This is a genomic window from Streptosporangium becharense (genome assembly GCF_014204985.1).
In the GTDB taxonomy this organism is placed as follows: Bacteria; Actinomycetota; Actinomycetes; order Streptosporangiales; family Streptosporangiaceae; genus Streptosporangium; species Streptosporangium becharense.
The window spans coordinates 5,617,623-5,674,843 of the sequence record NZ_JACHMP010000001.1 but is presented as its reverse complement, the minus strand read 5'-3'; the positions used below and the strand labels follow the sequence as shown (position 1 = coordinate 5,674,843).

Genomic DNA, 57,221 nt, shown 5'->3' with positions numbered 1-57,221 from the left:
TCGGGCAGTTCCCCGACCACGGCGGCCCGCTTGCCGCGGATGGTGTGGGTGGCTTTACGGAGGTTGAACCTGAGCTGGGAGTCCTGCACGGCCGCCGCGGCGTTGTGCGGGAAGGCGGGCATGCCGAGGAAGGTTCCGGCGCCGCTCATCGGGCCGCCTCCGTCGAGGCGAGGATCTCGGCCAGGTGCATGATGCGGACCCCGGTGCGTTGGCGCCTGAGGGTGCCGCCGATGTGCATGAGGCAGGAGTTGTCGGCGGCGCACAGCACCTCGGCGCCGGTGCTCGCGACGTTGTGCACCTTGTCGGCGCACATGGCGGCGGAGACCGCCGGGTTCTTCACCGCGAAGGTGCCGCCGAAGCCGCAGCACTCCTCGGCACCGGGCAGCGGGACCAGTTCCAGCCCCCGTACCTCCCGCAGCAGGCGGGTGGGGCGGTCGCCCAGGTGGAGGCCGCGCAGGGAGTGGCAGGTCGGGTGGTAGGTCACCCGGTGCGGGAAGTAGGCGCCGACGTCGGTGACGCCGAGCACGTCGACGAGGAACTCGGACAGGTCGTGGACCTTCGGCACCGTCTCGGCGACCCGCCGGGCGAAGGAGTCGTCCCGCTCGGCCGTCGCGGGGGCGGAGCCGCCGGTCAGGAGCCCCGCGGGCGCGGCGGTGCGGGCCGGGGTGGTGCGGGCCAGCCGCGGGTACTGCTCGCGGACCATCGCGGCACACGACCCGGACGGGGCGACGACCGCGTCGTATCCGGCGAACACGTCCACGAAGTGCCCGGCCAGCCGCCTGCCCTCCTCGGGGTATCCGGTGTTGACGTGCATCTGGCCGCAGCAGGTCTGCGCCTGCGGGAACTCGACGTCGCAGCCGAGGCGGCGCAGCAGCGTGACGACCGCCTGCCCCGTGCCGGGGAACAGCGTGTCGTTCACGCATGTGATGAACAGGGCGACGCGCACGGCGCTCCTTCCGCTATATGGTCCGACCACAGTATGGTCTGACCATAATCCCCCACAAGAGGAGGGTCCTTGAGCGACTGGCAGCCGGTCCGGCGCACCCGGGCGTTCGAAGACGTGATCGCCCAGATCGAGCAGCGCATCGCGGGTGACGGGCTCAGGGTCGGCGACCGCCTGCCCGGCGAGCGTCAGCTCGCCGAGCAGCTCCAGGTCAGCCGGTCGTCGGTCCGCGAGGCCATGCGCGTGCTGGAGACCCTGGGCGTGGTCTCGTCACAGGTCGGGCGGGGGCCCGACGCGGGTGCGGTGCTCACCTCCAGGCCCGCGGGGGCGTTGACCGATCTGCTCAGGCTCCACCTGGGGCTGGCGAGCCTGTCACTGGAGGAGGTCGTCGACGCCCGGCTGATGATCGAGAAGTGGTCGGCCTCGCACGCCGCCCTGCATGGCGCCGACCTGTCGGCCCTGGCCTCCGCCCTGGAACGGATGGGGGAGGCGGCGACGGCCGAGGAGTTCGTCGAGCACGACACCGCCTTCCACGTGGCCGTCGCCGAGGCGTCGGGCAACCGGCTGACCTCCGCCATGATGCGCTCGCTGCGCGACTCGCTGCGCCGCTACGCGGTCGAGGCCGTCGAGCGCCTGGGTGACACGGACGGGCTCATGGCCGACCACCGCCGGATCTACCGGGCGATCGCCACCGGGGACGCGGCCGAGGCCGCGTCCGCCGTCGAGGACCACCTCCACCGCGCCTATCCCGACATCCGGCGTCCGCTACGGAGTGGGGACCACCGGAGCGGTGGGTGACACGGGAGCGACGGGCGGGACGGGTATCGCGGGCAGGGCGGGCGGGGTGACGGAGTCGGCTGACCGGCAGCCGGCTCCCGCGCAGGAGACGAGCGCGTCGAGTTGCCGCTCGAACTCGGCGATCACCGGGAACGGGACCCTGGCCGCGAGGTTGCGCAGCTGGTAGGGGTCGGCGGCGAGGTCGTACAACTGGTACTCGCCGGTGGCGTACCGGACGAAGGTGTGCCGCTCGGTGCGCATGCCCTGGTACGGGGGGACCGGCGTCTGCCGGGCCGAGCTCGGGTCGGTGGGGCGGTTGAACTCCAGCAGCACGTTCCGGCGCCACGACGGGGGCGTGGTCCCCCGCAGGATCGGGAGCAGGGAGCGGCCCTCGGCGAAGTCGGGCGGCCGGGTCCCGGCGATCTCGGCGAAGGTCGGGGCCAGGTCGACCGTGGCGGCGAGGTCACCGGCCACATGGCCGGGCCGCACACCGGGCCCGCGGACCAGCAGGGGCACCCTGATCGACTCGTCGAAGGGGGTCGTCTTGCCCTGCGCGAGGCGGTGCTGCCCCAGGTGGAACCCGTTATCGGAGCCGAAGAAGATGTAGGTGTCGTCCAGTTTCCCGGAGGTCCGGAGCGTCTCGACCAGGGCGCCGACCATGTCGTCCACGCCGAGCATGGCGCGCAGCCGCCTGCGGTGGCGCTCGTCGAGCTTCTCGATCGCCCGGGGGCCGAGCAGCGGGAGGGACCTCAGCCAGAGGGGCTCGTCGGCGACGTCCTGCCGGTTGAAGGACGGCGGCCGGGGTGCCACGGCGTCGGCGAAGGCCGCGCTGTGCCGGAGGGCGTGGTTGGCCGGGTTGTGCGGGGCGACCGGTGCGAGGTAGAGGAAGAACGGGTCGCCGCCCGGCTGTGAGACGAACGCGCGGGCCTTCTGACTCAGGACGTCGGTCAGGTAGTCGTGCGGCAGGGAGCCGTAGGCCCGCAGCACGCCGTTCTCGTTGAGCGTGTAGTCGTACTCGCCGTAGAGGTTGCGTACGGGGACGTCCCATTCGTTCCAGCCCGGCGGCACGTAGGTGGGCTCGGCGGCGCCGCCCGGGTAGTGGTTGAGGTATTTGCCCATCAGCCCGGTGCGGTACCCGGCCGACTGCATCCACGTGCCGATGGTGGAACGTTCCAGGGCGGAGAGATGGAATCTGGTGAACCCGCCCTCGGGGGCGGTGTTGGTGAGCACGCCGTGGCTGTGCACGTACTGGGACCTCAGGATCGACGCCCGCGACGGGCAGCACCAGGAGTTGGTGGTGAAGAACTGATTGAAACCGGTTCCACCACGCACCAGGAGATTATGGATATTTGGGAAATTTCGGAGATCACCCGCTTCCAGGTCGTCCGCCAGGATGAACACGATGTTGGGTCGCTCGGCCGCGTACGCAACGGTCATCACCGTTCCCGGCACGACGAGGGCGAGGAGTGACACCAGCGAGAGGAGTTTGCGAAGGGCGTTGGGCACACCTGCACGCTTCCCAGCGTGTCGAATTCCGACACCTCACACTCGACCGATCCATATAGAACATGTTCTAATTGCGGAGGCGTGAACGGCGTACGTCCCAAGGAGGCCGTGTGGGCACCGATCTGAGGCTCGGACTGAACCTCGGCTACTGGCAGCGCGACGCCGACGACGCCACCGAGCTCGTCCAGGCCGCCGAACGGCTGGGGTACGAGTCCGTCTGGACCGCGGAGGCGTACGGCAGCGACGCCTTCACCCCGCTGGCCTGGTACGGCGCGCGAACGTCCCGGATCAAGCTCGGCACGTCCGTGGCGCAGATCTCCGCCCGGAGCCCGGCGGCGACCGCGATGACCGCGATGACCCTGGACCACCTCACCGGCGGGCGGCTGCTGCTCGGCATCGGCGCGTCCGGGCCCCAGGTGGTCGAGGGCTGGTACGGCGCGCCGTTCCCGAAACCCCTGGCGCGCACCCGCGAGTACGTGGACCTCATGCGCAGGATCTGGCGCCGCGAGGAGCCGGTGACCTCCGACGGCGAGCACTACCCGCTCCCCTACCCGGGCGGCGCGAACCTCGGCAAGCCGCTGAAGCTGATCACCCGCCCGCTCCGCGCCGAGATCCCCCTCTACCTCGGCGCGGAGGGCCCGAAGAACGTCGCGCTCGCCACGGAGATCGCCGACGGCTGGCTGCCGCTGTTCGCGTTCCCGGAGAGGATCGAACGGATGTACGGGCCGTCGCTCGCCGCGGCCGGGCCGGACTTCGACATCGCGGCCATGGTCCTGACGCTGGTCACCGACGACGTCCGGGCCGCGCTGGACGGGGTCAAGGCGATGCTGACCCTCTACATCGGCGGCATGGGCGCCGAGAGCCGCAACTTCCACGCCGACATCATCGGCAGGATGGGCTACGCCGAGACCGCGCGGGAGGTCCAGGCGCTCTACCTGGCCGGACGCAGGGACGCGGCCTTCGCCGCGATCCCGGACGAGCTGGCCGACGGCATCTCCCTGGTCGGCCCCGCGGGCCGCATCCGCGAACGCCTGGAGCCCTGGCGCCGGAGCCCGGTGACGAGCCTGCTGGTCATGGGCCCCCGCGACGAGCGCTCACTGCGCACGATCCGCGACCTGGTCCTGGGCTGACCGGCTCCGGACCGAGCGGCTCCAGACCGACCGGCGGGGCCTGGGGGCGTCTCCCTCTCCCCGGCGGGGCCCGCTTCCGGCCCGGCGGCTCCACGAGGACGGACGTCCGCGGCCGGTCCCGGCGGGTCCGGCCGCGGACGTCGGCCTGTCCTGCTTACCCGTCCTGTCTACCCGACCTACTTACGGGCACCGAGCTCCTGGACCCAGCCGGAGGACTCGTAGGCGACCTTCATCCCCTTGGGCAGCGGGAGCCCCACGGCGCGCTCGGCGGTCCGGCCCTCCTGGTCCGGGCCGTCGTACTCGAAGGCGAGCAGGCGGGCACCCGACTCGTCGACGATCAGGCGGTGGTGGCCGTCGGCGGTGGTGACCGCGACGCCCGGGCGGCCGAGCGGGTCCGTGACGCCCTGCTCCAGCTTCAGCCCCGGCTGGGCGGCCAGGACGCGCAGCATCGCCGACCGGGTCGCCGGGGACGCCGGGGACGAGAGGATGTGCCGCGCGGCCGTGAAGACGAACTCGCCGAACGGGCCGTCCTCGTGGGCCGCGCGCAGCCACCGCTCCAGCTCCGCGGCGTCACCGGGAAGCTTCCGCTCGTCGTTCAGGGTCAGCGTCTGCTTGCCGAGCTTCGTCTGCAGGGAGATCTTCGAGAAGTCCTCCGTCTTGGGAGCCTCCCACAGGCGGGGGGAGCCCTTCTCACGCCAGGCGGCCTCATCGGCCTCGTCGGCGAAGGTGACCTTCACGTCGAGGTTGGAGGAGCTCCGCCCGTCGCGGCCGTTGTACCAGATCTCTCCGGTGTGGGCGACGACGGCGCCGGAGCCGACGGGCTCGAAGGTGCGGGTGCGCTCGAACCAGTAGCGTCCGGTGTCCGCGGGCTCCCGCGCCGCCGTCTCCGCGCCCGCCAGCAGGAACGTGCCGGCGGTCAGTTCCACGGGAGCGGCCGTCGACCGGCTGGGCGCCGCCACGGCCGGGACCGGGTCGGCCCCCGGTCCGGGCTGCGCCGTCGTGCCCGTCATCGTGGCCGGGACCACCACCGCGGCGGCCGCCGCCGCGAGCGCGCCGGCCACCAGCAGCCGCGGCACGAGGGACAGGCGGGGCACCGCGAGACGGAAGCGCGCGGCGGGCCGGGACGGCGCGGTCTCGGCGAAGGCGCGGGTCAGGTCGGCGTCGCGGCGGCTGCGGTAGGTCTCCTCCATGAGGTTGTCGGGGCGTAGCGCGCGGACGCGGTCGTCGATGTCGTTCATGTCTGCTCCTGCAGGGTCGGGGTGGGGTCGAGTGCCTGGGCGAGGCGCCGGCGGGCGCGGTGCAGGCGGACGGTGAAGGCGCGGGCGGAACAGCCCGCGAGTTTGGCGGCCTCGGCCGGGGCGAGCCCGTACCAGCTGGCGAGGATCACGGCTTCGGCGTCCCGCTCGGAGAGTCCCGCGAGTGCCGCGAGCGCCGTCTCGCGCTCGGCGACCTGCTCGGCCACGTCTCCGGCCGGGGTCAGCTCGGCCAGGCGCTCGACGAGCGTCCGCCGCCGCAGCCCCCAGCGCCGCTGCGCGCGCAACAGGTTGCGGGCGATACCGAGCAGCCACGGCAGGGGTTCCTCCGGCAGCCGCTCCAGTTGCCGCCAGGCGATCAGGAACGTCTCACTTGTGATGTCCTCGGCCGCCTGCCGTTCGGCACGCAGCAGCGCGTAGCCGAACACGCTGCGGTAGTGCCGGTCGTACAGCGCGGTGAATCGCGCTTTGGGGTCGTCCACGGCCAGTAATGCCTTTCGCCGGGCCCCGATCACCGGCGGGAGGAAAAAATTTTACGCGGAAAACCCCGGCCGGGGGTGTGCGCCCACCGACCGGGGTTGCCGTGACACTCACGGTAACGACCCGCCACTACGTCTACAACTATCCCTACCTGTTGAGTAGGTATTCGTGTCGCGGCCCGAGACCGGGGTCAGTCCGGCCGGGGGGCCGGGTCGGCGGTGACGGACCGCAGCAGCGGAGCGGTCGCCGCGCCCGCGCCGACCACCCCGGCGAACCCCAGGACGACGCAGACCAGCAGGGTGACCGCACCCGTCACGTTCATCCCGATGGACACGAACGGCAGAGCGCAGAACATGCCGACCGCCACGGCCCCGCCGCCCATGACCGTCAGCGGGACGAGCGTCTCCGCCCGGCGTGCCCGGTTCAGCACCTCAAGGGGGGTGCCGGCCAGCCGGAGCAGCGCGTACGTCTGCCTGCGGTCGAGGATCGACGAGGCCGCGGTGATCCCCGCGCTGACGATCGCGACGAGGAAGGAGACGGTGAGCACGACGACGGTTCCGACGCCGATGTCGTCGATGATCTGGTAGTTGAACCGGTCCTCGTCCGCGGGCGACGACGCGACGCGGCCGGGCACCAGCCCGTCCAGCGCGGTGCGCGCCCGGTCGACCAGGGCGGCGTCCACCCCGGCCGTACCCGCCGGAGCCGGAGTGCCGGCCGCCGGAGCCGAGGTGCCGGCCGTGGACCCGCCCGCGGGGCCGGATCGCCCCACCGAGATGATGATCGGCTTGCGTCCGCCGGTCCGGCCGCCCTCCCCGACCGTGACCTCGGCGGGGACCTTCGCCGCCGACAGCCGCTCCCGCGCCTCGGCGGCCAGGTCCGCCGACCGCGCGGCGGGCGCCGACACGAGCAGCTCGCCGCGGGAATCGTGCACCACGAGGTCGGCGGGGCTGACCAGGCCGATGAACCCCGCCACGAACCCGGTCAGGGCCACGCCGCTCACGGTCCGCCAGGCGGCCCGGGGGTCGTCGACCAGGCGGCGCCCGGCCAGCAGCCGGGCCGGAGTACGGGCGACGCGGGCGGTGATCCGGCCGATCACGCCGACGACCCAGGGGCCCACCAGGTTGACGCACAGGAAGGCGAGGCCGATGACCACGGCGATCACCCCCACCTCGGTGCGGCCGTTGAGCGCCGGGACCACCGCGAGGACGGCGAGCAGCGCACCCACCCGGACGAACCGCATGGCCGGCGGGGTCTCCCGCTTGGCGACGCCGAGCGGGCTGACCACCACCCGGCGTAGCCCGACCACGGCCGACGCCCCGACGAGCAGCGGCACGGCCAGCAGCACCGCGAGCACGGGCAGGACACCGGGCCACAGGTCGGCCAGGAACCAGGAGCCCCCGGCGATCTCGATCCGGGCGAGCAGCGGGGTGAGCAGCCCGTACAGGGTCAGCCCCAGCAGCGCGCCGCCGAACGCGGTGATCACGGCCTCGACGACGGTCATCGCGACCACCTGGCCGGGTGACGCGCCGACCAGCCGGAGCGCGGCCAGGCGCTGGTCCCGGCGGGCGACGGTGAGCCGGGCCGCCGCGCCCCCGAACACCAGCAGCGGCACGACCATCAGCACGCTCGCGATCAGGCCGAGCGCCTTGTACGCCTCCGCGTTCTGCGTCGGCTCCCCCCGGAAGTCCGCGATCCGGGTGGGGGCGACGCCGGTGCGCGGGTCGACCGGCGCGTCGGCCCGCATCACCGGCGCGTCGGCGGTCTGCCCGCGGACCACGAGCAGTTCACCCGGGTGGACGAGCCCCTCGTCGCCGACCGTCCCGCCACGCCTGCCCCGGAGACGGTCGGCGAGCTGGTCGGCGGGCAGCTCCCCGGCGAGCCCGGCGAGCGCCGGTGAGAGCCAGATCTCCCCCGGGGCCGGGAAACGGGCCAGGCCGGGCGGCGGTGGCGGCGCCTGCGGCCCGAGTGCCGCGAGATCCACGACGATGATCCGCCGGTCGCGCACGTAGTCCGTGTGGACGGCCTCGATCGCGACGGCCCCGGCGGTGGCGGCGACCGGGTTGCGCCACGCCTCCCGCTCGGCCCGCCCCGCGAAACCGAGATTGGCCACGACGGCGAAGAGCAGCAGCGCCGTGGAGACCGCCACCGCGGCCATGGTCAGGCCCGCTCCCAGCAGGCCGCGGCGGCCCCCGCCGCGCAGCAGCCGCCAGCTCAGGCCGATCGACCCGCTCATCCCGCCGCTCCGGAGACCGCGCCGGGCACCACTCCGGTGCCGGGCAGGAGACGTCCGTCGCGGACCTCGACCGTGCGGTCGCACCAGCGGGCCACCTGGGGGTCGTGGGTGACGACGACCAGCGAGGCCTCGTTGCGCCGGGTGGCGTCGGCCAGCAGGCGCATGGTGTCGTGGCCGGTGGCCTGGTCGAGCGCCCCGGTCGGCTCGTCGGCGAAGACGACCGCGGGCCGGGTGACCAGCGCGCGGGCGATCGCCACCCGCTGCGCCTGGCCACCGGAGAGCTCCCCGGGGCGGCGCTGCTCCATGCCGGCCAGGCCGAGCGGCACGAACCACTCACGGGCCTGCCGCACGGCGTCGGCCCGCGAGACGCCGCCGAGCATGAGCGGCAGGGCGACGTTCTCCTCCGCGGGAAGCTCGGGCAGGAGCTGGCCGAACTGGAACACGAACCCGAAACGCGTGCGCCGCAGCGCACTGCGTTCCCGCTCGCCCATCGTGTCGATGCGACGGCCGAGCAGATGCACCTCCCCGGCGTCCGGCTTCATGATCCCGGCCAGGCAATGCAGCAGCGTGGACTTGCCCGACCCGCTCGGACCCATGATCGCCACAGCCTCGCCGCCGTGGATCGCCAGCCCGACGCCGTCGAGGGCCGTGGTCGAGCCGAACCGCTTGACCAGGCCGAAGCCTTCGAGAACAACACTCATGGGAACGACCCTCCCGCGCGGGGACGGCCCGGCGGATCGGCCGACCGTCCCTTCACGCCGGGAGGGACTCGGCCGAACGGCCGACTCCGCCCACACCTCAGGGTGCCCCGCCGTCACCGTGCCCCTCCGGCGCACCGGCCGGTCACGGACGATCCCCAGGCCGCCGGGCGGGCCCCGGACCGGCCGGCGGGCTGGCAGAATCGGCCGGGTGACAATTCGGGTGCTGATCGCTGACGACCAGGAACTGGTACGGACCGGCTTCCAGATGATTCTGGACGCCCAGCAGGACATCGAGGTCGTGGCGACCGCCGCCAACGGGGCCGAGGCCGTCGAGCAGGCGCGCAGGCTCCGGCCGGACGTGTGCCTGCTCGACATCCGGATGCCCAAGCTGGACGGCCTGGAGGCCACCAGGCTGCTGGCCGGGCCCGGGGTGGCCGACCCGATGAGGGTGGTCATCGTCACCACCTTCGATCTGGACGAGTACGTCTACGGAGCGCTGCGCGCGGGAGCCACCGGCTTCCTGCTCAAGGACAGCGGCCCGACCCTGCTCATCGAGGCGATCCGGGCGGCGGCGGCCGGTGACGCGCTGGTGTCGCCCTCGGTCACCGTGCGGCTGCTCGAACACCTGGCCCACCCCCGGGCCGGCGCCACCCGGCAGCCGAGCGAGCCGCTCACCGAACGGGAGCTGGACGTCGTGCGCCTGGTCGCCCGGGGCCGGACCAACCAGGAGGTGGCCGCGGAACTGTTCGTTTCGTTGTCCACGGTCAAGACACACCTGGGGAGCATCCAGACGAAGCTGGGCGCCAGGAACCGGGTGGAGATCGCGGCCTGGGCCTGGGAGTCGGGCATCGTGGGCTGATTAGCCGGAGAGCTGACGGGATAGAAGAAAGGCAGGTCCTTCGGCGCATGCGGGGGGAGATATACATGCGCTCTATCCCATCTCCACAGAAGAAGGCAGCTTCGGCCGTTTACCTGGCTCTCACCGCGCTGGTGCTCGCGCTCACCGCGCTGGTGGTGTTCGAGCGGGCACGCGGGCGGCGCCTGGTTCTGGAGGTGTCCGAGATGGGCGGCGACCCCCATGCCCCCGGCGCCCAGGCCGTCGTCGGCGCCGTCACCGTCTTCGCCGTCCTGATCATCCTCGTCGCGGTGACCGCGGTGGCCGCCGCCGTCGCGTACCTGAACTGGTTGCTGCGCGCCCGGCGCGGCGCGGGCCTGGCCCGGACGCCCGCGCTCGCGAGCTGGTTCGCGCCGGCGGCCAACCTGGTCCTGCCGGCTGTGCTGGTCGACCGGCTCTGGCTGACCGCCCGCCCGCCGGCGGATCGCCGTCCGCGCTGGCTGGCGCTGCTGACCGTCTGGTGGCTGAGCTGGCTGACCGCGCTGGTGCTGGTGCTGGTGCGGTTGTGGCCCGGTGCCCCGCACGGCGGCGCCGACCTGACCGGCATCGGCCCGGCCGAACTGTCCGCCGTCGCGGTCGCCGCCCTGCTGTGCGCGGCGACCGTGCGGGAGGTCACCGCGGTCCAGGCCGCGGGCTCCCGGCCCCGCGGCGGGAGAGCGGCGGCACACGTCGAGCCTTCGCCCTCGCCGGAACCGGCCCCGCGGTCCCACCCCGGCGCCCGCCCCAGTGCCCGTCTCAATGCTCGCCTCAGTGCTCGTCTCAGCGCCGGCCGCGACGCCCGCCGTGGAGCCCTGCGCCTGCTGACGGCCCGGCCCTTCCTGCGGCGGACCTCCGGCACCACCCCGCCGGGCGCCGCCGAGCAGACCGAGCAGGTCTCCTCGACCGGCCGGTGAACGGGCCACACCTCCCGTGCCTCCCGGCCGGCGGACCCGTGCGGGAGGCGCGGAGGAGGACGCGGAGGGGATACGGCGTCAATCCCATGCCCTGATGAGCAGCCAGCCCTCTCCGGCGGTGTCGAAGCGGAGCTCGTAGACGCCGACCCGGCCGCCCGGGTCGGCTTCGAGCCGCCAGAACCTGCGCTCGCCGGGATCGCTGTCGGAGGTCTTCCACCACTCACGCGCGACCACCCAGTGGTCGAGGATCCGGTGGACCGTGTGGAGCCGGTCACGCCAGACGAACTGGACGGGCTGCCCCTCGCGGCTCCACACCTCGATCGGGTCGCCGTAAAGTCTGCTCAACGCATCTTCTCCCGCGGCTTTCGGACGAGCACCCGGGGGAAGGCGGGCCTGGCATATCGAACATACGTTCTTATGGCGTCGAGTGCAAGTCCCCCATCTGCCGCACCAGTGGATTGGCGTCCACCGAGTTGCGGATGCTGAACGTCACGCTGCCCGCGCGGTAGCGGTCGTCGGACCACTCGACGGGGCGGCCCTCGTGGGTGGTGGTGACCCGGCGCTGGCGCAGCAGCGGGCTGCCCCGCCGCACTCCGAGCAGCCGGGAGTCCTCGACGCCGGCCGCCACCGCGTCGATGAGGTGCTCACCGTAGGCGAAGACCAGCCCGGCGTTCTCGTAGAGCGCCTGGGTGACCGACTCGCAGTCGGGATCGACCCGCTCGACGGCCGGGGCGATCCAGCCGGCGTAGACCGTCCGCTCCAGCATGACCGGCTCGCCTTCGAGAGAACGCAGCCGGAGCACCGCCAGGACCGGCTCGCCCGGCTGGAGCGCCAGCCGGGCCGCCTCAATGGGGCTCGCACCCCTGCGGCGCTGTTCCAGCACCCGCCCGCTGACCCGGTATCCCATCGCCCGTGCCCACTGCGCGAAGCTGTGCAGCTCGGCGAAGCTCTGGCTGCGCTCGCGGCCGAGCACGATGCGCCTGGCCCCCTGCCGGGACCCGACCAGCCCCTCGCTGGCGAGCACCGCGACCGCCTGGCGGACCGTGCCCCGGGACGCCGCGAAACGGGCGGCGAGCTCGGCCTCGGAGGGCAGCTGCGCGCCGACGGCGTACTCCCCGCGCATGATCGCGTCGCGCAGCTCCGCCGCGATGCGCACATAGCGGGACGCCACCGTCACCCCCTCCCGGCCCGGCGGGCGGCACGGTCTCTCCGCTGCGCGCACCGGACGGCCGGCTCCGGCTCCACCACAGACAACGGCCGACCCTCCGCAAGGCTCTGATTTTTGCATTTCGCCGACGTACTCGCGGCGTTCACCGAGCCGCAACCGGGCCCCGGTCCACGCACCCTAGCTTGTTTGGACAAGTTCGCCGACTTTCGTGATTATCCCGCGAAACCTCCTTGGGAGACACCGTGACCGCATCCCGAGTCCGCTTCACCGGCCTGGCCGCGCTCCTCCTCGCGGGGACCGCGGCGTGCGGGGCCGCCCCGACCACCGCCACCCCGTCCGGCGGCGCCGCGGGCGGCGGCTCCCCGGCCGGCACGGACGCCAGGACGGCCACCTCCGCAGCCGACTTCGGCGGACTGGACAAGCTCGTGGAGGCCGCGAAGAAGGAAGGCAAGCTCCACGTCATCGCCCTCCCGCCGGACTGGGCCAACTACGGAAAGATCATCGAGGCGTTCACCGCGAAGTACGGCATCGAGATCGAGAGCGAGACCCCCGACGCGTCCAGCGCCGACGAGATCAACGCGGTGAAGACCCGCAAGGGCCAGGACCGCGCACCCGACGTGCTCGACCTCGGCCAGTCCTTCGCGATCAGCGGCGCCGCCGAGGGCCTGTTCGCTCCCTACAAGGTCCAGACGTGGGACAAGATCTCCGCCAACCAGAAGGAGCCGAGCGGGCTCTGGTTCAACGACTACGGCGGCTACGTCTCCATCGGCTGCGACGCCAAGAAGATCACCAAGTGCCCGGAGACCTTCGCCGACCTGCTCAAGCCCGAATACAAGGGCAAGGTCGCGCTGAACGGCAACCCCACCAAGTCGGGCTCGGCGTTCGCGGGCGTCTACGCGGCGGCCCTGGCGAACGGGGGTTCGTTCGACGACATCCAGCCCGGCCTCGACTTCTTCAAGAAGCTCAAGGAGAGCGGCAACTTCAACCCGGTGGAGACCACCCCGGCCACCATCGAGAAGGGCGAGACCCAGATCAGCATCGACTGGGACTACAACAACGCCGCCTACGCCCCCAAGATGGCGGCCAAGGGCATCGACTGGAAGACCGTCGTCCCCACCGACGGCAAGTACTTCCAGCTCTACGCGCAGGCGATCAACAAGGACGCCCCGCACCCGGCCGCCGCCCGCCTGTGGCAGGAGTTCCTCTACAGCACCGAGGGCCAGAACCTCTACCTGGGCGGTTTCGCCCGCCCCGTCCTGCTGCCCGCCATGCAGGCCGACGGCACGGTCGACAAGGCGGCCGAGGCCAACCTGCCTCCGGTCGAGGGTGACCCGGCCTTCCCGACCGAGGCCCAGGTCAACAAGGCCAAGGAGGTCCTGGCCACCGGCTGGGGCGCCGCGGTCGCCGGCTGATGGCCGTTCCCGCCCAGGTCCCGGCCACCGCTCCCGGCGACGGCCGGGAGCGGTCACCGGACCGATCGCCGGGCCGGTCAGGAGGTCGGTCGCCGGGCCGGTCGCCGGACCGGGCGCCGGGCCGGTCACGAGGTCGGTCGCCGGGCCGGTCGCGGGGCTGGCCGGGCGCCGTGCCGCTGCTCACCGTCGTGGCCGTCGCGTTCGGAATCCCGGTGCTCACCCTGCTGGCCGGTGCGTTCACCGTCGAGGACCCGGCCACCGGGACGTCCACGTTCGGCACGGCCAACCTGTCCCGGAGCCTCCAGGACCCCTACCTCGGCACGATCTCCAGCAGCGTGCGACTGTCGGCCGTGGTCGCGGTGGCGGGCGCGGTCGCCGGGACGATCCTCGCCCAGGCCGTGATCACCTCCAGGTTCCGGGCTCTGCGCGAGACCGTGCTGACCTTCTCCGGCGTACTGGCCAACTTCGGCGGCGTGCCGCTGGCGTTCGTCTGGATCGCCACCCTCGGCAACTCCGGCGTGGTCACCACCATGCTGGGGCTGGGCTCCGGGGTGCTGTACAACTTCTGGGGCCTGGCGCTGGTCTACCTGTACTTCTCGGTGCCGCTCATGGTGCTGGTCGTGACCCCGGCGCTGGACGGGCTGCGTCCGCAGTGGCGGGAGGCGGCGTACAACAGCGGCGCCACTACCTGGCAGTTCTGGCGCCACGTCGGCGTCCCGGTGCTGGCCCCGGCCCTGCTGGGCGGTGTCGTCCTGCTGTTCGGCGGGGCGTTCGCCGCCTACGCCACCGCCGCGGCGATGGTCGGCAGCACGGTTCCGCTGGTCACCCTGCAGATCGCCGACGCGCTCACCGGCGACGTCCTCGTCGGCTACGAGAACATCGCCCTCGCGCTCAGCCTCGACATGATCGTCGTCGCCCTGCTGGTGATGGCGGTCTACCTGCCGCTGCAGAGGAGGAGTTCCCGATGGCTGCGGTAGCCGTCATCCCCGAGGCCGCCGCCGGCCCCGCCGCCGCGACTCCCCGGGGTGGGCGGGTCTGGCGCCGGCTCGTCCTGGGCCTCGCGGCGCTCTACTTCGCCGTCCCGATGGCGGTGTCGTTCTGGTTCACCGTCCGTACCGGGGACGGCGGCCTCTCCCTCGCCGCGTACGGGCGGATCCTGTCCGCGCCGGGCTTCGTGCCAAGCCTGCTGCTCTCCCTCGGGCTCGCCGCCGCCACGATCACACTGGTGCTGCTGCTGACCCTGCCCGCGATGCTGGCCGCACGCCTCGGCGCGCCGCGGCTCGGCCCGCTGCTGGAGGTGATCGCCACGCTCCCGCTGGTCGTGCCGCCGATCACGTACGTGGTCGGCATCGGCACGGCGCTGCGCGGCGGCGTCGACGCGCTGGCCGCCACCCCGCTCTGGGCGACGCTGATCGCGATCCAGGACGAGAGGTTCCCGGTCGTGCTGGTGCTGGCGTACGTGATGCTGACGCTGCCGTTCGCCCACCGGTCGCTGGACGCCGGCCTGCGCGCGATCGACGTGCGGACGCTGGTGGAGGCGGCCCGCAACCTGGGGGCCTCCTGGCCGCACGTGCTGTTCCGGGTGATCATGCCGAACCTCCGCCCGGCCCTGGCCGGCGCGTCGTTCCTCACCCTCGCGCTGGTCATGGGCGAGTACACGGTCGCCGCCCTGCTCGGCTACCAGACGTTCCCGGTGTGGATCGTCACCGTGTCGGGCAACGACGGGCAGCTCTCGGTGGCCCTGTCGATCCTCAGCCTGCTTCTCATCTGGTCGTTGCTGCTCACCCTGTCGGGTGCGGGAAGGAGACGTTCGTGACCGTCGAGTTCCGGGGGCTGCGCCGCGTGTTCGGCCGCACGGTCGCCCTGGACGGCCTGGACCTCACCGTCGGGCAGGGCGAGCTGATGGCCCTGCTCGGACCGTCCGGGTGCGGGAAGACCACGGCGCTGCGCTGCGTGGCCGGGTTCGAGCGGCCCGACGCCGGGGCGGTGTTCGTCGACGGGAAGGACGTCACCCGGGTGCCCGCCAACCGGCGGGACACGGGCATGGTCTTCCAGTCGTACAGCCTGTTCCCCAACCTCAACGCCCGGGACAACGTGGCGTTCGGGCTCCGGGTCCGCAAGGTGCCCGCCGCCAGGCGGCACGCGCGGGCGGCCGAGCTGCTGGAGCTCGTCGGCCTCCCCGACCACGGTGACCGCTACCCGCACGAGCTCTCCGGCGGCCAGCAGCAGCGTGTCGCCCTGGCCAGGGCACTGGCACCGGAACCGCGTGTGCTGCTGCTGGACGAGCCGCTGTCGGCGCTGGACGCCAAGGTGCGCCTCACGCTCCGCGAGGAGATCCGGCGGCTCCAGCTCGACCTGGGCATCACCACCGTCTTCGTCACCCACGACCAGGAGGAGGCCCTGTCGGTCGCCGACCGGGTCGCGGTGCTGCGCGGCGGCCGGCTGGAGCAGTGCGGGCCGCCGGCTGAGATCTACGACCGGCCCGCCACACCGTTCGTGGCCGAGTTCGTCGGCACGATGAACCACCTCCCGGGCCGCGTCACGGGTGACCGGGTCACCGTCCTCGGCCGGTCCCTGCCGGTGGACGGGCCGCTGCCCGGCTCCCCCGACGTGGACGTGCTCATCCGGCCGGAGGCGGTGCTCCTCACCCCCGACCCCGGGGGTGAGGCGACGGTCGTGACGTCGTCGTTCCGCGGCGCCTCCGCGCGACTGCGGATCCGGCTGGGCGATCTGGAGGTCCTCGGCGACGTGCCGGGCCACGACGCGGTACGGCTCACACCCGGCACCCGGGTGGCCGTGGACCTGGTGCGACGGCCCGTTCTCGTCGCGGCGCGCACCGTGCCCGCCGGGGCCGCCGGCTCCTTCGGGTCCGTTGAGCTCGGTGAGTCCGGTGAGCCCCCTGTGCCCCGTGAGCACGGTGAGCGCGGTGAGCGCGCTGTGCCCCGTGAGCACGGTGAGCCAATCGCTGCCACCGCACCTGCCGCTTCCGGGGCCGCGTCCGGTGCGGCGCCCGCGCGACCGGAGTCGGAGGACCCCGCGGGTGTCGGCTGAGCTGCGCGCCGTCCTGTTCGACATGGACGGCACGCTCGTCGACACCGAGGGGATGTGGTGGGAGGCGTGCCTGGCGGTCGCCGCCGAGCTGGGCGTGAAGCTCACACCGGCCGACGCCGATGAGGTGTTCGGCCGGCCGGTCGGCCACGTGGCCGCGCACCTCACCCACCTGGCCCACCTGGCCCGCCTGGCCCGCCTCAGCGGCGCCGCCCCCGCTGCCGTCCCTGCCCCCGCCCGTGTCCGCGTCCCCGCTGCCACCCCCGCCTCCGTCCGCGCTCCGGAGGGTTCCGAAGGGGAGGCGGGGATCGGGGCACGGCTGACGGAGGCGTTCGCCGAACGGATCGCGGGCGGGGTGACGCCGCTGCCCGGCGCGATCCGGCTCCTGGACGAACTGGGAGCGCACGGTGTGCCCGTCGCACTGGTCACCGCGTCCCCCCGGCGGATCGTGGACGCGGTGCTGCGCACCGTCGGGGCGGAGCGGTTCGCCCTGGTCGTCGCCGCCGAGGACACCGCACGCGGCAAGCCGCTGCCGGACCCGTACCTCAAAGCGGCCCGTGACCTGGGCGTGGACCCCGCGGGTTGCGTGGCCGTCGAGGACAGCCCGACCGGGCTCGCGGCGGCCCACGCCGCCGGATGCCGGGTGATCTCCGTCGCGGGCCACGCCCCGCCCGGCGGAGCGCTGTCCGTGGACGGGCTGGAGACGGTGAACCTGCCGCTGCTACGCCTCCTCGCCCGGGGCGGGATCTCGATAGGCTGAGCCACCCATGTGACGGAATATGCGGTTAGGTACAAAGGTGAACAACCTCACTCCTGGTGACCCCCTGCAGATCGGGCGATACCGCGTGCTCAGTCAGCTGGGCCGCGGGGGGATGGGCACCGTCTACCTCGGTGAGTCCGACGGCGGGCAACAGGTCGCCATCAAGGTGATCAACCCGGAGTACAGCCGGCACGAGCAGTTCCGGATGCGTTTCCGCCGGGAGGCCGACGCCGCACAGCGGGTCCGCAGGTTCTGCACGGCCGCGGTCCTCGACGCGGCGCTCGACGGGGACCAGCTCTACGTCGTCACCGAGTACGTGCCCGGCCCGAGCCTGGAGGAGGCCGTGCGGACGGGTGGGCCGCTGCGCGGTTCCAGCCTCGACGCGCTGGCCGTGGGAGTGGCGACCGCGCTGGCCGCGATCCACGGCGCCGGGGTCGTGCACCGCGACCTCAAACCGTCGAACGTACTGCTCTCCCCCGTGGGTCCCCGGGTGATCGACTTCGGTATCGCCCGCGCGCTGGACTCCCTCAGCGGGATCACCGGGACCGGTGAGATCATCGGCACGCCTCGTTACATGGCGCCCGAGGTGCTGCGCGGCGAGCCGGTCTCGCCCTCCTGCGACGTGTTCTCCTGGGGCTGCCTGGTCGCCTTCGCCGCCAGCGGGCAGCCGCCGTTCAACGGGGAGGCGCTGCACGCGGTGGTCTACCAGGTGCTCAACACCGAACCCTCCCTGGAGGGCATGGAACCCGCGCTGCGCGAGCTCGTCACCTACGCCCTCGTCAAGGACCCCCGCTACCGGCCCACCTCCCAGCAGCTCCTGGACCACCTGGTGGGCCGCTCCGCCGCTCCCGAGCAGGCCGTGCACTCCGTGCAGACGGCATGGCAGCAGACCTCGCACCAGCCCGCCGGTCACCAGCCGCCGGGGGGCCCGACCCCGGGGACCCCGATGGCCCCGGGATCGGGAACCTCGTCCCAACCGGCGGCGTGGCAGCACACCGGGCAACCGGCGACACAGCAGACGGGCTGGCAGCACACCGGATCACCGCACACCGGGGCACCTCATACTGTCGTGGCCTCCCCCAACACGGTCGCCGACCGTACCACCGCGAGCCCGCACCGCATGGACACCGACCCCACCACCGCGAGCCCGCACCGCATGGACACCGACCCCACCACCGCGAGCTCGCACCGCATGGACGCCGACCGGCCGGGCACGCCGCGGGCCGGTGCCGACCACACGGTTCCCGGCGGAGCGCTCGGCAGGGCGAGATGGATGGGAGTCGCGCGGCGCAACCCGCTGCTCGCGGTGGCGGCGGCCGCCCTGATCGTGGTGGGCGGCGGGTTCGGCGCGCACCTCCTGCTCTCACCCGGTGGCCCGCCGGAGAGCCTTCCCCTGATCTATCAGGACGACTTCACCCAGAGCGGGACCGGCTGGGCCGGGAGCACCTACGATCCGGCCGGAACCGGCAACAAGTACGGCTACGCGTCCGGGGGCTACTACGCCATCGACGTCGACGGCGACACCCCCGTCCGGCAGGAGGACGCGCCGATCCCCTTCGTCCCGGCTGCCCCGCCCACGCCGACCCCGGGTGCCACCCCCACCCCGATCACCCCGGCCCGGCTCCTGGTCGGCGCCGACCTCACCGTCCACCGCGGCAGTACCGGCCAGGGCGAGTACGGCCTGTTCTGCCGCGGCGACGACGACACCAAGGCGACCCGGTACGAGTTCCTCATCGACACCGACGGCAACGCCCGCATCCGCAAGTCCGTCAAGAGCGCCGGCGGCGAACTCGCCAAGCCCGTCCCGGTCGAGCTGGGGGACGGACCGAACAGCATCCAGGCGGAGTGCACCCCGGCCGACGACGGCCTGCGGCTCACCATGTGGGTCAACGGCGAGCAGGCCCAGTCGATCCTCGACGCCAACCCGCTCCCGAACGGCCAGGTCGGTGTGATCGCCCGGGTCGGCGAGAACAGCAAGTCCGTCCTCAAGGTCGGATTCGACAACTTCACCCTGCACGGTCAGCCCTCCCCGAACCCGTCCTGACCCCTCCCTGCTCCCGGAAGGCGTGTGTGGAGGCGACGGGGACGGGTGACGCTCGACGGGAACGGGGATGATCGACGCACCAACCGAGTCAAGGAGCCAATCACCATGCGCGCCATAGTCGTCTCCGCCACCGGCGGGCCGGAGGTCCTCGCCTACACCGACCACCCGGACCCCGAGATGAACCCGGGTGAGGTCCTCGTCGACGTCGCCGCCTCCGGCGTGAACTTCATCGACGTCTACCACCGGATCGGCCGTTACCCGCTCTCGCTGCCCTTCGTCCCCGGTGAGGAGGGGGCCGGCGTCGTCGCGGCGGTCGGCGAGGACGTCGAGGGGTTCGCCGTCGGCGACACGGTGGCCTGGGCTCAGGTGCCGGGCGGCTACGCCACCCGGGCGGTCGTACCGGCGTCCCGGCTGCTGCGGGTACCCGAGGGGGTCACCCCCGAGGTCGCGGCGGCCGTCACGCTGCAGGGCCTGACCGCCCACTACCTGACCCACTCGACGTACGACATCAAACCGGGCGACGAGGTGCTGGTCCACGCCGCCGCCGGGGGCATGGGGCTGCTGCTCACCCAGATCGCGAAGCTTCGCGGCGCCCGGGTGATCGGCACGGTCTCCACCGACGAGAAGGAGGTCCTGGCCCGCCAGGCCGGCGCCGACGAGGTGCTCCGCTACCGGGGCTTCGCCGACGCGGTCCGCGACCTGACCGGCTCCGGCGTGCACGTCGTCTACGACGGTGTGGGGGCGGCCACCTTCGACGAGAGCCTGGCGGCGCTGCGTCCGCGCGGCATGATGGCCCTCTACGGGCAGGCCAGCGGCCCGGTCCCGCCCGTCGACCCGCAGGTCCTCGCCAAGCACGGCTCCCTCTTTTTGACCCGGCCCTCCCTCGGCGCCTACATCGCCACCCGCGACGAGCTCGTCTGGCGTGCCTCCGACATCTTCGGCTGGGTCGCCTCCGGCCGCCTCAGGGTGCACATCTCCCACCGCTACCCGCTGGCCGAGGCGGCCCGTGCCCACGAGGACCTGGAGGCCCGCCGTACGACCGGCAAGGTGCTGCTGATCCCCTGACCCGTTCCCGTCTCAGACCAGTGGGTTGGCCGGCCAGTCCAGCAGGCGCGCGCCGAGCACCGCGGTCTCCAGGGTGAAACGCTGGGTGGGGTCGTCCGGGGAGAACCCGGTGAGGCGGCGGATGCGCTCCAGGCGGTAGGTCACCGCCCGGGTGCTGACGCCCAGCCTGCGCGCGGCGGCGGTCTGGTTACCCTGGGAGGCGAAGACGGCCTCCAGGGTGGCGAGCAGGTTCTCCGGGCCGCCCCGCGCGTCGAGCAGCGGGCTGAGCACGGTCGTCACCAGATCCTCGATGGCCGCCCGGTCCCGCAGGAGCACGGGGAAGACCAGCAGGTCGGCGGCCTTGAGCACGGGGGCACGCAGGTCCAGCCGGTCGCCGAACCCGATGGCGTCGGCGGCCTCGCGGTAGGAGGTGACCACCCCGCCGGGGCCGCGGTGCGCCCGTCCGACGCCGACCCGCCAGCCGGGGGCGAACGCCTGCCGCACGTGGTGGGTGAACTCGCCGACGGCGACGGCGAGGCTGCCCGGTACGACGCACACCAGCATCCCGTCGCGCACCGCGACCAGCACGTTGTGCGAGCCGAACCGGCCGACCAGCGCCTCCTCGACCCGCCTGGCGACCGCCTCGGGTCCGGAGGCGCCGAATCCGCCGGCCGGGCGGGTCGCGGTGGCCGGGGTGGCGGGATGGGCAGAGGTAAGCGAGCGGGTCGTGGTGGCCGGGCGGGTCGTGGTGGCCGGGCGGGTCGTGGTGGCCGGGGTGGCCGGGGTGGCCGGAGGGGTCACAGCGGCCGGGCGTGCCACGGCGACCACGTAGGTCTCCGCGAGGCGGAGACCGAACTGCTCGGCCCGCTCGGCGATCCTGTCGGCGCGTCCCTGGAGCAGGTCGTCGACGAACTCCCTGCGGGCGGCCGCCTCCCGGCGCAGGGCCGACCGCTGGGCGTTCTCGTACCCCTCCATCAGCGCCGAGACCGTCCGGCGCAGGGCCGCCAGGGGGACCGGGCCCGCGGACTCGGCCCCGGCCAGCGCCGCGTCGACCAGGACCCGGACGGGAATCCCCCGTTCCGCCGCCCGCGCGCCGGCCGCGCGGCACTCCTCGAGCTCCTCCCGGCCGGGCGGCCTGCCGGTGGCCGCCGCCTCCCGCAACGCCCGGAGACGGCCGCCGAGCAGGTCGTCCATCAAACGCCCACGTCACGCCGGTTGAAGGCCGGCACCGCGATCAGCAGCAGCGCGACGGTCGCCCCGGCCAGCACGAGGTACTGCGGCACCGGGAAGCCCTCGTAGAGCGGCCGCCCGTCGAGGTAGTAGTGGAACGGCGAGATCCAGCGCAGCCATGACACCGCGTCCATGCTCTCGCCCATGGTCTCGATGACGTAGCCCGCCACCGCGACCGCCCCGGCCACCGCCATGGCGATCCCCCGGCGGCCGGTGGCCGCGCCGACCGTGAGGGTGAGCGCGCCGAACAGGAGCGCGAGCAGGAACACACCGGTGTGGCCGGCCAGGATGCGGTCGGCGGGCACGTCCATGCCGACGGCGGCGACCATGACCAGCACGAGCGCGAAGCTGACGGCGGCCACGGCGAGCAGGCCGAGGGCGAGGGCGGCGAAGCGCTCCAGGACCAGCCGCCCGCGGTCGATCGGCAGGGTGACGATCAACTCCAGCGTGCCTGACTCCTCCGGCCGGGCGATCGCCCGGTTGCCGAGCACCGCGGCGCACGTGATGAACAACAGCGGCCCGAACAGCTGGTAGACCAGCGTCTGCAGGTATCCGGCCCCGCTGGTGAAGCCCCCCTCGAACCCGCCCATCAGCTCCCGCATCGCGCCGGGGAACTTGGCCAGCGCCACCTCATCGTAGAGGCCGGGGTTGCTTGCGACGTTGGGATAGAACGCCAGGTAGAGCCCGAAGAACGCGCCGATGCCGACGGTCCAGCCGATCAGCGCCCGGCGGTAGTCACGCAGGCTCTTCGACACCAGCGCGGGCATCACGCGCCTCCTCTTCCTCTTCTTCGCTGTAGTAGGTCAGGAAGATCTCTTCCAGGTCGGGTTCCGCGCTGACCATGTGGACGACCGTGAACCTCGCCGCCGCCTTGATCAGCGCGTCCGGGCGGCCGTCGATGACGCAGCGCACGGCGGCCCCCTCCACCCGCAGGTCCCGGACCCCGGGCAGGTCCTCGAACGCCTCGTGGGGCACGGGCGCGTCGAAGTGGAACTCCACCCGCCGCACCGCCTTCTCCCGCAGCGCGGAGACGTCCTCCACCGCGACCAGCCTGCCGCCCCGGACGATGCCGACCCGGTCGGAGACATCCTCGGCCTCGGCCAGCACGTGCGAGGACATCAGCACGGTCCGGCCGGAGGCCCGGACCTCCCGGACCATCGCCAGGAACTCCTGCTGCACCAGCGGGTCCAGTCCGCTGGTCGGCTCGTCGAGGATCAGGAACTCCGGTTCGTGCATGAACGCCTGGATGAGCCCGATCTTCTGTTTGTTGCCCTTGGAGAGCCTGCCCATCCGCGCCGACAGGTCGACGTCCAGCCGCTCGGCCAGCGCCTCGATCCGCCCCCCGGGCACACCGCCCCGTACGGCGGCGACGAAGCCGAGGTAGTCGCGGGCCCGCTCGTGCCCCTCCAGGACCAGTTCGCCGGGCAGGTAACCGATCCGGCCACGCAGGGCGGCGTCACGCGGATCGCCGCCCAGGACGGTCAGCCGGCCGTGGGTGGGCCGGATGACATCCAGCAGTAACCGTATCGTCGTCGTTTTTCCTGCCCCGTTCGGGCCGAGGTACCCGAACACCTCCCCGGGGCGGATCTCCAGATCGAGATCCTCAAGGCCCCGGCGCTCACCGTAGAACTTGGTGAGACCCTCGGTACGCACCACCGCTGTCATGCGTCCGATCGTGCCCGCTCATCCGGGCCGGGACCATGACCGGAGTCCGACATCTGGCCGCCGTTTCGTTGCCCGGTTCCGGAACCATCGGGGTGGGCAGAACCGTCCCGGTCGGACGGGGCTTCGAGTGGGGGGTTCAGCCCCGTAAGGCCCGCCACACCACATGAGGCCGCATCAGGGCCGAGGGCGGGTCGAGGAGGCCGCTGACCCGGCTGAAGGCGACCGCCACGTGCGGGTCGCGGGCGGCGACCCGCTGCAGCCGCCGGATGTAGGCGTTGAGCACGCGGACCCGCAGCGCCCGGGACTCCGGGGCGTTCCGCAGGGCCAGGTCAGCGCCGGTGGACAACTGCCAGGCCGGGTCGAGGGCCCCCGCTACGGCGGCGAAGTAGCGGCGGGCCAGACCTGCGGTGCCGCCGCGGAGGCTTTCGCGCATCGCGAGGGCCTCCAGGGCACCCACCGCCATGCCCTGGCCGTAGACGGGGTTGAAGTTGCAGATCGCGTCACCGGTGACGAGCAGCCCTTCGGGGAAACGGCTCAGCCGCTCGTACCTGCGGCGCACGCTCTTCGGGATCCTGGCCGTACCGATCCCGCCGAGCGGCTCGGCTGCGCGCACGGCCGCTGCCACGTCGGCGGGGGCGGCGGCGTCGAGCCACTCGTAGAAGCCCTCCGGGTCGGTCGGTGGCCGGAGCCCGGCGTTGCCGCCCAGCGTCACCAGCCAGCGGTCGCCCTCCACCGCGCAGAGCGCCGCCCCCTTCGGCTGCCCCGGATAGGTGCCCACGAGGATCATGCGGTCCTCGCCCAGGGCCTTCTCGGGCAGGCGGAGGTACCAGGTCGAGTAGGCCACCTCGACTTTGATGCTCTCCTCTTCCGGCGGGTCGAAGCCCATCGCCTCCAGCCAGGCGAGCGTCCGTCCGCCCCGGCCCATCGCGTCGACGACGAGGTCGCCGTGCAGTTCACGCTCCCCGCCGTCCCCGGCGGTCTCGACGGTCCCCGCGGTCCCGGTGTTCCTGTCATCCCCGGCCGGTCCGGGGTCGGTGGCCTCGTCCTCCCCCACATCCCCGCTGCCGCCCGCGTCCGCCGCTCTCTCCGCGACGGTCGCTCTCTCCGCGACGGTCGCGCCGGTGACCCGGCCACCGCTCGTCATGACCCCGGTGACCTGGTGGCGGTCCAGCACCGTCACGTTCTGCAGCCGCCGCACCCTGCGCAGCAGATGCCCCTCCAGGAACGGCCGGGTCGCGGAGACTCCCGTCTCCCCGGTCGGCATCTTGGCGAACTCGTACCCACCCATGATCATTCGGAGTTGAACGATCATCTCGTACGGCACCGCGCCATCGGCGACCATCTCCGCGGCGATGCCGGGGAACAACTCCTCCATCACCTGCAGGCCGCGCGGCAGCAGGGCGTGCGCGTGAAAGCCCTGCGGGACACCCCTGCGCGGCCCGTCCCCGTCCAGCGGGTCGCGTTCGACGATCGACACCCGCTCGTAGAAGTCCGCCAGCACACGTGCCGCGAGCAGGCCGCTCACTCCCGCCCCCAGGACGATCGCGTGCTCTCCGGCCTTACGGATCATGCGGGCCTCCACGGCTGCGACGACTACGCCATGCAATCTGCCGCAAAGATCAAAAAACGTCGAGACTTGACAGGTCCCCTCCGCCACCACCGCCTCCCTCTGGCTCCACCACCACCGTCTTCCCCTGACTCCCCCACCGCCCCTGCCGTCACGGAGCCACGGCACGGCGGGACCACGGCGTCACGGGATCACAGCGCCGCGGGGCCACGGAGCCGCGGGGTCACGGGATCACGCCTGTTCCGGTGGATCGCGTCTATCGTGATGCCCATGAGCGTGGAGACGGCCTTCGTACTGGGGGGCGGCGGCGTGCTCGGCGCGCACGAGGTGGGCATGCTGCGGGCGCTCGGCGAGGCGGGTGTCACCCCGGACCTGGTCGTCGGCACATCCGTGGGTGCGTTGAACGGGGCGATGCTCGCGGCCTTCCCCGGCGACGCGGCCGAGCGGCTGACCGCGCTGTGGCGTTCCGAGGTGGTCCGCACCGCCTTCGCCGGTTCGTGGGTGACCAGGCTGTCCACCCTTGCGAAGACCGGAACGCACCTGCATTCCCCCGCCCCACTGCGCGCGCTGCTGGCCCGGACGCTCCCGCTCTCCCGTATCGAGGATCTGCCGGTGCCGTTCCAGTGCGTGGCCGCCTCCGTCGAGCGCGCCGCCGCGCACTGGTTCACCGAGGGCCCGCTGGTCGACGCGGTTCTCGCCTCCTGCGCCGTGCCGGGGCTGCTGCCTCCGATCCGCATCGGCGACGGGCACTTCCTGGACGGCGGGCTGGTGCACAGCATCCCGGTGGGCCGGGCCGTCGCGCTCGGCGCCCGCCGGGTGTACGTCCTGCATGTGGGCCGGATCGATCGTCCCCTGACGGTGCCGCGGCGGCCGTGGGAGGTCGGCCTGACCGCCTTCGAGATCGCCCGGCGGCACCGTTTCGCCGAGGAGATGGCCGCGCTGCCCCCGGGTGTGGAGGTGCATGTCATGCCGACCGGAGGCGAGGCCCGGCCCGGGGTGGATCTCTCTCAACTGCGATACAGGGATATATCGCATATATCTGGATATATCGAACGTGCCTACCGGGCCTCGTCGGATTACCTGGCCGAGCACTCGCCCACCTGAGCACGCCGCACCCGCACCGGCAGGAGCCGCTCGTGCTGCCTCCTCGTATCGTCCGCCGACTGGTCCTCGCCCCCCTCCTCGTCGTGCTCACCGTGGTCGCGCTGGTCACCCTGCCGATCTGGCTGCTGGTGGTGACCGCGGCCTCGCTGCGCCTGCCGCCCCCGCAGCGGCGCGGCACCCGGCTGGTCTGGTTCGCGGTGGCGTGGCTGACCCTGGAGTCGATGGCGCTCGCCGCCTGCCTCGGACTCTGGGTGGCCTGCGGGTTCGGCGGACGGCTCCACCGCGACGAGCACCAGGAGCGGCACTACGCGCTGATCCGGTGGTTCCTGTCGAGGGTGTACGACGCGGCCGTGCGGATCTTCCAGTTGAGCATCGAGATCGACGAACCTCCTCCCGGCCCCGGCGAGTCGTCCCGCCGGCTGACCCGTCCCGTCATCGTCCTGTCCCGTCACGCGGGCCCCGGTGACTCGGTCCTGCTCGTCCACCACCTCCTGACCCGGTACGACCGGCGGCCGAGGATCCTGATGAAGGCGGCCATGCAGTTCGACCCGTCGCTGGACGTCGTGGTCAACCGCCTGCCCAACGCCTTCGTCCCCAACGGGGCCGCCGAGAGCGGCGTCCTCACCGAGATCCGCCGCCTGGCCTCCGGCATGGACGCCGACGACGCCCTGGTGATCTTCCCAGAGGGCGGCAACTTCACCCCGAAACGGCGGCTGCGGGCCATCCTCCGCCTGGAGGACAAGGGCCTGACCGAGGACGCCGCCCGTGCCCGCCGGATGGAGAACCTGATGGCCCCGCGTCCCAACGGCGCCCTCGCCGCCATCGACGCCTGCCCCGAGGCGGACGTGATCTTCGTCGCCCACACCGGTCTCGACGACCTGGTCACCCTCGGCGACATCTGGCGGAAGCTCCCGATGCGCGCCGAGATCAAGGCCAAATGGTGGCGGGTCCGGGCCGCCGACGTGCCGCGTGACCGCGACGACCAGATCCGGTGGCTCTTCGACCAGTGGGAGAGGATCGACGCCTGGGTCGCGGAGAACCGCCCCACCCCCGCTCCCACCCCCTGACCTCCCGTACCGGAAGCGACCGGCCACCGGTCTCGGAGCCGGCCCCCGGACCGGGACCGGCTACCAGTCTTGGGAGAGGCCCGACATGCGGCGGAAGTACTCGTCCTCGTCGATCTCACCGGACGCGTACCGGCGCCTGAGGATCTCACGCGGTTCGTCGGGCAGGGGCCCGAGCGCTCCGATGGAGCGGAGCATCTCAGCGGCGCCGACGATCACCACAACGATCACGACGATGACGAAGAGGAGCATCACGATCCGAATCATCGTCCACCTCCCATGCCCTCTCCATTCTGCGCGAAGTCGGGGGCCGCACGCAGCGCGCCGCCGGGCGGCAGCGACGGCAGGCCCGCCGGGGCACCCCCCTCCAGCAGCCGCGACAGGGCGTCCGTGTCGACATGCCGCTCGATCAGGTCACCCAGCGCGTCCAGCCGCTCCTCGCGCAGCGCGGCGAAGGACACGCCCGGCGCGGGAGTGAAGTCGCGACCGGCGACGGCGGCCACCTCCGTGAGGAACGCCCGGCGGAAGTCGTCGTTCTCCAGGGCACCGTGCCAGGTGGTGCCCCAGACGGAGCCGACCCGGCAACCGTCCAGGAAGGGTTCACCGCCCTCGGCCGTCACCACGCCGTGGTGGATCTCGTACGCCGCGACCCGGCAGCCGTACGCGGCGCCGACCGGGCGGCCGAGCGTCTTGTCCGGTGCGAACTCCACCGTCGCGGGCAGCAGCCCCAGCCCCTCGACCAGGCCCGCACCCGACTCGACGTCGTCGCGGATGGTCCTGGCGAGCATCTGGTAGCCGCCGCAGATGCCCAGCACCGCGCGGCCGGGCAGCGCCGCGGCCAGGCCGGTGGCGCGCAGCCAGGCCAGGTCGGAGACCGTGGCCCGGGAACCGGGCAGCACCACCAGGTCCGCGTCGTCGAGCTCCGCCGGGGAGGTGACGAAGCGCACCACCACCCCCGGCTCGGAGGCGAGCGCGTCGACGTCGGTGAAGTTCGAGATCCGCGGCAGTCTCACCACCGCCACCCGGAGGGTCTGCCCACCGTACGGGGTTCGCGCACCTGTCGCGGGCCGGTTGTCCAGGGCCAGGGAGTCCTCGACGTCCAGCCAGAGGCCGTCCAGCCAGGGCAGCACCCCGTACACCTCGCGGCCGGTCAACTCCCGGATCATGTCGAGCCCCGGTTCGAGCAGTTCCCGTGCTCCGCGGAACTTGTTGATCACAAACCCGGCGATCAACGCCTGGTCCGCGGGCTCCAGCAGCGCCACCGTCCCGTACAGCGAGGCGAACACCCCGCCTCTGTCGATGTCGCCGACCACGACGACCGGCAGGTCCGCGGCACGGGCCAGGCCCATGTTCGCGATGTCGCCCCGGCGCAGGTTGATCTCCGCCGGACTGCCCGCGCCTTCGCAGACCACCACGTCGTAGGAGGCCCGCAGCCGTTCCAACGCCTCCACCGCTACCTGGCGGAGCCGGTCCTTGACCTCCCAGTACTCCATCGCGTCCACCTCGGCCAGCGGCCTGCCCATCACCACGACCTGACTGCGCCGGTCGCTGCCCGGCTTGAGCAGGATCGGGTTCATGTCCGCGGTGGGCTCCAGCCCGCACGCGGCGGCCTGCATCGCCTGGGCTCGGCCGATCTCGGCACCGTCGGCGGTGACGAAGGAGTTGAGGGACATGTTCTGCGCCTTGTAGGGGGCGACCTTGACCCCCTGCCGGGCCAGCCAGCGGCAGATCCCCGCGGTGACGACGCTCTTGCCCGCGTCCGAGGTGGTCCCGGCGACCAGCAGTGCCCCCCTCACGCCGTCACCGCCTTCACCCCTGCCGGACCCGGCCTCACACCAGGGGGACAGATCTCAGTGGAAGGCGGCTTTTGCGGAGAATCGACCATCATGGTGACCAGCATGCCGGTCCGGCACCCGTACCGCCCACCGGGACCACTCACCGGGATCGCCCACCGGGATCGCCGGGACCACCCACCCCCCTGGGGCCACCCACTGAGGCCCACCGGGATCACCCACCGAGGCCCCCAACCGGGAACGCCCCTACTCCCCACCGGTCCACCGGCTCCTGCCCGGCCGGTTACCGGCGGCGGAGAACGAGGACAGCAGACGCCCCGCTCCCCGCGGCAACGGAGAACGGGCACCGGACGGCCGGCCACCGCGGCGGCGGAAAACGGGCAGTGGACGGCTACCGGCGGCGGAGAACGGGCAGTGTGGCCAGCACGGCCAGACCGGCGGCGGCCAGGCCGACGGCCCGGGCCAGCCGTACCGAACGGCGGATGTCCGCGACCGACGGCTTGGATCCGTCACCCATCTCCGGCCGGTGCTCCAGGCGGGTGCCGTAGACGTTGACGCCGCCCAGCGTCAGGTCCAGCGCACCCGCGAAAGCCGCCTCGCAACGGCCCGCGTTGGGACTGGGGTGGCGGTGGCCGTCCCTGCGCAGCACCTCGCCCGCCCGCCGGACCGAACCCCCGGCCAGCGGCGCGGCGAGCACGGTGAGCAGGCCGGTGAGCCGGGCGGGCACGAAGTTGGCCACGTCGTCGAGCCGGGCCGCGGCCCAGCCGAAGCGCTCGTAGCGCGCGTTGCGGTGGCCGACCATCGCGTCCAGCGTGTTGACCGCCCGGTACGCGAGCAGGCCGGGCACCCCGGCCACCGCACCCCAGAACAGCGGCGCCACCACCGCGTCGGAGGTGTTCTCCGCGATCGACTCGACGGTCGCCCTGGCCAGCTCGGGCGCCTCCAGCCCGGACGGGTCACGCCCGCACAGGTGCGGCAGCCTCCCCCGGGCCCCGGCGATATCACCGGCCTCCAGGAACTCCGCCATCGCCACGCCCTCCCGGCCCAGCGTCGTGCCGCCGACGACCGCCCAGGTCGCCGCGGCGCTCAGCAGACCGCGTACCAGCGGGCTGCGCGGCCGGGCCGCGGCGTGGCCGAGCAACGCCACGGGGACGACGCACAGGGCGACGTGCAGCACACCCCTGACCCGGTCGTCGCCGTACACCCGCCGCTCCACCGCCGCGGCGGCGGTGCCGAACAGCGCCACCGGATGCCCGCGCCGGGGATCGGCGAGCACGGCGTCGACCGCCACCCCGGCGAGCATCCCCAGCCCCTCGGCCCACCCCGGGCCCCACCGCCGCACCGTACGACGGGCCGCCGGATCCGTCACCTGCTCAGACGAGATACTCATGGAGCTCATCCTGGTGGATCTCCAGCCAGGCGCACGCACGGCGGATCCGCATGCCCGCCCCTCCCGCCCACATCCGGGCCCACCCACCGCCCTCGGCCGCGGCCTTGGCGCGCATGGCGTGGTACGAACGGTCGAAACGGAGCCGCGCGAGATCCAGCAGGCGGCGGCGGTCACGCGGCGCCAGACCGTACGCGTCGCAGAACGACCGCAGCCGCGGACCGACCTCGAGGCGCCGCTGGAGCGGCTCCAGATCGACGGGGTCGGCGATCGGCGCCCAGTGACGCAGGGTCGTCACCACGTCGAACAACCGGGTCGTCGGCCGGGCCATGTCGAAGTCGATCAACGCCGCCGGCAGCCCGTCACGGAAGATCACGTTGTCGAGGTTGACGTCACAGTGCCCGACCAGCTGCGGCGCCGCGTCGTCGTTGGACCCGGCCTCCCAGACCGCGCCGGTCGGCGGCGTGAAACCCTCGGCGGCGTCGTGGAAGCCGCGCAGCAACCTCGCCAGAGCGGCCAGCGACTCGTCGGCGAGCGCGTACGCGGGCAGCGGCCTGGCCGCGGACCCGCCCTCCACGTAGCTGAGGATCTCCCTGCCCTGCTCGTCCACCCCCAGCACCCGAGGCGCACCGTCGAACCCGGCCCGCTCCAGGTGACGCAGCAACGCGTGCACCGAACGACTGGAGGCCCTGACCGGCCTGCGGACCGTGTCACCGACCCGTACCACGCCCTCGGTGACGTCACCGCCCAGAAGCGGGATCTCCTCCTGAAGTGTGCCGACGAACGGAGTCTCCTTCTGAAGCGTGCCGACGAACATGACATGCGAGCGTAGACCCGTCCGCCGCCGCGCGAGCATGATTTCACCAGATCCGAGCACGCCGGAAAGACCGAAAAGGACACCCGTAAAGACGGATGAGGGGTGACACCCCACGACGCCCCCACCGAAACCGCCCCCATGGTCGGGAATCTCGGCCACAGGCGCGCCGCAGCCACACCTACGCACCTTGGGGCGCCTCACGGACCGCCCCGGGACACCCCACGACCGTACGACGCCACGCGCCGGCGGCCGGACCCCACTCCCCCGTGCCCGGTCACCACCCTCTAGAGTGATCCCCGCGACACAGCCGCAAAACCGATGCATGAGCACTCCCAGGATCATGCACAATAAGGCGGGAGCGCCCTTAGCTCAGCTGGATAGAGCACCGGACTTCTAATCCGACGGTCGCAGGTTCGAATCCTGCAGGGCGCGCTTTTGATCATGGCCTGACCTACGACAACTCGGAGGACAGGCCTCTTCTGGAATGAAGTTCCGGTCCTTGCGTGCTCGGGGCGTGCTCGCGTGCACGGACCGTGCGCACACCATGATCGAAAACGGGCCCACAGCGCCGCTCCCATCGGCCATGACGTCGCCCTGACCACCATGAGCTCTCCTCATACGTTCCGCAAGTGTTCCAGATCTTCCATGACCGCTCAGTGAAAGACCTGGTCCTCCATCCCACTTCTACTGAAATCTCCGCCATGTGGTTCAAGACGGGGGCACAGCACGCTGCCGCCCAGCCCGACGTCACGGACCCCGGCCGCGCATACGGCCTGGAGGCCGGTCACGGCTGGAACCGTAATCGGATCGCCCACCGGCCCCGCCGCACTGACCATCAACCGCCGCACAAGGCTGCACCGCCGCTTCGTCAGCCAGTGCCGCCCCGAAAGTCGGACGTCGCCGTTGTCACCGCCACGGCCGATCAGGTAAGACACGGAGATCCGGTGACGTCTTGGCGAGGACACTCCTGTCGACGGGGAGTACCAGGCTGCAGAGGCACGGCCTGGCCCAGTCATAGGGCACTTCAGTTCGTGTTTCCGGCCTGAATCGCGCCTGCCTCCGGATTGTCGGTGCCCGTTGATAGCTATGGCCCGTCACGTTGACCGACCGACGACGATGGAGCTCCCCCATGGCCACGGCCACCTTCAGAGACGAGAACGCCACCGCCAGGTGCTCAGTCGAGACCGCCCTTCTCGCTCGGCCCGACGCGAGCCCGGCACGGGAACTCGTCCGCCTCGTGCCGCGGACCGGAGGCTGACATGGGCGTCCTCGACGACTTTCCCACGTCCCAGGGCTACCTGCTCAACTACCGCATCACGGAACTGCCGCACGAGCTGTTCGCCCTGTACGACGCGGGCGCGCGGCCCGGCGCCGACGAGGCCGGGCGCAGGGCGTTCGGCATATGGACGCAACTGCGGCTCAGCCTGGGCGACGAGGGCGGCCACGAGTACCCCGAGGAGGTGCTCCGCCTGGTGCGCGAGACGGCCGATGGCGACATCCCCTGGACGTTCGAGGACACGCGCGTCCTATGGGAGATCGCCGACGCGCTGTCGAGCTGCGGTCACACCGAGCACGCCGAGCTGTACCGGATTCCGCTGGCCGCCATCGCGACGCTCGGCTACCCCGAGCGCCGCCAGATCCTCGGTGACGTGCCGCCGTGGCACCCGGCCCACCGCAGCCCGGGCCGGGCCGCGTTGCGCAAAGACCTGAAGCGCGTCCTGACCGAGCCCCCGGAGCACGGAGCTGCCGGGGTCGTGCGCAGCCTGGTCTGGGACGGCGACCCCATAGCCCGTGCCATGGCGGGAAAGTACGCCGACCGGCTGACTCACCCCGCCGTGCTGCCCCTGCTGAGACACTGGTGCAAGGCGAAGGCCAACAGGCCCAGCGAAGCCTGGCTCGCCAAGGTCCGCACGCTGCTCACCGACGACGGCGTGGCGGTGCTGCGCGAGATCCTCTCCCGCGTGGCCACCCACCGCGAGAGCCGCGAGCCCGGCGGCAGGGTCTTCCTCGCCCGCCGTACCGCCCTCCCGCTGCGCGGCATGCTGTGGACCTGCGAGGTGATCGACGCACCCTGGGTGTCCACGCTGCTCGGCGACGTCGCCATGAACTGCGGCATCGGACGCAACGGCACCGGCGGCGCCGCCGTCTGCCGCAACGAGAGGCTGGCCAACGCCGCACTAAACGTGCTGGCCGAGCGGGGCGGCCTCGACATGGTGGGCGCGCTCGCGCGCGTGCGAGCCAGGCTGCGCAGACCAGCCCTGCTGGCGAAGGCGTCCGATGCCCTCGACGCGGTGGCCGTACGAGAAGGGCTGAGTCACGAACAGCTCGTCGACCGGACGACTCCGGCCTTCGGGCTCGGCCTCGACGGGGTCCGGGAGGAGCGGGCCGGCGACTGCGTCGTCCGGCTCGACGTCGACGGGCCGGTGCTGCGGTTCGTCAACGCGTCCGGGCGCGTCGTCAAGTCGGCGCCCCAGTCCATCTGCAAGGATCCGGTGCTCGCCGATCTGAAGGCCACGCTGAAGGACCTCAGGCGCACGCAGGCCGCCGAGCGGCTGCGCCTGGAGCAGATGCTCGTCGTCCAACGCGAGTTGTCCTGGCAGGAAGCCGAGCGGTACTTCTTCGACCATCCGGTCACCGGCCCCTACACCCGCACCCTCATCTGGCGGCTCCCTGACGGGTTCGCCGGGCTGCCGGTCAGGAGCGGCGGCGGCTGGGCCTTGGCCGACGCGAGCGGCGAATCCGTACGTCCGGACGCCGCCACATCCGTCCGGTTGTGGCACCCCGTCCAGGAGAGCGCCGAGGGGGTGCGCGGCTGGCGCGACCACCTGCTGGAGCGGGAGGTCAGACAACCGTTCAAGCAGGCGTTCCGCGAGGTCTACCTGCTCACCCCGGCCGAGGAGCGCACCCGCACCCACTCCGACCGTTTCAAGGGTCACTTCGTGCGCTACGGGCAGGCCAAGGCGCTGCTGGAGCAACGCGGCTGGAGCGGGCTGTCGATCGGTCACTGGGACTACGAGTGCGACGGCGACGTGGGGGCGGCCGTCAAGACGCTCGCCGGCTGGCAGGCAAGCTGGGGCATGCAGGTCGCTTCCGACCCCCATCAGGACGACTGGGGCACGGCCTCCTGCGCCGCCACCGACGCGATCCGGTTCCGCCACGCGGATCTTCCCGGCGACGCGCCGCTCACCGAAGTGCCGCCGCTGGTGTTCTCGGAACTGCTGCGCGACGCCGACCTCGCCGTAGGGGTCGGCTCCTTGGGGCTCGACCAACAGGCGGCAGCCGGGCATGACGGCTACTGGCGGTCGTACGGGTTCGGCGAACTGAGCGAGACCGCTCGGACACGGCGTGACGCGCTGGCCCGGCTGCTGCCCCGGCTGAAGATCGCCGACCGGGTGGAGCTGGCCGACCGGTTCCTGCGCGTACGCGGGCAACTGCGCACCTACCGGATCCATCTGGGGTCTGGCAACATCCTGATGGAGCCGAACGACGCCTACCTGTGCATCGTCCCCGGCCGCGACCACTCCACCTCATCGGTGTTCCTGCCGTTCGAGGAGGACGGCGGAATGCTCTCGGTCATCTTGTCGAAGGCGTTCCTGCTGGCGGACGACACCAGGATCAACGATCCCAGCATCACCCGCCAGCTTGTCGCTACCTAGACGAGTAACAACTTCTAACAGAATGATCAGCGGACGAGGCGTCGCCAGCAGATGGCCGATGCGGCCGGCGTCATGAAGGCCTCGTGCATGTCGTCGCGGATCTCCCAGCGGATGCGCAGACGACGGAACCAGTGCAGCGACGCGACCGTCTGCTCGATCACCCATCGGTGCGTGCCCGGGCCGGAACCGTGCGGGGTACCCCGGCGGGCGATGACGGGCGTCACACCCGTGGCCCAGACCATGCGGCGGTACGTGTCGTGGTCGTAGCCGCGGTCGGCGTACAGCGTCTTCGGGCGTTGCCGGGGCCGCCCGCGCCGGCCGTGGACCGGGTGTCGCCGCGAGGACGATCCGGATGAGCCACAGAAGGAGGAGCGCGCCGCCCGCGAAGAACGCGAAAAGGAATAATTCGATGTACAGGTAGGGTTCGCCGGCCCACCACAGACACACGAGCGCCGCGAGCGAGAATGCCGTGAGTAACGGCCATCCGGGCGGCTTGATAAGCATGACATCACCGTTCTCCGTTGATCAACGGATCGCAGGTGTCGGGGCGTCCACCTTTCGGGAACGCCAGACGGCGACGCACCGACCGATGAAGATCACCGTACCGGTGAGCAGTGTCACCGCTCCCGAAAGCTCGGCGAACGCTGCCATGACGTATTCGCCGTCCGGATCGCCGACTCCGGAAGGCGAGCCGTTGAGCCATCGTGACGCGGCCATTACCTGTGTCAGGATCAGGGCTCCGAACGCGAAGGTGATCCCTGCCAGGACGAAGTCCGGAGGCGCTGGCCGGGACCGCTTGTTCGAAGAGGTGGCCTTCCACGCCCCAACCGCCAGTGCGATCGGGACCGCGAGGAACTGGCCGATCTCCAGGCTCATGATCGCGTCCAGGCGGAGATGCTCGAATCCGTCGCCCCGCGGAGAGTGCAGGAGGGGGATCATCACGGCCCCGCTGAGGAGGCCGATGGCAAGGGAACGAAAGAACCACATGGCCGACATACTCTCGAACAGCGGAGGAGACAGATCAAGAGTCGGACAGGTCAAGAGCCGAGGAGGAAGAGCTTTCACGGGCGGAAAGGGATGATCCGTGGCTGAATCATGGTGAGAGAGGACTGAGGAGCCCGTGGGACATGCGCGGGATAATCTTCATCGCACTCACCGTGCCAGGGGTCACAGCCGCAGGCCACCGTATTACGGGGCCCCAACTGCCGCTCCACTCCTACTGCGTTGGGAGTCGGGAAAACCGGCGGATCAGCAGATCGTTAACAGCGTCCGGGCGGTAGTTCACCCACCGGCGCGACGGTGTGCGTGCCGCCGCCTGTGCAGCGCCACACGGCGATCCCGTCTTCCTCCGGTTCGGCGCGCAGGCCCCGATCGTGCACCGGGCAGACGGGCCACGTCCTCCAGATCACCTCCATGACCACTTCCTGGGTGGCGTCGGCCACAGACCAAAGTGCTCCAGTCCCGGTCCCGGGCCCGAGGCCGTTGCCCTGGCAGATGCCCTCGAACTCCACCCATGCCATGCCCATGGTGTCCCAGTCGGGGACGATCATCCGAAGCGTCCCGGTGATCCCCGCAGCCCGGACGTCACGCTCCACAACCTTCAGCGCCTCCTCCAGCGGCACCAGCAGGCCCGGTTCTAAAGCGAAGCTCGGCCCGAAGCCGATCCCGTCGAGAAGGGCCTCGCCCAGCCGGGCCAGTTCGGCGGCCGTCAACCCGGCGGCGGGGCGTTCGAGGAGTTCCCGCGTGACAGGAGTGGACACGCTCCACTCCTCCATCAGGCAGGCCAGCTCGATGAGGGGTTCGGCGTCGAGACCGCCGTCGCGCAACGCCGTGTAGATGCGGACGCCCAACTCGTCGACGGCCTGATGGAGGTCGTCGGCCTGTTCGTGGGGAGGCATGCCGCAGTGTCTCCTGCCTCCTCGAATCCCGGCAAGCGAGATTTCACTCATCGTCGATGGATATCCGATGGCCCCTGACGTCGTCATTCCTTCCGCCAGCCGGAGTACGACCCTCGTGACCAATGGAAACACCGGTCACTACGCCGAGCACCCTGATTCCAGTCTCGGAGCGGGCGGCGTGGCGGTGATCGGCGGCTCGCATGGACGAGTGCCCGCAACCGAGCCCGGCCGCGGTCGGCCGGGCTCCGGGCACCCGTGGGGTGGCGGTGGTCGTATTCGTGTACGGCGCATGCGGGGCCGTGACGACCTTTCAGGTCGTGACGGCTTCTCTCAGGTCGTGACGGCTTCTCGGGTTGGAACGGCTGCTCAGGCCAGGGCGTACATGCGGATGGCGACGATGCCGTCCTCCGCCTCTCGGGCGAGGCCGACGAAGACGGTTTCGGCGAGCCATCGGTGCGCCGGCGCGTCGGTACGGAACACCGGCGAGGTGCGGTAGTACACGCCGGCATGGGTCACCTGGAGGTCATCGTCGTACTGGTCGGGCGTTTCGGCGCCTTCGTGGTAGTACCCCCGGTTGATAATGTCGATGACCGCTCCGTCTTCCGCCTGCAGCAGGTAACGGGCGTCCAGTTCGCAGACGCGGCCGCGTGTGTTCGACCAGTCGCCGCCACTGGGCAGGACGAGTCCGCGCAGCAGGGGGCCGTCGACCGTGCCGCCGGTGATCGGGGTGAACTCGGTCTTCTCGCCGTCACCGTGTCCGACGTGCAGGGTGGGGGCGAGGCTGGCGCGGATCTCGAAAGCGAAGGTCAGGGCGGGGGTGAACGGAATGCGTGCGTCGGGCATGTTCGGGTCCTTTGGATCGGCTGATACGAGGAGTTTTCGGGGATGACGGAGGAACGACACCGGTGTCCGGACGAACGGCGAAAGCTGTGGTCAGGGATTTCCGCCGTGGTGCTCACGGGTCCGCCGGAGCTGCTCGGGCTGCCATCTGCCGATCCGCAGGCAGGAAGGACGGGGACCGCCCAGCATGATCTCTCTGCTGGTCGGCTCGCCGGGCGGGCTGGTCCATGGGTCGGCTCCGGCGGAGTGCTCGGTGACGAAGTCGGGGAAGTCGCTGCTCATGATGTCGAGCGCGAGGCGGTGTCCGGCGCGCAACCGGTATGCGATGCTCTGCAGGTCCACGACGACCTCCGCTCCGGCCGGCGGCGCGTCGAGCCGCAGTTGGCCCTTGGCGATGAGAAAGGCGCCGCCGTCGGGTGTCATGTCCAGCAGTCGCGCGTGGACGTTCGCGCCGGCGGGGGCCGACAGCCGTAGCAGCAGGGTCACGACGCCGACCAGGTCGGCGTCCTCGCGGGTGGCGGGCCCGGTGAAGCGGAGCACGTCCTCGCGCCGGCCGATGGAGCGCAGGTCCGAGCGGGCGAACAGGGCGGCGAAGGGGTTCGTCCCGGTCGAGGGGACCGGGTCGGACGGGTCGTGGGTCCACCGCAGCGAGGTCTCCCCCGGCACCGCCTCGGTGGTCAGGCACGGGGAGGGATCCGCAGACAGGTGATATTCGAGGTCGGACGCCTGCCGGGGCGGCCAGGTGTCGCTCTCGTGCCACCCGCCGTGGCAGACCTCGTAGCGCACGCGGGGCAGCGCCGCCGGATCGCCGGATCGGCCGAGGACGGCGTCGAAGAACTCGACGGCGGGGTCGAGGTATCTGGGCAGCAGACGGTCGAGGGCCGCGGGGTTGCCGCTGTGGTCGTCGTGCGGGGTGACGGGGGCGTCGCCCAGTCGGTAGTTCTCGTGGTCGATGGCTTCGAGACGGAGGTGGAGGTGTGCGGCCCAGGCCGGGTTCCGCGACAGGGCCCGGACGTCGTGCCAGGACCAGACGGCGCAGTTGTCGAACCAGCCGATCGTGTACAGGGCCGGCACGGGGGGGCTTTCGAGCAGCGCCTTCAGCGGTGGTGGGACGAACCGGGACTCCCCGGTGAACTCGCCGTCGAAGTTGGGGGAGCGTTTCCCGAGTTGCCGGAAGAACTCCTCGAACGTCGCCCGCAGCGGGCGGCTGCCCCAGTCGGGTTCCCATTCGTAGCGGTCGGCGTCCACGTAGTGGGAGGCGAAGTAGAACTTGCGACTCGTCTGCTCGACGTCCCGGGTGCCGTCGCCGTATTCCCGCACCGTCGACAGCTGGGAGCCGGTGACCCTCGGCGCGACGGCCCTGAGCGCGGGGTGGCCGCCGATCACCGCGGCGAGGGCCGTGTAGCCGTAGTAGGAGTCTCCCCACATGACGACGGCGCCGTCGCACCATGGTTGCTCGGTGATCCACTGGATCGTGTCGTAACCGTCGTCGACCTCGTTGACGGCGAACTCGGTCTTCCCTTCCGATCGGTACTTGCCGCGGACGTCCTGGACGACGACGTTGTAGCCCTGGGCCAGGAAGTAGCGGCTGATCTGCGGCATGAAGCAGTACGTGCCGTCCTTGTCGTACGGCAGGCGGACCAGCACGACGGCGTTCGGCCGCGACGGGTCGGTGAGGTAGGCGTCGGCCGCCAGCCGTACCCCGTCCCGCATGGGGATCATGATCTGCGCGGCGTCGTGCGGCACGGCGCCCGGCCCTATCCGCTTGATGGTCGGCATGTGGCGTCTCCATGGTGTGAGGTCTGGTGATGGGAGGGGCCTCAGAGCAGGTCGGGTGATGGAAGTGGCCCAGACCCATGCTGTGAGGTCGGGTGACGGGAGCGGCCCAGACCCGTGCTGTGAGGTCGGGTGACGGGAGCGGCTCGGACCCGCACTGTGAGGTCGGGTGACGGGAACCGCCTAGAGCGGGTCGAGCGCGCGGCGGTCCTGGGCCACCCGGTCGAGGTCCCAGTCCGGTGCGGGGATCGAGTCGAGCAGCAGGCGGGTGTAGGGGTGCTGAGGGTTGCGCAGGATCTGTTCGGTCTCTCCGCGCTCGACGATGCGGCCGTGCCGCATCACGATGGCCGTGTCGGTGATGTAGCGGACGACCGCCAGGTCGTGGCTGACGAAGACGTACGAGATGCCGGTGTCCCGGCGCAGTTCGTCGAGCAGGGTGAGGATCTGGGCCTGGATCGAGACGTCGAGTGCGGCGACCGCCTCGTCCAGCACCAGGACGCGCGGTGCGATGCCGAGCGCGCGGGCGATCGCGGCGCGCTGCCGCTGCCCGCCCGACAGCTCGCGCGGCAGTGACTCCCCCGCCCGGCTGCTGAGCCCGACCTGGTCCAGCAGTTCCCTGACGCGGGCCCGGTGCTCCTCACCGGAACCCGGCGTGTGCAGCCTCATGGGCTCGGCGATGGACTGGGCGATGGTCTGGCGGGGGTCGAACGAGCCGTAGGGGTCCTGGAAGATCATCTGAAGCTGCCGGGCCCGCCGGAGCCGCGCACGGTGCGAATGCCCCTCGACGACCTCGCCGGCCAGCATGACGGTTCCGCTGGTCGGCCGCTCAAGCCCGGCGAGGATGCGGGCGGTGGTCGTTTTCCCGGATCCCGACTCGCCGACGATCCCCAGCGAGGCGCCGGGCATCAGGTCGAAGCTCACGTCGTCGACGGCGGTGAGGTGTCCGAACTTCTTCGTCAGCGACGTCACGCGGAGCACAGACGGATTCACGACACCACCCGCCCCGGACGCAGGCACGCGACGAGGGACGTCCCGTGCGGGCGGTGGGCGGGCACGTCCACGGTGCAGTCGTCGCCGGCCAGCGGGCAGCGGTCGTGGAACGAGCAGCCCGGCGGTGATTCGGCGAGTGCCCTCGGGCGCCCCCCGACAGCCTTGATCGTGACCTTGTCACCGTGGGTGGACGGCCTCGCTTCGAGCAGCGCTCTGGTGTACGGGTGCGCGGGCGCGCCGAAGAGCGAGGTGCCGGTGGCCTCCTCCACGATGCGGCCGGCGTACATGACGTAGATGCGGTCGCAGATGGCGGCGGCGAGGTCCAGGTCGTGCGTCACGAAGAGCATGCCGGTGCCGTGGATCCGCTGCATGTCCTTCAGCAGGGTGATCACCTCGGCCTGGGTGGTGACGTCGAGGGCGGTGGTGGGCTCGTCGGCCAGGAGCAGTTCCGGTTCCGTGGACAGCGCGCCGGCGATCACGACTCTCTGCAGCATTCCCCCGGAGAACTCGTGCGGGAAACGCCGCATCGCGCTGCGCGGGTCCCTGATGCCGACCTGGTCGAGCAGGCCGAGGGCCCGTTCGGCTGCGACGCGGGAGGACACGCCACGGGCTCGCAGCCCTTCGGTGAGGTAGTCGCCGACGCGGCGTACCGGGTTGACCGACACCCGCGGGTCCTGAAAGATCATCGAGGCTCGGGTGCGGCGCAGGTCACGCAGCTCCCTGCGGCCGGCGGCGAGCACGTCGACGCCCGCGACCGTGACACCGCCGGTGGCGTGGGCACCGTGGGGCAGCATGCCCAGAGCCGCCCGGACCGTCAGCGACTTGCCCGAGCCGGACTCGCCGACCAGGCCGACGGTCTCCCCTCGCCCCACCCGGACGGTGACGTCGGCGAGCAGAGGGACCGTTTTCCCGCCGGTGCCGATGGCGAGGCTGAACCGGGAGATGCCGAGGACGTCCCGTTCCGCGGTGGTCTGCTGGTTCGTCGGCACTTTCACGCTCCTTCGCTCCGCTTCCCGCCGACGAAGGCGCCGATGTGTTCACCCAGTACGTTGACGCTCACGACGGTCAGGAGAACCGCGAGGCCGGGCAGCAGTCCGCTCCACGGTGCCCCCTGGAGGATGGCGCTGCGCTCCTGGCTGATCATCGATCCCCAGTCCGCGTCGGGCGGTCGTACGCCGAGCCCCAGGTAGGAAAGGGACGCCAGATCCACCAGCGCGTAGCCGAAGGACAGTGCGCTCTGCGCGATGAGGACCGGCAGCACGTTGGGCAGGAGGTGGCGGAGCGTCATCCGGAGTTCGCCGAAGCCCATGACGCGGTAGCTCTCCATGTACGGCCGGGTGCCCTCCTGCATCGCCACGCTGCGCACGACGCGGCCGATGAAGGGGGTGTAGCTGACGGCGAGAGCGCAGATGGGAGCGGTGAGTCCCGGCCCGAACACCGCCACGGCGAGCATCGCCAGCAGGAGGCTGGGGAAGGCGAAGGCGATGTCCATTCCGCGCGAGATCACGGCGTCGGCCCATCCTCCCGCGCGGGCGGCGAGCAGGCCGGCCGCGGTTCCGAGCAGTCCTGACAGCAGTACCACGCCGAGTGGCGCGAGCAGTGAGAGCCGGGCGCCGTGCATGAGCCTCGACAGCACGTCCCGCCCGGTGGAGTCGGTGCCCAGCCAGTGTCCTTCCGTCCCCGGGGGCAGCAGGGAGTTCGACAGGCTCGTGGCGTCCGGGGAGTGCGGTGCGAGCACGGGGGCGAGCAGCCCGGCGACGGCGACGGCGAGCAGGAGAGCGACCGCGAGCACGAGGCTGAGCGGCCGGCGTCGGCGCCGCTTGGCGCTCTTCGCCCGGAGCGCGGGGATCGTCAGGGTCATCGGCGCAGCCCTCCGACTGTCACGCGCGGGTCGATGAACGGCAGTGCCATGTCCACCAGGGTGTTGACGACGACGAACAGCACGACCGCGATGAGGGCGATGCCCTGTACGACCGGGAAGTCCCGCCGGGACACGGAGCTGACCAGCAGGGAGCCGATGCCGTCCAGGCCGAACGCGGTCTCGACGACGGCGGTGCCGACGAACAGGCTCGCGAAGAGCAGGCCGACGACCGTGAGCATGGGTGCGAGCGCGTTGCGCACCACGTGTCTGCCGACCACGGCCGCGCCGCTCACCCCTCGGCTGCGCGCCACCTCCACGTGTTCACGGCCCAGTTCTTCGGTGAACGCCGCGTTGCCGACCCGGGCGAGGACGCCGAAGGCGGCGATCGCCATGGCGGTCGCGGGCAGGGTCAGGTGCCAGAGCCGGTCGGCCAGGCCGGTGCCCGCACCGGTGGCGGGGAACCAGCCGAGGCCGACCGAGAAGAACGCCAGGAGCCCGATGGCCGCCACGAACGTCGGCGTGGCGGTGGCGACGGCCGCCGCCACGCCGGCGAGCCGGTTCACCAGGCCGCCCTTGACCGCGGAGACCAGCGCCACCGCGGAGCCGGCCACGGTCGCCAGGACCGCCGAGTACAGGATGAGCAGGCCGGACACGCCGAGCCGGCCCGTGATGAGCGAGGTGACGCCGGTCTGGTAGTTCAGCGACGTGCCGAGGTCCAGGCGGAGCACGCCGCCGAGCCACCCGAGGTAGCCCTGCGCGAAGCCCTGGTCGAGCCCGTGCCGGTGGCGCAGCGCCTCGACCTGGTCCGGGGTGAGGCGGCGTCCGCCGGTCAGTGCCAGGACCGGGTCCCCGGGGACCAGCCGGAGCGCGCCGTAGATGAGGATCGACGCGATCAAGACGGTGAGGGCTGCGCCGATGACGCGCCTGCCGATCCAGCCGGCGACCGTGGGCTTCGCCGCGAGTGTGCGAAGTGTTCGGAGTGTTCGGAGTGTTCGCTTCGTCGTCTTCATCGTCACCTGCCGCCGAGGGAAGCGGCCCACGGCGTGTTGAGATAGCTCTGCCGTGGGACGAGGCCGGTCAGGTCGGGGCCGTAGTAGACGTTGACGTACGGTGTCGCGATCGGGATGTTGACCAGGTCCTTCGCCATGACGGCCTGCGCCTTGGCCACCTCGCGTGCGCGGGCGGCGGGGTCGTCGGTGACCGTCGAGGCGGCGATGGCACCGTCGTAGTCCTTGTCGCCGTATCCGCCGAAATTGTAGAAGTGCCCGGTGGTGAAGAACTGGTAGTACGCGAGCGGCTCGGGGAAGTCCAGGTATCCGGTCGACAGCAGGAGATCGATGCCCGCGCGGGCCTGGGGGGAGGTGAAGACCTCGCCGTACTGCTCGGCGGTGAGGGGTTTCAGCTCGATGGTCATGCCGGTCCGGGTGGCGGTGTCGGCGATCGCGGTGGCGGCCCTGGTGTCCTCCTCGATGGCCGTCGTGTAGGCCAGGACGATCTTCTCCCGCGCCTTGGCGGACTGCCCGACGAGGGCCCTGGCCCGTTCCAGGTCCTGGACCGGTTCGGGCAGCTTGTCGTACTCCTCCTGGTAGACGCCCTTGCCGTACCCCCACGCCTCCGGCGGGACCAGGGCCCGCAACGGCTGCGCCGTTCCCCGGTAGACGGAGCCGATGATCCCCTTGTAGTCGATCAGGGCCTGCAGGGCCTGCCTGGCGGCGGGGTCGGAGAGCGTGCCCTTCTGGTCGAGCACCGACAGGAACGTGGTGGACATACTCGGCCCGTACAGCATGTGGCCCTTGCCCGCCAGCTGGTCCTGGGCGGCGCGCGGGACGCTGAACTGGCCGTCCACGTCACCGTTGGCCAGTGCCGCGGCCTGCGCCGACGGGTCGGTGATGAACGTGAAGCGCAGGTTCTCGACCCTGGGCCTGGCCGAGGTGTTCCACCAGGCGTCGTTGCGCGTCAGGGTGATGTCCTGCCCCTGGGTCCAGGCGCCGAACTTGTAGGGTCCGGTGCACATCACGCCACCCTTGGCGGTGCCGAAGTCCTTGCCGGCGGCTTCGGCGAAGTCCTTCTGCACGACGAAGAAGGCGGGCATGGCGAAGAAGTTCGGGACGACGACGTCCGGCTTCTTCAGCTTGATGGTGATCTCGCCGCGACCGGTGACGTCTATGCCGTCCAGGTTCGCCGCCCAGCCGATCCACGACGAGCCGAGCGCGGGGTCGAGGATGCGCTTGACGCTGTAGACGACGTCCTCGGGGGTGACCGGCTTGCCGTCCCAGAACGTGACGCCCTCGCGCAGGTGGATCACATAGGTGAGCGGGTCCGGGTGGTCGACGGCGGTGGCCAGGGCGGGCTTGGGCTCGTAGTCCGGGCCGAGGGTGAACAGGCCCTCGCACATGTTGGCGACGACGGTGCTGACGGATTCGATGGCGGACTGCGCGGGGTCCGTCGTGGCGGGCTCACCGGCGGGGACGTTCCAGGTGACGGTGTCGACGTCCTTCGTCGGGGCCGGGACGGAGGTCGTGAGGGTCGGGGCAGCCGCCTGCCCGGCGGCGGGGCCGCCGCCGTTCGAGCATGCGGTGAGGGTGCAGGCGCCGGCGAGGACCGCGGTGAACGCGGCCAGGCGGGGACGTGTCATGGGAGGACCCTTCGTGATGCTGGTGCGGGCCGGGGCGAGCTGCGTCGCCGGACGAGAGGACTGATCCCCGGCTGCGGCGAGGCGTGAGGGCTGATCTCCGACCGCGGCGGGCGCGAGGCGGGCGATCTGCCGCGTCTACGCGGTGGGGCGGGCGGACCCGCTGCCCAGGTCTTGCCACTCAGCGTGGTTGCTCACTGATTGATTGTCAATACTGCAAAACAAAAACGAACACGTGATGAGCGGGTTCCTCTTATATACAGGACAGACACCCTGAGGTCCGGGTTATGCTGCGGCAGATTGATTGTCTTCGGTGCAGAACTATTCGACGGAGGAGAGCAGGTGGGGAGACCGAGCCTCGCCGGGCAGCGGCGGGAGCAGATCCTGAAGGCCGCCGCCCGGTCGGTGGCCAGGTACGGCCTGGCCGGGAGCACGCAGGAGCGGATCGCGGCCGCGGCCGGCATGAGCCGCTCGCACATCCGGCACTATCTGGGCAATCGCGACCAGCTCCTCGACGCCCTGTGGGACCACGTCATCACGCCGTACTTCACCGCGATGCACTCCGCACTGGCGGACCGCGTGCCGGAGGCGCGGCTGCGCGCGCTCGTGGACTTCCTCTTCGGGCCGCAGATGGCGCGCAACGAGGACGACCTCGTCATCGAGGCGTTCATCAGCGGGGCGATGCACGACGTACGGCTCCGCGGCCGGATCTACGACAGCTACAGCCGGCTGGAGCGCGAGATCGCCGGGACGATCCGCACCGCGATCCCCGACTGCGACTCGGCGGAGAGCCTGCGGCTCGCCTACGCCCTCATCTGCATGGCCTTCGGCCACTCCACGTTGGCGCCGCTGCCGTTTCCCGTGTCGCGCCACGCGGGCGTGAAGACCCTCGCGACGCAGCTGCTCGCCGCGTTCCGGACGGACCGCGCCGGGCCACCTCCGCAGGACCGGGCCGGGAGCGCTCCGGCGTCCCCGCCTACGGAACCCCGGTCAGGAGGCGGACGAGGCGCTCGATGAGTGGAGCCGCCCGCTCGCCGTCCCAGCGTTCGGGATCTTCCAGGCTGGACACGTAGAAGCCGCGGAGCACCAGGTGCAGGACGTCCGCGGTGAACGCGGCGTCGGCCGCCCCCGCATCGCGGGCGGCGGCGGCCAGCAGGTCGCGGCTGTGCCGTGCGTCCTCCCTGAGGACCTGGAGCGCCTCCGACTCCGGTCCCGCGCGACCGAGGATCTCCATGAAGAGCCTGCGCAACACCTGATCGTTGCCGGTGGTCGAGCACGCCCAGCGTGTCATGGCGGACAGGCGCCGCTCCCGGTCGGCGACCTCCTCGACGGACTGCTCCGCCTCCTTGGCCCAGGACCGGATCGCGTGCTCCACGGCGTTGCGCAGCAGGGCTTCGCGGGTGGGCAGGTAGTTGGTCACGAGCGTCGTGGAGCCACCGATCCGTCTGGCCACGGCTCTTATGGTCACCCCGTCGATGCCGTCGGCCGCCACGATCTCCAGGGTGGCGTCGGCGATGGTCGCGAGGCGCTGGTTGATGTCAATCTCCACCGGCATGACGGCAGGGTAACGAGAGAAGAAGGGAGATACAACACCGTTGTACATCAGCGTTGCATGACGTACTCTCCTCGGCATCACCGATGCGACCACGCCTCCGGGCATCGGCACCCGGCGCAGGTCACCGCTCTGCGGCCCGAAGAGCGCATCACCCGTCACCGCCTAGGAGCAGGCATGGAACTGTGGCAGTTGTCCGCGACGCGGCTCGCGGCGGGGATCCGCACCCGGGAGATCTCCGCGGTCGACGTCGTGACGTCCTGCCTGAGCAGGATCGACAGCGTCAACCCCGCACTGAACGCCCTCGTCGACGTCCGCCCCGACGAGGCCCTGGCGGACGCGCGCCGGGCCGATGCGGCGGTGGCCGCCGGGGAGATCCTCGGCCCGCTGCACGGGGTGCCGGTCTCGACGAAGATCAACACGCCGCAGGAGGGCCGCCTGCTGAGCCACGGGCTCGCGTCCCTGGCCGGCGCGACGTCCGCCGGGGACGAGGCGTGCGTCAGCGCTCTGCGCGGCGCGGGTGCGATCTTCCTCGGCCGGAGCAACGCCCCCGCGTTCTCGGTGCGCTGGTTCTCCAGCAACGACGCGCACGGCAGGACCCTCAACCCGTGGAGCGCGGACCACACGCCGGGCGGCTCCAGCGGCGGCGCGGCCAGTTCTCTCGCCGCCGGGATGACGCCGCTGGCGCAGGGCAACGACATCGGCGGGTCGATCCGCTTCCCCGCGGCGTGTTGCGGCGTGGTCGGCATCCGCCCGACGGTCGGCCTGGTGTCCAACTGGACGGCGCCCGAGGACACCTCGATCGAGGGCCCCCTCACCTTCCAGGCCTGGGCGGTGCAGGGTCCGCTGGGCAGGACCGTGGCCGACGCCCGCCTGGCCCTGCGGGCGATGGCGGGTGCCGATCTGCGTGACCCGTTCGGCGTCCCCGCGCTGCCCGGGAGCCCGCCGCAGACGGGACCGGTCCGCGTCGGGATCGTCCGTGACGTGGGCATCGCCGAACCGCACCCGTCCGTCGATGACGCGCTGGACACCGCGGCCCGGTGGCTGGCCGACGCCGGTTACGAGGTGGAGGAGCTGGAGCTGCCGCTGCTCGCCGAGGCGGCGCGCCTGTGGTCCCTGCTGCTGTTCGAGGACATGCGGCCCGGACTGCCCGGCATGCTGCACATGGGCGACGAGGGAATGCGCGTCCACCTCGGCTACGCCTATGAGTACGCCGCGGAACTGTGGGGCGGGAAACCCGACCTCGCGACGTACATCCAGGGCTGGGCCCGCCGGGCGACGCTCATCACCCGGCTCCAGGAGCTGCTGGGCCGGGACAGGATCCTGCTCACCCCGGTCTCGGCCGAACCGCCCTTCGAGCAGGACGCCGACATCGACGACCCGGTGCGCGGACGCGCTCTGGTCGCCGCGCAGTGGCCGATGACCTCGCTGCCGGTTCTGGGCTTCCCCGGGGTCTCCGTACCGACCGGGCTGGCCGACGGGCTCCCGATCGGCGTCCAGCTCATCGGCGGGCGGTTCGCGGAGGACGTCATCCTCGACGCCGCCCAGGCGATCGAGGACCGGGCGCCCCGGCTCACCCCCGTCGCCCCCCGCTGACCGGGACGGCGCCTGACCGGAACCGCGGCGCCGGTCGTCCGGGCGGCCCGGCTCACCCCCGTCGTCCTCCGCATTTCCGGAAGGACCGAATATTCAGGTGTGAAGTGTCATGGCATGGGGCTACTCTCATGCGGTGACCAAGCTCAACCAGATCCTCGCCGTCGAGAAGGGCGTCAAGTCCGACGTCCAGCGCAAGGTGACCGACGCCTATCACACGATCCAGAAGACGCCGCTGCTGTCCGGCATCTCCCGGTCCTACCAGCCGATCGACGACGAGGGCGAGCAGCTTCCGCCCGAGTCGACCAAGGTCCAGGTCCAGGCGGAGGGCGTTCTCAAGGACGTCGGCGTGACCCTGACGCGGCTGTTCGACGTCACCGCGACGAAGGACTGGGCGAACTGCGAGGCCAGGGCCGATGTCACGGTCGACGGCACCGTCCTGCTGGCCGATGTGCCGGTGACGTACCTGTTGTTCCTGGAGAAGCAGCTGGCGGACCTGCGTACGCTCATCGCCAAGCTGCCGACGCTCGACCCGTCCGAGACATGGACGTTGGACGAGAACACCGACACCTGGCGGACGGAGCCGGTCAAGACCACCCGCACCAAGAAGGTCCCCCGCAACCATGTCCTGTCCGAGGCGACCGACAAGCACCCGGCGCAGGTGCAGGTCTACAACGAGGACGTGGTCGTCGGCTACTGGACGAAGGTGTCGTTCTCCGGTGCGCTTCCGCAGCGCCGGGTCAACGAGCTCCTGACCAGGGTGCAGAAGCTCCAGGACGCGGTGAAGTACGCCCGTGAGGAGGCCAACGGCATCGAGGTCACCGACCGGCGGATCGGTGAGACCGTGTTCCGCTACCTGCTCGGGTAGCCCCATGAACCCCCATCCCGGAGCGGATGGGTGCGCGAGGAGCGCAAGCTGAAACTGAACGTCAGCCTGAACGACGGTGACAGTGGAGGTTCGACCCCTCCCCCGGGCACAAGCGGGCCCGGGTAGCCCAACTGGTAGAGGCAGCCGATCAAACTCAGACTCTCGCTCCAGAATCAGCATTGCCGTCGAGCGCCAGATCGACCGAGGTGGACTGTGATCGTCGAGATGCCGGTTCGAGTCCGGCCCGGTGCTCTGATCGTGCACCGGTAGTTCAATGGCAGAGCGCGACATCGTTACGACTGATCCACACTCTTGAACGCCGCTGGCGCCAGGATATGGCGGCCTCGACAGACCCCCGGGGACATGGACAGGTGCCCGGGGGTCGCTCCTTTTCCGAAGGAACCCCGCCGTCCGGTGCCGGACGCCGTGCCCGCGGCGATCCGGGCCTCGGACAGTCGCGTCCCTCGGACAGTCGCGTCCCTCGGGCGGTTCCGCCCCTCCGCCGGTTCACCCCTCCGCCGGTTCACCCCTCCGCCGGTTCGTCCCTCCGCCGGTTCGTCCCTCCGGCGCCTCACCGTGGTTCACCGGTGAGGACGACGGCGCGGTGCCCAAGAGGTGCCGGTCGCCTACTCGAAGGGGGACGGGTCGCCGGCGCCGCGGCGAACGATCTCGGGCTCGCCCTGTGAGAGGTCGACGACCGTCGTCGGGACGGCGCCGCATTCGCCGGAGTCGATGACGGCGTCCACCACGTGGTCGAGCCTCTCCTTGATCTCCCAGCCCTGCGTCAGGGGCTCGGTCTCATCGGGCAGCAGCAGGGTGCTCGACAGCAGCGGTTCGCCGAGCTCGGCCAGCAGCGCCTGCGTGACGACGTGGTCGGGGATCCGCACGCCGACCGTCTTCTTCCTCGGGTGCTGCAACCGCCGCGGCACTTCCTTGGTCGCGGCCAGGATGAACGTGTAACCGCCGGGGGTCGCCGCCTTGACCGAGCGGAACAGCGCATTGCTCACCTGAACGAACTGGCCGAACTGGGCGAAGTCCCGGCAGACCAGGGTGAAGTGGTGGTCACTGCCGAGGCTGCGGATCTCCCTGATCCGGTCGATGCCCTCCTTGTTGCCCAGCCGGCACCCCAGCGCGTAACACGAGTCCGTCGGATACGCGATCAACCCGTCCGCGTGCAGGAGCTCGACCACCTGGCTGATCAGCCGGGGCTGCGGATTGTCCGGATGCACATCGAAGTACTTCGCCACACCTCAGAGCTTAGAAGCGGACGCTCTACCGCATGACACGCGCACTCCGGACGGGTACGGAACCGACGGCGGCCGGCCCGACGCGCTCAACCGCTGGGAGCATCCGCAGCCGCTGACCAAGTACGCCATGTACGCCCAGCACGAGCAGGTGCACGTCACCGACCCGGCCGGGCAGTGGGATCTCAGGCGTGGAGGGTGAGAGGTGCGGGCATTCCGTCGGTGAACAGTCGTGCGTCGATCTGGTCCAGGGCGACGCGCAGAGCACCGAGGGCGACGCTGTCCGCGCCGAGATCGGATGCCCTGATCTCGGGGACGCGCAGGCAGAGGCGGCGTAGCTCCTGTTCGAGGGGGTCGATGAGGAGGTCGGCGGAGCGGGAGTAGCCGCCGCCGAGGATGACGACCTGCGGGTCGAGGGTCAGCACGAGGGCCGCGGCCCCGACGGCGAGGTCCTTGACATAGCGGCGGAGCGCCGTCCTGGCGGCGCGGTCACCCTCACGGGCGCGTTCGAAGACCCAGGCGGCCTTGTCGTTGGGATGAACGTCCCCGGGCATCCCGGGGCAGTTCTCGATGTGGGAGGGGGCGGAGATCCAACGGACCGCTTTGAGCGCGCCGATCTCGCCGGCCGCTCCTCCGTAGCCGCGCCGCAGGGTGCCGTCAAGGATGAGACCGGCACCGGTTCGCATGCCCGCCAGCAGGTAGACGATGTCGTCGGCGTCCTGTGCGGCGCCTTGCCAGCGTTCGGCGACGGCGGCGAGTTTGCAGTCGTTCTCGACCAGGATCGGGCAGGTGAACCGGGTTGCGAGGTGCTCGGTGGGAGAAACGCTCGCCCAGCCCGGCAGCGGGGTGAACAGCGTGGTGCGGCCGGTGGCGTCGACGGGGCCGGTCACCCCGACCGTCACCGCCCAGATCTGGTCGGGCCGCATCCCGGCGGCGGTCAGGCACTGGGAGATGGCGGTGTCGACGGCCTCGAGTCGCGCGGCCGGGTCCGCGTCCGGCTCGACCGGCAGCCGGTGGCTGTGCAGAACCTGTCCCTCGAGGTCGGCGAGCAGGACGAGTATCTTGTGGCCGCCGACGTCGACGCCGAGCACGTGCCCGGCGTCGGCGTTGAAACGGTAGCGGCGGGCCGGACGGCCGACGCTGCTGCCATCGGGTTCGACGACCTTCACCCATCCGTCGCTGACCAGCCCGCGGACCACGACGTCGGTTCCGGGCCGGGACAGGCCGGTGCGGGTGGCGAGTTCGGTGACGGTGGCGGGTGGCTGACCCCGCATCGCCCGGACGATGCTGAGCGAGTTGAGTTCGCGGAGCTTGCTGACATCGGCTCCGGCCCCGTCGGTCACCACTACCCCCAATTATGCTTTGTTAAAGCGAAATTCTAGCGGTCCCTCATGAGATCGGATACTGCTGCCCCGGGTTCAGCGCGGCGGTGAAGTCGACGGCGCGGCCGTCGATGGCGAAACTGTATCTGCCTTCCTGGACGATCTCGGGCTGCTCGGTGAGATAGGTGACCATGCGCTGGAGTTCGTCCGGGCCGAGCCAGGACGGCGGGTCGGAGACGGCCTTGAATCCGCAGATCGCGGCGAGGTCATGCAACCAGCTCATCTGGGTTTCGGTGAGCAGGTTGAGGCGGCTGCGGAAGTAGACGATGTCAGGGTCGACCTGGGCGAGACGGGCCTGCCACAGCCGGTGCAACGTGTTCACGACCGCGTTGTAGGCCATCGCGTCCGAGGGGTCGTCGGTGGCGTAGTTGGTCCACAGCGGGGCGACGTCGGGGCCGCTGCGCAGCCCGTCGACGAGTCCGAGCGAGGGCAGCAGCAGACCGCCGCTGCCGAGCAGGTAGACCTCCGGGCCGGCGACGCGCCGGATCAGGGCGAGCGCGTCCCGGTATGCCTGTTCGCGGGGTGCCCCGGAGTGCCGGACGCCGGGGACGGCACCGGCGTTGATGAAGTCGAGCTTGAGGTAGGTGAAGCCCCATTCGTGGACCACGCGGTGGATCAGCCGGGTGAGGTGTTCCTGGACACCGGGGTGGGTGAGGTCCAGGGCCCAGTAACCGGTGCCCCAGTTGTGGCCGGCGACGACCGGTTCTCCGTCGGCGTCGCGCAGCAGGAACTCGGGATGTTCGCGTGCCGTCGCCGAGGTGGGCAGCACGATGAACGGTGCGAGCCACAGTCCCGGGCTCATCCCGGCGGTGGTGATCCGTTCCGTCAGGGCCCGCATGCCGGAGGGGAACTTGTCGTTGGGCTGCCAGTCTCCGACGGTCCGCTGCCAGCCGTCGTCGATCTGGACGACGTCGAACGGCAGACCGGCCAGCTCGGCGATGTCCTTGTTCAGCAGCTGTTCGGTGATGCCTTCGTAGTAGGCGTACCACGTGCACCACACGTTGCCGGCACGCCGGTCGCTGCTGCCCAGCCGCTCGGCCAGCTGCTCGGCGTAGTGAGCGAAGACCTCCTGCTCGGGGCCGTAGGCGATGAACCAGGGAGCTCCGTCGTCCTCGCACCAGCCGACGAGGGTGTCGTGGTCGGCTGCCAGGCGCGGGGTTCCGAGCCCGAGCGATCCCAGCAGCAGCACCCGGCCGTCGGCCCCCTGCAGTGCGGCCACGGCCGAGGAGTGGTGGCGGGCCGGATCGTCCCAGACGGTGTCGTCGGCGGTGAGGCGCCGCTGGGGGTTGGCGATCCGCAGGGGGGCCTCACTGAGGCGCCGCCATCCGCACGGGCTCCAGGAGTTCTGGCCGTGGCGGTAGAACAGGGCGTCGGCGAGACCGTGCAGGATCGCGACCCGGCCCGGCGGCAGGATCAGGCCGCCGTCGACGGGCTCAGGGGGCTCGGAACCGGTGAGTTCGACCGCGAAGTCGCGGCCGGCCAGGTCGACGAGCAGGGGCATGGTTCTCCTTCGAGCAGCAGTGACCGTCCGGCGGGGTTGCCGGCGGGGGTTCCCGCCGAACGGGACAGAAAATGGAACGGTCAGCCGAATAGGGCGTTGACCTGCTGATTGGCCTTCTTCAACGCCCCAGCGGGGTCGGACTGGCCGAGAATGACCGACTGCAGGGCGTCCTGCACGATCTGGCTGATCTCGGTGCCGTGTTCGGTGATCGGCAGCAGGAACGTGCCACCGGGGGTCTTGGTGTAGTCGACGTAGACCTGCACGTCACGGCCCTTGGCCTTGTGGGCGGCCAGCGCCTTCTCGGCCGAGGTCTTGATCGCGGGGAACACGACAGCGTTGCCGCCGACCACGTCCTGGCAGGCGGCCGACCCGAGGTACTTCACCCACTTCCAGGCGGCGTCCTTGTGCTCGGTGCCCGCCCAGATCGCGTCCGACAGGCCGTTGATGGCGCTCTTGCGGACCCCGACCGGGCCGACGGGCAGTGGTGCGAGCGCGAACTTCTGCTTGGCGTCGGCCCCCAGGTAGGTGTTGATGGTCCAGGAGCCCGCGATCGTCAGCGCGGCCTTGCCCGAGTTCATCACCGCGTCGATGCCGAGCGTCGACTGCTTGTCGAACCTGGGTGCGTACCCCTTGTCGGTCAGCGCCTTGTACCAGCCGATGGTCTCGATCAGTTTGGGGTCGTCGTACTTGTACCGGGTGCCCCACGGGTTCTTGTCCAGGTAGGTGAAGCCGTTGGCGGCGGCCAGTTCGCCCCACCCGTTCTGGCCCTGGGAGCCGTCGTTCCACTCCGGCTGGTATCCGTAGACCGCGACGTTGTCCTTGTCGAAGGCCGGGTCCAGGCCGTTGCGGCCCTTGTCGTCGACGGTGAGCTTGGCGATGGTCTGCTCGAAGGTGCCGCCGTCGGTGGGGTTCCAGGTGAGGTCGGCCAGGTCGGTGGCCTTGATGCCGGCCTTGTCGAGCATCTCGCTGTTGTAGACGATCGCTTCGGTGTCCCAGTCCTTGGGCAACCCGTACCGGCGGCCGTCCTTGGTCCACAGGTCCGCCAGCCCTTCCTGGTACTGGCTCAGATCGACCTTGTCGGCGTCGACGTACGGCTGGATGTCGAGGATCTGCTGGCTGGACACGAACTGCGGGTAGTAGGACACCTGGTTGGTCCACACGTCGGGGGCGTCACCGGCGGCCAGCTGGGTGGTCAGGTTCTGCCAGTACTGTGCCCACGCCGTCTGGGTGATCTTGATGGTGATGTTCGGGTTCGCGGCGTGGAAGGCGTCGGCGCAAGCCTGGTAGGAGGCCTGCTGCTTGTCGTCCCACAGCCAGTAGTCGAGCGTGACCTGGCCGTTCGCCGGGGCGTCGCTTCCGGAGCCGCCGCACGCGGTCAGCGCCGTACCGGCCAGCAGCCCGCACACCAGCACTGTGCCGACCCGCTTCCTGTTGATCATCGAGATGCCTCTTCCTGGGGGGTGGGGCCGAGGGCCGGAAACTTCCCTCTTGCCTTGTTCGCTCTCTCGAATAATGATGTGGCTCATCGAAAATTTGTCAAGGTTGGCTCATAAATGCCTTGGCGAACGTCATGTGGAGGCTTCGATGGTCCACTCTCTGGTCAACCGGCCTGCCCGGATGGCGGTCGTCGCCGTCCTGACCGCGGTCGCGGCGGCGCTGCCCGCCCCAAGCTCGACTGCGGCCACACAGCCGGACTGGCGGGCCCTGGCGGCGGCGGAGGCTCCGGACGCCAATCCGCTGGAGGGCTTCATCCCCTACGCGGGCGCCTATACGACGTTCCCGCACTCGATGGAGTGGTTCTACCTGCCGCTGAACGCGGTGATGACCGGTCCCCACCGGCTCGACTGGCGGCCCCTGGAAGAGCAGCTGAACGCGATCGCCGCCCGAGGCCACCAGGCGGCGTTCCGCTTCTATCTCGACTATCCGGGCAAGCCCAGCGGCATCCCCAAATTCCTCCTCGATCAGGGCCTGCTGACCCGCCCGTACGACGACTTCGGCAACAACGGGCAGAGCGTGTCGCCCGACTACGACGACCCGAACCTGACCACCGCGCTCGACCGGTTCATCGCCGCGCTCGGCCGCCGCTACGACGGAGACCCCCGTGTGGGGTTCGTCCAGCTCGGCCTGCTGGGCTTCTGGGGCGAGTGGCACACCTGGCCGCACAACGGGGACCCCGGCACGGAGAACTGGTTCGCGTCCCAGGCCCAGCAGCTCAGGGTCCTGAACGCCTACGACGAGGCCTTCGACGAGACCAGGCTCATGGTCCGCTACCCCGGCGCCGACAACAAGTCGCTCGACATGGGGTACCACGACGACTCCTTCGCCTACTCCACCCTGCCGGGGCCCGGCTGGCACTTCATGGACCTGATGCGGCAGGCCGGGACCACCGACAAGTGGAAGAGCGCCACGGTCGCCGGCGAGCTGCGGCCCGAACTTCAGGGCTGCATCTTCAACACGCCGATGGACTGCACCGGCGACGGGGACAAGGACTTCGCCGCAAGCGTCGCCCAGACCCACGCCTCCTGGCTGCTCAACCACTACGCCTTCAGCCCCGGCTACACTGGCGCCGCCTACGACAAGGCCCTGGCCGGCGCGAAGTCACTGGGCTACCGGCTGCGGGTCACCGCGGTGAAGACCGGTCACCGGCGCCACAGCCTCAACCTCGCCCTCCGGATCCGGAACGACGGCGTCGCCCCGTTCTCCTACGACTGGCCCCTTCAGGTGGCCGCCATCGGCCGCGACGGCCGGATCGCCAGGACCTGGACGACGTCGTGGAAGCTGACCGGCATCATGCCCGGCGTCCCGGCCGAGCTCACCGCCGACCTGCCCGCCGCGGGCCTGCGGAAGGGCGACTACACGCTGGTCCTGCGGGCCGCCAACCCGCTGCCGGGCGGCATGCCGCTGCGCTTCGCCAACGCCGACCAGGACACCACCGTTCCCGGCTGGCTCACACTCGGCCGGACCCGGGTCTTCTGACCTCGGGCCGTCCACCCGTCGGGGGATTCCCTCCCTCCACCGGAGGTCACCACCCCATGAATCCCCTCCTGGCGCGGTTCTCGCCCTGACGGCGCGGTTCCCACCTTCAACCAGGTCGGTGCGAGCTCCACCGGAACCCGTACGCTGGTGATCTCTCCTGTCGGCGGAGGTCCGTACGGTGACGGTCAGGGTCAACGACGAGGCGGCGACCACCGTCGGCTTCCCGGCCACCGCCGACTGGAACACCGTGGGCGTCCGTGCCCTGACCGTCACCCTCGCCGCCGGGAACAACACCGTCACCGTCACCGTCACCAACCCCGGCGGCTGTGCCCCCGACATCAACAAGATCAACATCGCGGCGGACTGAAGCCGTAGACGACCCCGGACCGGTCACCGGTCCGGGGTTCCCGCGTTCTCTCCACCGCGGGCAGGACCTTCACCTCGAAAAGCCCTCGCCGTCACCACCGACGACCGCGACGAGGCGTTGCATGTGGCGGCCAGGACCGGGACACTCCCGCACCCCGGGCACCGCGGGCGTCGTCACTTCATGCCGGAGAAGTTCATGGACTGCACCAGCCGCTTGCCGAGGAAGACGAGCAGCAGGAGCACCGGGAGGATGGACAGAACCGATCCGGCCATGAGCCCGGTCCAGTCCGGCGCCGTGTTCGGGGACTGCTGGAGGAACACGCCCAGGCCGACGGTGAGGACACGGGTACTCTCCCCCTTCCCCACCAGCAACGGCCACAGATAGTCCTTCCAGCTCCACACGATGGTGGTCAGCCCGATGGTGACCAGCGGGCCCCGGCTCATCGGAAGGACGATCCTCCAGAACATCCCCCACCGGCTGATGCCCTCGAGCGTCGCGGCCTCCTCCACGTCTCCGGGGATGGACAGGAAGAACTGCCGCAGGAAGAACACCGCGAACGGCGTCATCAGCAGGCTCGGGAGGACCAGGCCCGTGAAGGTGTTCAGCACCCCCAACTGCTTGACCAGGACGAAGTTCGGCAGCAGCGTGAAGATCGGCGGCACCATCAGCGCGGCGACGATGATTCCGAACGCCAGATTCCTGCCCGGGAACCGCAGCCGGGCGAAGGCGTAGCCCGCCATCGCGCAGCAGAAGGTCTGCACGACGGCGATCAGGCCGCTGTAGATCAGTGAGTTCATCGTGTACAGCAGGAAGTTGATGTGCGCGCCTGACCCGCCCGCGGCTCTGGCCTGTTCGTGGTCGACCAGGCCCAGGATCCGCATGAAATTGATCAAGGTGGGGTTCTGGGGCCACAGCGCGGTCGAGTCGCGGTAGAGGTCGGCCGCGGGGGTGAGGGCCGTACGGACCATCCAGTAGAAGGGGAAGACGGTGAGCACGACCGCGGCGATGAGGGCGAACCAGGCGACGCCTCTGCCGATCTTCATTCCGGAGAACATCCGAAGGCTCCTTAGCCCAGGTCCGAGCGCGACGCGCGCAGCATTCGCATCTGCACGGCCGTCAGCACACCGAGGATGACCACGAGGACCATCGCCACAGCGGCGGCGTATCCCAT

Annotated in this window: 52 protein-coding genes, 1 tRNA gene and 1 pseudogene (2 of these 54 cut by a window edge); 20 read left to right on the top strand and 34 right to left on the bottom strand. The window is 71.2% G+C overall.

Translation table 11 applies throughout. The features are described from left to right. Positions 1-149 carry the 5' end (the start) of a lactate utilization protein B gene (locus F4562_RS24935; protein WP_184540875.1) on the bottom strand. The gene continues 1,264 nt to the left of window position 1, outside the view, so 149 of the gene's 1,413 nt are visible here — the first part of the coding sequence; the start codon lies at positions 147-149; the stop codon falls past the left edge of the window. Beyond that, the gene (locus F4562_RS24930; protein ID WP_184540876.1) at positions 146-946 is read right to left on the bottom strand and encodes a (Fe-S)-binding protein; all 801 of its coding nucleotides are present in this window, start codon (positions 944-946) and stop codon (positions 146-148) included. The genes F4562_RS24935 and F4562_RS24930 overlap by 4 nt, the downstream gene beginning before the upstream one ends. 69 nt (positions 947-1,015) lie before the next feature. On the opposite strand from F4562_RS24930, the gene F4562_RS24925 reads away from it, so the two are divergent. Further along, complete coding sequence (locus F4562_RS24925; RefSeq protein WP_184540877.1) at positions 1,016-1,741, top strand: FadR/GntR family transcriptional regulator; 726 nt, start codon at positions 1,016-1,018, stop codon at positions 1,739-1,741. Here the strand turns inward: F4562_RS24925 and F4562_RS24920 are convergent. After that, the gene (locus tag F4562_RS24920) at positions 1,709-3,226 is read right to left on the bottom strand and encodes a sulfatase family protein (protein WP_311733938.1); all 1,518 of its coding nucleotides are present in this window, start codon (positions 3,224-3,226) and stop codon (positions 1,709-1,711) included. The two genes, F4562_RS24925 and F4562_RS24920, sit on opposite strands and share 33 nt — an antisense overlap. 110 nt (positions 3,227-3,336) lie before the next feature. On the opposite strand from F4562_RS24920, the gene F4562_RS24915 reads away from it, so the two are divergent. Continuing rightward, positions 3,337-4,356, top strand: coding sequence for an LLM class F420-dependent oxidoreductase (locus tag F4562_RS24915; protein WP_184540878.1), 1,020 nt, complete (start codon positions 3,337-3,339; stop codon positions 4,354-4,356). Positions 4,357-4,532: 176 nt separating this feature from the next. On the opposite strand, the gene F4562_RS24910 is transcribed toward F4562_RS24915, so the two are convergent. From F4562_RS24910 to F4562_RS24895, 4 genes are all read right to left on the bottom strand, one after another. After that, the gene (locus tag F4562_RS24910; protein ID WP_184540879.1) at positions 4,533-5,594 is read right to left on the bottom strand and encodes a CU044_5270 family protein; all 1,062 of its coding nucleotides are present in this window, start codon (positions 5,592-5,594) and stop codon (positions 4,533-4,535) included. Then, positions 5,591-6,091 carry an RNA polymerase sigma factor gene (locus F4562_RS24905; protein WP_311733939.1) on the bottom strand — a complete coding sequence of 167 codons (501 nt, stop codon included), beginning with the start codon at positions 6,089-6,091 and terminating at the stop codon, positions 5,591-5,593. Before F4562_RS24905 ends, F4562_RS24910 begins: the two co-directional genes overlap by 4 nt. A 188-nt stretch (positions 6,092-6,279) precedes the next feature. Continuing rightward, complete coding sequence (locus tag F4562_RS24900) at positions 6,280-8,322, bottom strand: FtsX-like permease family protein (RefSeq protein ID WP_221206757.1); 2,043 nt, start codon at positions 8,320-8,322, stop codon at positions 6,280-6,282. Beyond that, entirely contained in the window at positions 8,319-9,023 is a 705-nt protein-coding gene (locus tag F4562_RS24895; RefSeq protein WP_184540880.1) for an ABC transporter ATP-binding protein, read from the bottom strand. The genes F4562_RS24900 and F4562_RS24895 overlap by 4 nt, the downstream gene beginning before the upstream one ends. 208 nt (positions 9,024-9,231) lie before the next feature. Between F4562_RS24895 and F4562_RS24890 the strand changes: the two genes are divergently transcribed. Together F4562_RS24890 and F4562_RS24885 are read left to right on the top strand one after the other, a co-directional pair. Beyond that, entirely contained in the window at positions 9,232-9,882 is a 651-nt protein-coding gene (locus F4562_RS24890) for a response regulator (protein WP_184540881.1), read from the top strand. 65 nt (positions 9,883-9,947) lie between these two features. Beyond that, complete coding sequence (locus F4562_RS24885) at positions 9,948-10,811, top strand: DUF4328 domain-containing protein (protein ID WP_221206759.1); 864 nt, start codon at positions 9,948-9,950, stop codon at positions 10,809-10,811. Positions 10,812-10,889: 78 nt separating this feature from the next. On the opposite strand, the gene F4562_RS24880 is transcribed toward F4562_RS24885, so the two are convergent. Together F4562_RS24880 and F4562_RS24875 are read right to left on the bottom strand one after the other, a co-directional pair. Next, positions 10,890-11,156 carry a DUF6504 family protein gene (locus F4562_RS24880; protein ID WP_184540882.1) on the bottom strand — a complete coding sequence of 89 codons (267 nt, stop codon included), beginning with the start codon at positions 11,154-11,156 and terminating at the stop codon, positions 10,890-10,892. A gap of 70 nt (positions 11,157-11,226) precedes the next feature. Beyond that, a complete protein-coding gene (locus tag F4562_RS24875) occupies positions 11,227-11,982 on the bottom strand; it encodes a GntR family transcriptional regulator (RefSeq protein WP_184540883.1) in 756 nt (251 codons plus the stop codon). 239 nt (positions 11,983-12,221) lie between these two features. On the opposite strand from F4562_RS24875, the gene F4562_RS24870 reads away from it, so the two are divergent. The 7 genes from F4562_RS24870 (at position 12,222) to F4562_RS24840 (ending at position 20,308) form a co-directional block, all read left to right on the top strand. Beyond that, a complete protein-coding gene (locus F4562_RS24870) occupies positions 12,222-13,391 on the top strand; it encodes an ABC transporter substrate-binding protein (RefSeq protein WP_184540884.1) in 1,170 nt (389 codons plus the stop codon). 170 nt (positions 13,392-13,561) lie between these two features. Then, positions 13,562-14,368 carry an ABC transporter permease gene (locus F4562_RS24865; protein WP_311733940.1) on the top strand — a complete coding sequence of 269 codons (807 nt, stop codon included), beginning with the start codon at positions 13,562-13,564 and terminating at the stop codon, positions 14,366-14,368. Then, a complete protein-coding gene (locus F4562_RS24860) occupies positions 14,356-15,207 on the top strand; it encodes an ABC transporter permease (RefSeq protein ID WP_184540886.1) in 852 nt (283 codons plus the stop codon). Before F4562_RS24865 ends, F4562_RS24860 begins: the two co-directional genes overlap by 13 nt. Then, positions 15,204-16,442, top strand: a complete 1,239-nt coding sequence (locus tag F4562_RS24855) for an ABC transporter ATP-binding protein (protein ID WP_311733941.1) — start codon at positions 15,204-15,206, stop codon at positions 16,440-16,442. The genes F4562_RS24860 and F4562_RS24855 overlap by 4 nt, the downstream gene beginning before the upstream one ends. Continuing rightward, positions 16,432-17,199, top strand: a complete 768-nt coding sequence (locus tag F4562_RS24850) for an HAD family hydrolase (protein WP_184540887.1) — start codon at positions 16,432-16,434, stop codon at positions 17,197-17,199. The genes F4562_RS24855 and F4562_RS24850 overlap by 11 nt, the downstream gene beginning before the upstream one ends. Before the next feature lie 37 nt (positions 17,200-17,236). Then, a complete protein-coding gene (locus F4562_RS35225; RefSeq protein WP_311733942.1) occupies positions 17,237-19,243 on the top strand; it encodes a serine/threonine-protein kinase in 2,007 nt (668 codons plus the stop codon). Between the two features lie 105 nt (positions 19,244-19,348). Beyond that, on the top strand, positions 19,349-20,308 hold the full coding sequence (locus F4562_RS24840) for a quinone oxidoreductase family protein (RefSeq protein ID WP_184540888.1): 960 nt from the start codon (positions 19,349-19,351) through the stop codon (positions 20,306-20,308). A 12-nt stretch (positions 20,309-20,320) separates the two neighbouring features. On the opposite strand, the gene F4562_RS24835 is transcribed toward F4562_RS24840, so the two are convergent. The 4 genes from F4562_RS24835 to F4562_RS24820 all read right to left on the bottom strand — a co-directional run bounded on the left by F4562_RS24835 (position 20,321) and on the right by F4562_RS24820 (position 24,752). After that, entirely contained in the window at positions 20,321-21,481 is a 1,161-nt protein-coding gene (locus tag F4562_RS24835; protein WP_184540889.1) for a PucR family transcriptional regulator, read from the bottom strand. After that, positions 21,481-22,284: an ABC transporter permease subunit gene (locus F4562_RS24830; RefSeq protein WP_184540890.1), complete on the bottom strand. Its 804-nt coding sequence runs from the start codon at positions 22,282-22,284 to the stop codon at positions 21,481-21,483. Before F4562_RS24830 ends, F4562_RS24835 begins: the two co-directional genes overlap by 1 nt. Beyond that, entirely contained in the window at positions 22,253-23,182 is a 930-nt protein-coding gene (locus F4562_RS24825) for an ABC transporter ATP-binding protein (RefSeq protein WP_184540891.1), read from the bottom strand. The genes F4562_RS24830 and F4562_RS24825 overlap by 32 nt, the downstream gene beginning before the upstream one ends. 136 nt (positions 23,183-23,318) lie before the next feature. Next, a complete protein-coding gene (locus F4562_RS24820) occupies positions 23,319-24,752 on the bottom strand; it encodes an FAD-dependent monooxygenase (RefSeq protein WP_184540892.1) in 1,434 nt (477 codons plus the stop codon). Positions 24,753-25,019: 267 nt separating this feature from the next. On the opposite strand from F4562_RS24820, the gene F4562_RS24815 reads away from it, so the two are divergent. Together F4562_RS24815 and F4562_RS24810 are read left to right on the top strand one after the other, a co-directional pair. Then, a complete protein-coding gene (locus F4562_RS24815) occupies positions 25,020-25,853 on the top strand; it encodes a patatin-like phospholipase family protein (protein WP_184540893.1) in 834 nt (277 codons plus the stop codon). A 32-nt stretch (positions 25,854-25,885) separates the two neighbouring features. After that, entirely contained in the window at positions 25,886-26,920 is a 1,035-nt protein-coding gene (locus tag F4562_RS24810; RefSeq protein ID WP_184540894.1) for a 1-acyl-sn-glycerol-3-phosphate acyltransferase, read from the top strand. Between the two features lie 60 nt (positions 26,921-26,980). Here F4562_RS24810 and F4562_RS24805 read toward each other — a convergent pair whose 3' ends face one another. The 4 genes from F4562_RS24805 to F4562_RS24790 form a co-directional block, all read right to left on the bottom strand. Then, positions 26,981-27,184: an SHOCT domain-containing protein gene (locus F4562_RS24805; protein ID WP_184540895.1), complete on the bottom strand. Its 204-nt coding sequence runs from the start codon at positions 27,182-27,184 to the stop codon at positions 26,981-26,983. Then, a complete protein-coding gene (locus F4562_RS24800) occupies positions 27,181-28,713 on the bottom strand; it encodes a cobyric acid synthase (RefSeq protein WP_184540896.1) in 1,533 nt (510 codons plus the stop codon). Before F4562_RS24800 ends, F4562_RS24805 begins: the two co-directional genes overlap by 4 nt. Positions 28,714-29,101: 388 nt before the next feature. Beyond that, on the bottom strand, positions 29,102-30,013 hold the full coding sequence (locus tag F4562_RS24795; protein ID WP_246474355.1) for a cobalamin biosynthesis protein: 912 nt from the start codon (positions 30,011-30,013) through the stop codon (positions 29,102-29,104). Between the two features lie 70 nt (positions 30,014-30,083). Then, a complete protein-coding gene (locus F4562_RS24790; RefSeq protein ID WP_184540898.1) occupies positions 30,084-30,914 on the bottom strand; it encodes a phosphotransferase enzyme family protein in 831 nt (276 codons plus the stop codon). A 358-nt stretch (positions 30,915-31,272) separates the two neighbouring features. On the opposite strand from F4562_RS24790, the gene F4562_RS24785 reads away from it, so the two are divergent. After that, positions 31,273-31,346 (top strand) — tRNA-Arg (locus F4562_RS24785). Positions 31,347-32,173: 827 nt separating this feature from the next. After that, on the top strand, positions 32,174-34,570 hold the full coding sequence (locus F4562_RS24780) for a DUF4132 domain-containing protein (RefSeq protein WP_184540899.1): 2,397 nt from the start codon (positions 32,174-32,176) through the stop codon (positions 34,568-34,570). Positions 34,571-34,596: 26 nt separating this feature from the next. Here the strand turns inward: F4562_RS24780 and F4562_RS24775 are convergent. From F4562_RS24775 to F4562_RS24730, 10 genes and pseudogenes are all read right to left on the bottom strand, one after another. Further along, positions 34,597-34,899, bottom strand: a pseudogene (locus F4562_RS24775) (IS5/IS1182 family transposase); the annotation flags it as partial. A 196-nt stretch (positions 34,900-35,095) separates the two neighbouring features. After that, positions 35,096-35,446, bottom strand: coding sequence for a hypothetical protein (locus tag F4562_RS24770; RefSeq protein ID WP_184540901.1), 351 nt, complete (start codon positions 35,444-35,446; stop codon positions 35,096-35,098). Positions 35,447-35,829: 383 nt separating this feature from the next. Further along, positions 35,830-36,468, bottom strand: coding sequence for a hypothetical protein (locus tag F4562_RS24765; protein WP_184540902.1), 639 nt, complete (start codon positions 36,466-36,468; stop codon positions 35,830-35,832). A gap of 366 nt (positions 36,469-36,834) precedes the next feature. Next, positions 36,835-37,311: a DUF3237 domain-containing protein gene (locus tag F4562_RS24760; protein ID WP_184540903.1), complete on the bottom strand. Its 477-nt coding sequence runs from the start codon at positions 37,309-37,311 to the stop codon at positions 36,835-36,837. A gap of 90 nt (positions 37,312-37,401) precedes the next feature. Beyond that, positions 37,402-39,087, bottom strand: coding sequence for a CocE/NonD family hydrolase (locus F4562_RS24755; RefSeq protein WP_184540904.1), 1,686 nt, complete (start codon positions 39,085-39,087; stop codon positions 37,402-37,404). Positions 39,088-39,267: 180 nt separating this feature from the next. After that, positions 39,268-40,074 carry an ABC transporter ATP-binding protein gene (locus F4562_RS24750; RefSeq protein ID WP_184540905.1) on the bottom strand — a complete coding sequence of 269 codons (807 nt, stop codon included), beginning with the start codon at positions 40,072-40,074 and terminating at the stop codon, positions 39,268-39,270. Next, positions 40,071-41,063 (bottom strand): ABC transporter ATP-binding protein, encoded by a 993-nt coding sequence (locus tag F4562_RS24745; protein ID WP_312872164.1) that lies wholly within the window; start codon positions 41,061-41,063, stop codon positions 40,071-40,073. Before F4562_RS24745 ends, F4562_RS24750 begins: the two co-directional genes overlap by 4 nt. A 2-nt stretch (positions 41,064-41,065) precedes the next feature. After that, a complete protein-coding gene (locus tag F4562_RS24740; RefSeq protein ID WP_184540907.1) occupies positions 41,066-41,935 on the bottom strand; it encodes an ABC transporter permease in 870 nt (289 codons plus the stop codon). Then, on the bottom strand, positions 41,932-42,945 hold the full coding sequence (locus tag F4562_RS24735) for an ABC transporter permease (RefSeq protein ID WP_184540908.1): 1,014 nt from the start codon (positions 42,943-42,945) through the stop codon (positions 41,932-41,934). Before F4562_RS24735 ends, F4562_RS24740 begins: the two co-directional genes overlap by 4 nt. 2 nt (positions 42,946-42,947) lie before the next feature. Then, positions 42,948-44,570: an ABC transporter substrate-binding protein gene (locus tag F4562_RS24730; protein ID WP_184540909.1), complete on the bottom strand. Its 1,623-nt coding sequence runs from the start codon at positions 44,568-44,570 to the stop codon at positions 42,948-42,950. Between the two features lie 339 nt (positions 44,571-44,909). Here F4562_RS24730 and F4562_RS24725 point away from each other — a divergent pair, with 339 nt between their 5' ends. Continuing rightward, positions 44,910-45,584 carry a TetR/AcrR family transcriptional regulator gene (locus F4562_RS24725; protein ID WP_184540910.1) on the top strand — a complete coding sequence of 225 codons (675 nt, stop codon included), beginning with the start codon at positions 44,910-44,912 and terminating at the stop codon, positions 45,582-45,584. Here F4562_RS24725 and F4562_RS24720 read toward each other — a convergent pair. After that, positions 45,544-46,122, bottom strand: a complete 579-nt coding sequence (locus tag F4562_RS24720; protein ID WP_184540911.1) for a TetR/AcrR family transcriptional regulator — start codon at positions 46,120-46,122, stop codon at positions 45,544-45,546. The genes F4562_RS24725 and F4562_RS24720 overlap by 41 nt on opposite strands. Positions 46,123-46,296: 174 nt before the next feature. Here F4562_RS24720 and F4562_RS24715 point away from each other — a divergent pair, with 174 nt between their 5' ends. Together F4562_RS24715 and F4562_RS24710 are read left to right on the top strand one after the other, a co-directional pair. Then, a complete protein-coding gene (locus F4562_RS24715; RefSeq protein WP_184540912.1) occupies positions 46,297-47,715 on the top strand; it encodes an amidase in 1,419 nt (472 codons plus the stop codon). 133 nt (positions 47,716-47,848) lie between these two features. Next, positions 47,849-48,580 (top strand): DUF7873 family protein, encoded by a 732-nt coding sequence (locus tag F4562_RS24710; RefSeq protein ID WP_184540913.1) that lies wholly within the window; start codon positions 47,849-47,851, stop codon positions 48,578-48,580. Between the two features lie 626 nt (positions 48,581-49,206). On the opposite strand, the gene F4562_RS24705 is transcribed toward F4562_RS24710, so the two are convergent. From F4562_RS24705 to F4562_RS24690, 4 genes are all read right to left on the bottom strand, one after another. Next, on the bottom strand, positions 49,207-49,827 hold the full coding sequence (locus F4562_RS24705; protein ID WP_184540914.1) for an L-threonylcarbamoyladenylate synthase: 621 nt from the start codon (positions 49,825-49,827) through the stop codon (positions 49,207-49,209). Positions 49,828-50,009: 182 nt separating this feature from the next. Beyond that, positions 50,010-51,170: an ROK family transcriptional regulator gene (locus F4562_RS24700; protein WP_311733972.1), complete on the bottom strand. Its 1,161-nt coding sequence runs from the start codon at positions 51,168-51,170 to the stop codon at positions 50,010-50,012. 43 nt (positions 51,171-51,213) lie between these two features. Next, positions 51,214-52,707 carry a glycoside hydrolase family 36 protein gene (locus F4562_RS24695; protein WP_184540915.1) on the bottom strand — a complete coding sequence of 498 codons (1,494 nt, stop codon included), beginning with the start codon at positions 52,705-52,707 and terminating at the stop codon, positions 51,214-51,216. A gap of 80 nt (positions 52,708-52,787) precedes the next feature. Then, positions 52,788-54,146 carry an ABC transporter substrate-binding protein gene (locus F4562_RS24690; protein ID WP_184540916.1) on the bottom strand — a complete coding sequence of 453 codons (1,359 nt, stop codon included), beginning with the start codon at positions 54,144-54,146 and terminating at the stop codon, positions 52,788-52,790. A gap of 145 nt (positions 54,147-54,291) precedes the next feature. Between F4562_RS24690 and F4562_RS24685 the strand changes: the two genes are divergently transcribed. Both F4562_RS24685 and F4562_RS24680 read left to right on the top strand, forming a co-directional pair. Beyond that, complete coding sequence (locus F4562_RS24685) at positions 54,292-55,683, top strand: DUF4832 domain-containing protein (RefSeq protein ID WP_184540917.1); 1,392 nt, start codon at positions 54,292-54,294, stop codon at positions 55,681-55,683. Between the two features lie 178 nt (positions 55,684-55,861). Then, on the top strand, positions 55,862-56,050 hold the full coding sequence (locus F4562_RS24680; RefSeq protein WP_184540918.1) for a carbohydrate-binding protein: 189 nt from the start codon (positions 55,862-55,864) through the stop codon (positions 56,048-56,050). Between the two features lie 173 nt (positions 56,051-56,223). On the opposite strand, the gene F4562_RS24675 is transcribed toward F4562_RS24680, so the two are convergent. Next, complete coding sequence (locus F4562_RS24675) at positions 56,224-57,105, bottom strand: carbohydrate ABC transporter permease (RefSeq protein ID WP_184540919.1); 882 nt, start codon at positions 57,103-57,105, stop codon at positions 56,224-56,226. Positions 57,106-57,116: 11 nt separating this feature from the next. After that, on the bottom strand, positions 57,117-57,221 hold the end of the coding sequence (locus F4562_RS24670; RefSeq protein WP_184540920.1) for a carbohydrate ABC transporter permease. Its footprint extends 846 nt past the window's final position; 105 of the gene's 951 nt are visible here — the last part of the coding sequence; its start codon lies beyond the right edge, outside the window — the gene reads right to left on this strand; the stop codon is at positions 57,117-57,119.

What these genes read in the sequence shown, in the direction of transcription:
- F4562_RS24815 (WP_184540893.1), top strand. Translation starts at nt 25,020, where the DNA reads ATGAGCGTGGAGACGGCCTTCGTACTGGGGGGCGGCGGCGTGCTCGGC.
- F4562_RS24885 (WP_221206759.1), top strand. Translation starts at nt 9,948, where the DNA reads ATGCGCTCTATCCCATCTCCACAGAAGAAGGCAGCTTCGGCCGTTTAC.
- F4562_RS24685 (WP_184540917.1), top strand. Translation starts at nt 54,292, where the DNA reads ATGGTCCACTCTCTGGTCAACCGGCCTGCCCGGATGGCGGTCGTCGCC.
- F4562_RS24690 (WP_184540916.1), bottom strand. Translation starts at nt 54,146, where the DNA reads ATGATCAACAGGAAGCGGGTCGGCACAGTGCTGGTGTGCGGGCTGCTG.
- F4562_RS24720 (WP_184540911.1), bottom strand. Translation starts at nt 46,122, where the DNA reads ATGCCGGTGGAGATTGACATCAACCAGCGCCTCGCGACCATCGCCGAC.
- F4562_RS24795 (WP_246474355.1), bottom strand. Translation starts at nt 30,013, where the DNA reads ATGCTCGCCGGGGTGGCGGTCGACGCCGTGCTCGCCGATCCCCGGCGC.
- F4562_RS24910 (WP_184540879.1), bottom strand. Translation starts at nt 5,594, where the DNA reads ATGAACGACATCGACGACCGCGTCCGCGCGCTACGCCCCGACAACCTC.
- F4562_RS24765 (WP_184540902.1), bottom strand. Translation starts at nt 36,468, where the DNA reads ATGCCTCCCCACGAACAGGCCGACGACCTCCATCAGGCCGTCGACGAG.
- F4562_RS24755 (WP_184540904.1), bottom strand. Translation starts at nt 39,087, where the DNA reads ATGCCGACCATCAAGCGGATAGGGCCGGGCGCCGTGCCGCACGACGCC.
- F4562_RS24715 (WP_184540912.1), top strand. Translation starts at nt 46,297, where the DNA reads ATGGAACTGTGGCAGTTGTCCGCGACGCGGCTCGCGGCGGGGATCCGC.
- F4562_RS24760 (WP_184540903.1), bottom strand. Translation starts at nt 37,311, where the DNA reads ATGCCCGACGCACGCATTCCGTTCACCCCCGCCCTGACCTTCGCTTTC.
- F4562_RS24695 (WP_184540915.1), bottom strand. Translation starts at nt 52,707, where the DNA reads ATGCCCCTGCTCGTCGACCTGGCCGGCCGCGACTTCGCGGTCGAACTC.
- F4562_RS24825 (WP_184540891.1), bottom strand. Translation starts at nt 23,182, where the DNA reads ATGACAGCGGTGGTGCGTACCGAGGGTCTCACCAAGTTCTACGGTGAG.
- F4562_RS24830 (WP_184540890.1), bottom strand. Translation starts at nt 22,284, where the DNA reads ATGCCCGCGCTGGTGTCGAAGAGCCTGCGTGACTACCGCCGGGCGCTG.
- F4562_RS24820 (WP_184540892.1), bottom strand. Translation starts at nt 24,752, where the DNA reads ATGATCCGTAAGGCCGGAGAGCACGCGATCGTCCTGGGGGCGGGAGTG.
- F4562_RS24900 (WP_221206757.1), bottom strand. Translation starts at nt 8,322, where the DNA reads ATGAGCGGGTCGATCGGCCTGAGCTGGCGGCTGCTGCGCGGCGGGGGC.
- F4562_RS24770 (WP_184540901.1), bottom strand. Translation starts at nt 35,446, where the DNA reads ATGAGCCTGGAGATCGGCCAGTTCCTCGCGGTCCCGATCGCACTGGCG.
- F4562_RS24730 (WP_184540909.1), bottom strand. Translation starts at nt 44,570, where the DNA reads ATGACACGTCCCCGCCTGGCCGCGTTCACCGCGGTCCTCGCCGGCGCC.
- F4562_RS24860 (WP_184540886.1), top strand. Translation starts at nt 14,356, where the DNA reads ATGGCTGCGGTAGCCGTCATCCCCGAGGCCGCCGCCGGCCCCGCCGCC.
- F4562_RS24895 (WP_184540880.1), bottom strand. Translation starts at nt 9,023, where the DNA reads ATGAGTGTTGTTCTCGAAGGCTTCGGCCTGGTCAAGCGGTTCGGCTCG.
- F4562_RS24805 (WP_184540895.1), bottom strand. Translation starts at nt 27,184, where the DNA reads ATGATTCGGATCGTGATGCTCCTCTTCGTCATCGTCGTGATCGTTGTG.
- F4562_RS24735 (WP_184540908.1), bottom strand. Translation starts at nt 42,945, where the DNA reads ATGAAGACGACGAAGCGAACACTCCGAACACTCCGAACACTTCGCACA.
- F4562_RS24790 (WP_184540898.1), bottom strand. Translation starts at nt 30,914, where the DNA reads ATGTTCGTCGGCACGCTTCAGAAGGAGACTCCGTTCGTCGGCACACTT.
- F4562_RS24835 (WP_184540889.1), bottom strand. Translation starts at nt 21,481, where the DNA reads ATGGACGACCTGCTCGGCGGCCGTCTCCGGGCGTTGCGGGAGGCGGCG.
- F4562_RS24840 (WP_184540888.1), top strand. Translation starts at nt 19,349, where the DNA reads ATGCGCGCCATAGTCGTCTCCGCCACCGGCGGGCCGGAGGTCCTCGCC.
- F4562_RS24675 (WP_184540919.1), bottom strand. Translation starts at nt 57,105, where the DNA reads ATGTTCTCCGGAATGAAGATCGGCAGAGGCGTCGCCTGGTTCGCCCTC.
- F4562_RS24740 (WP_184540907.1), bottom strand. Translation starts at nt 41,935, where the DNA reads ATGACCCTGACGATCCCCGCGCTCCGGGCGAAGAGCGCCAAGCGGCGC.
- F4562_RS24780 (WP_184540899.1), top strand. Translation starts at nt 32,174, where the DNA reads ATGGGCGTCCTCGACGACTTTCCCACGTCCCAGGGCTACCTGCTCAAC.